The following is a 48,707-nucleotide window of genomic DNA, read 5'->3' as shown; positions in this document are numbered from 1 at the left end:
CTCCGCTTGTGGGAGCAGGTGGCCGCGAAGCGGCCGGATGAAGGGGGTTCCAGCTTGGCACCAACAGCGCTCCGGCCAGCACCCCTCAACCGTCTTGGCGCTGCGCGCCAATCCACCTTCTCCCACAAGGGGAGAAGGAAGAAGAGGCGCGGGCAAAACCCCTCAGAACTCTATGCCTTGCTGCGCCTTCACGCCGGCGGAAAAGTGATGCTTGGTCACGCCCATCTCGGTGACCAGATCGGCCGCCTCGACCAGCGCCGGCTTGGCGTTGCGGCCGGTGACGACGACGTGCAGACCCTCGCGGCGCCCTTTCAGCGCCGCCACCACCTTGTCCAGATCGAGATAGTCGTAGCGCAGCGCGATGTTCAGCTCGTCGAGCACCAGAAGGCTGATCGACGGATCGGCCATCAGCTCGAGCACCTTGGCCCAGGCAGCTTCGGCGGCAGCGATGTCGCGCTTCAGATCCTGAGTCTCCCAGGTAAAACCCTCGCCCATCGTGTGCCAAACGACCCGATCGCCGAAAACGGCAAAGGCGTCCTTCTCGCCGGTGTGCCATCTGCCCTTGATGAACTGGACGACGCCGACGCGCTTGCCGTAGCCGAGCATCCTCAGCGCCAGCCCGAAGGCAGCGGTGGTCTTGCCCTTGCCGGGGCCGGTGTTGACGATCAGCAGCCCCTTCTCGACGGTCTTTGCCGCGACCTCGGCGTCCTGCACCGCCTTGCGCTTGGCCATCTTGGCGCGGTGGCGTTCTTCGTCCTTGGGTTCGATAGTATCAGCCATGTCATTTCACCTTCAGCGGCAGTCCCGCCACCATCATCAGCACCGTATCGGCTATCGTCGCGACCTGCTGGTTGAGCCGGCCGGCGGCATCGCGAAACCGACGGGCGAGCGCATTGTCCGGCACGATGCCCTGGCCGACCTCGTTGGAGACCACGAGCCATGGCCCGCGCGGTCGCGACAACACATCGGCCAGCCCCCGGCATTCAGCCTCAATGTCATGTTCGGCCAGCATATGGTTGGTCAGCCACAGCGTCAGGCAGTCGATCAGGACAGGCCGGCCGTCAGGCAGGGCCTCGATCGCGCCGACGAGATCGAGCGGCGCATCGATGGTCGTCCAGCCCTCGCCGCGCCGCGATCGGTGCAGCGCGATGCGCTCGCGCATCTCGTCGTCATAGGCTTGCGCCGTGGCGATGTATGTCCACGGCGCCGGACAGGCCGTCACCAATCTTTCGGCATGCGCGCTCTTTCCGGAGCGCGCACCGCCGATGACCAGCGTCAGCGTCCCGCCGGAAGCAACGCGATCAGGCAAAGCTGTCGCGCAGGCTCGTCGCCGTGCCGGTCAAGCGGCCACGCACCACGCCGACGACGGCGCCGAGCACCAGCCAGAACACCAGATTGGTCAGCGTCACCGCCACCACGAACTGGTGATGCAGACCTTCCGGGATCGGCGACTCGAAATTGTCGGGCTGCGGCGCGCCGACGATATGCGGCGCCACGATCAATGCCACGGCAAGCAGCGCCAGCGGCAGCGACTTGCGGAAGGCAAGCAGGCCGAGACCGGCCGCTGTCGCCACCACTGTCGCCATCCACCAGATCTGGCGCTGGGCGAGATCGGCGGCCGGCATCGCCGGCAGTTCGGGCGGCAGGCCAAGGTTCGGAGCCAGCGTGAACACGGCAAAGCCAGCGAGCCCCCAGAACAGGCCCTGACGCCAATTGCCGATGCCGCCGGCAAACTCCGAAGCGGCGACCAGGATCAGAGCAAAGCCGATGCCGGTAACGACATTGGCAGCGATATTGAAGACGAAACGCTCGAAGCCATCGGCCGGCGCCCAGCCTTCGTCTTCCGGAGCGGCAGCTTCAGCCGGTGCGGCGCTGCTCATAGCAGTCGTGCTCATTGCGTTTTCGGCAGGTGCTATCGGCGCCGCGGCATGGTCATGCGCGTGGCCGCCGCCGGCCTGCTCGTAGACTTCCGCCTTCAGGATGAGCGGCACGGTGGCATAGGCCTGCATGCAGGCGAGGACGACGCCGGCCACAAGCCCTGCGATCGCCGCGATGAACACGACGTTGCGAAACAATGTCATGATGTCAGCCCCTCGTCAGTGGCAGGGAAACGCCATCGAATGGCGATAGTCGTGAGCGGCATTGTGGACCGCATCGATATGCGAGAAGCCGACAAAGCCCATGACGAAAATGCCGAGAAATGCAGCAAGCGCCAGCTGCAAGAAGCGCGACTGCGAGGAGACGGAAGCGCCGAGCGAGACGGAAGCGGTATTCATGTCTTGTCCTTTCGCCCTCCACCCGAGGGCATAGAAGTCAGTTCTCCTGTCGCCGGCAGGTCTCCTGGCTCGCGGATCAGCGCCCTTCCCCACCTTCCCGAAGAAACTCTTCAGTGGCATATGGAGAGGACTACCGCACACAGTTGCGGGGGCAGCCACGGCATTGGGCAAATTTTGCCCTCACCGCATTCCCTCTTGGTTCCAAAGGAACCGACGACGGCTGCGACTATAGGCAGAATCGTAACGCCCGGCAAACCAAATTCCGCCAGCTACCAGCGCGAATGCGCCGTCTTGGCAGGCCAGCCAGCCGGCGCCGTGATTGACAATTTTCGCGGCCGGGTGTCGGCTGGAGCATCACAGGAAGCCGGTCATGCAACCCAGCCCGAGCGAGCACGATCCCTATAACGGTTTGACGCGACTTGAACCGACGCTGCCGTCGTCGGCGTACTGGGACATCGACGCCCATCAGCGCGATCTCGACGCCATCTGGTATCGAAGCTGGCTGCTCGTCTGCCGCGAGGCCGACCTTGCCCAGCCGCTGGCGTTCAGGACATTCCGTGTCGGCACGCAGGAGATCGTCGTGCTGCGCGACGAGACCGGCGAGCTGCGCGCCTTCCATAACACCTGCCGGCATCGCGGCTCGCAGCTCTGCCAGGCGAGCGAAGGACGGCTGAAGGCGCGGCTCATCACCTGTCCCTATCACGCCTGGTCCTATTCGCTGCGTGGCGATCTCGTGCGCGTGCCGTCGAAATCGCTACCTGAAGGCTTCGACAAGGCCGATCATCCGCTCTATCGGGTCGCACTGTCGGTGTGGCGCGGTTTCGTCTTCGTCAATCTCAGGGAAGACGCCGCCGGTTCGGCCGAAACATCCTTCGATCCCGCATCCGGCAATCTCGCCAACTGGCCGCTGGAGACGCTGGTGTCGGGCCATGTGCTGCGCAAGGTGATGGACTGCAACTGGAAGATTTTCTGGGAGAACTTCAACGAGTGCCTGCATTGCCCGGGCGTTCACAAGGACCTGTCTCGGCTGGTGCCGATCTATGGCCGCGGCCTGATGGGGCGGCACGACGACCCGGAATGGGCCCGTTACGCCGACAATGACGCGCCGGAGTTTTCCGGTGGCCTGCGGGCCGGAGCCGAGACCTGGTCGCGCGACGGGCGCGTCCACGGCCCGGCCTTTCCCGAGCTGACGTCCGCCGAGCGTACCGCCGGGCAGACCTATGCCACCAATTTGCCGTCGATGTTCATCGTCGGCCATGTCGATTATGTCCGCACCGTGCGGCTGGTGCCGCTCGGCCCGGAGCAGACCGAACTGACCGCCGAATGGCTTTTTTCGCCCGAAGCGCTCGCCGATCCAACGGCTGATATCGACAACATCGTCGCCTTCGGCAGGCAGGTGCTGGAGGAAGACGCGGATATCTGCGAGGTCAACCAGAAGGGCCTGCGCTCGATGCGCCACGAGGCCGGCGTGCTGATGCCCGAGGAATATGAATTGCATCGCTTCCACAACTGGGTGCGCGAACGCCACAGCGCTTTCACCGACGCCCTGAACATCTGAGAGGTTTGGCCCGCCTTCTTTTGTCCGGGGCAACCGTGATAGTCGTCTTGCAGTGCTGAATCAGATTGCGAGACCATGAGCATCCTTACGCCAGTCGCCCCCGTTCAGGATCAATCGAAGACGAAGCGCATTATCGCCATCGACGTCGCACGCGGCATCGCCTTGCTTGCCATGGCGAGCTACCATTTCACCTGGGATCTCGAATTCTTCGGCTACACCGATCCCGGCCTGACCGCCTTCGGCTGGTGGAAGTTCTACGCGCGCTGCATCGCTTCGACCTTCCTGTTTCTGGTTGGCGTCAGCCTGTTCCTCGCCCATGGCAAACAGATCCGCTGGAACGGCTTCTGGAAACGCTTCGCCATGGTCGCCGGGGCGGCGCTCGCCATATCGGCCGCCACAAGGTTTGCCACGCCCGACAGCTTCATCTTCTTCGGCATCCTGCACGAGATCGCGCTGGCCAGCCTGCTCGGCCTGGCGTTTCTGCGGCTGCCGGCGCTGCTGACGCTTGTCGTCGCGGCTTTCGTCATCACCGCTCCGCTCTATCTCAGGTCCGGGATCTTCGACCATCCGGCCCTGTGGTGGGTCGGCCTGTCGGCAACCAATCCACGCTCCAACGATTATGTCCCGCTGTTGCCGTGGTTCGGCGCCGTGCTTGCGGGCATCGCGGCGGCAAAGCTCAGCTCCGCCTCCGGCATGCTGACGCGGCTGGCGAGCGTCACGCCTGCCCGCTGGACAAATCCGCTGGTCTTTATCGGCCGGCACAGCCTCGCCTTCTATCTGATCCACCAGCCGGTGCTGATCGGCTCGGTCTGGCTGTTTTCGCAGATCATGCCGGCACCGGTCGAAACCAGGCAGGTGACCTTCCTGAAAGAATGCCAGATGTCGTGCGAGCAATCGCGCGACACGGAGTTCTGCTCCAGCTATTGTGTGTGCATGCTCGATACGCTCGAGGGCGAGGCGACGCTTGATCGGCTCTACAGCAACGACCAGGCTGCAGACTGGAAGGCACATCTCGACGAGCTCGCCGGCGCCTGCACAGCCAAAGCCGACAGCACTTTGATGGAGGGAGGAGCACAATGACCGACCATCAGCCTAAACCGGGGCAGCCTAAACCGGGGTTTATACCGTGGCCGCCACTGATCTATCTCGCAGCCATCGCCGTCAGCATCGCGCTTGGCTTGCTCTATCCGCTTCCATGGATCGGCGGCCTTCTAGGCGACATCCTGTTCGCGGCCGGCTGGGTGGCATTGTTCGGCGTCGTCGCACTCTGGTTCACGGCGATCCGCACCATGATCCGGGCAAAGACGACGCTCCACCCAAACGCCGTGCCGGACCACCTGGTCACATCAGGCCCTTTCGCCGTCAGCCGCAACCCGATTTATCTGGCCAACACGCTGCTGCTGATCGGCGTGGCCCTTGTCTCGGGGATTGTATGGTTCCTGCCGCTGGCGATCATCGCGGCCTTCGCAACGCAGAAGATGGCGATCGAAGGCGAGGAGAAAGTCCTGGCGACGAAATTCGGCAAGAAATACCGGGATTACGCGAAAAAGGTGCGGCGCTGGATTTGAGGCGTGCGGCAAAGGCCACTCAAGTGTTGACGCCGAGCTCCACCAGTCGCTCGACGCAGGATTCCTCAGCCTGGTCGAGCTCGGCCAGGGTCTCTTCGAGGTCCCGGCGCTTCTGGCGCAGATCCTCTCGCTTTTCCTCGATGCGCTTGATCATCAGATTGAGTTGACCGACCTCCCCGGGCGGCTCCTTGTACATCTGGATGATTTCGCGGATTTCGTTGATCGAAAAGCCGAGCCTCTTGCCGCGCATGATCTGGCGGATGAGATGCCGGTCCGACGGGCGAAACAGCCGCGTGCGGCCGCGCCGTACCGGCTGCACCAGCCCCTCGTCCTCATAGAAGCGCAGCGTCCGCGTCGAAACATCGAATTCGCGGGTCAGTTCTGTGATCGAATAATATTCCCGCATCATCACTCCAAATGCCCGGAAAGCGGCGCGATCACCCATCATGCGGCGATGCCCTTCATTCACAAAAGCGGCTCGTCCCGTACCGGAATCGATCGGTTGGCTCTCCGTCAAAACTTCGCACGCAACTTACGTAAAAGTCAATTGAAGTGCCTTATCCGGCTCCGGCGCCCAGATGCAGCCACCAGGTTGCAAGGCTAAGGAAGGCGAGGAAACCGATAACGTCGGTAATCATCGTCGTGAAGATTGATGACGAAATCGCCGGATCGGCGCCGAGCCTGTCGAGGAACAGCGGAATCAGAATGCCGCCGAGTGCCGCGGCCAGCATGTTCACGATCATCGCCGCGGCAATGACGAAACCGAGGTCGGGATTGTGAAACCAGAGGCCGGCGACCAGCCCGAGGATCGCCGCAATGACCATGCCATTCAGCAAGCCGACCACAACCTCGCGGCGAATGACGCGACCGGCATTGTAGATATCGAGGTCACGTGTGGCGAGCGCGCGCACGGTCACTGTCATCGTCTGCGTGCCGGCATTGCCGCCCAGCGAGGCGACAATCGGCATCAGTGCGGCAAGTGCGACCATTTCCTCGATCGTCGCGCCGAACATACTGATCACCGAGGCCGAGATGAAGGCCGTCCCGAGGTTGACCAGCAGCCACGGAACGCGCGAGCGCGAGGTCGAGAAAATGCTGTCCGAGAGTTCTTCGTCGCCGACACCACCCATGCGCAGCAGATCCTCCTCTGCTTCCTGCTGGATGACGTCGACGACATCGTCGATCGTCAGCACGCCGACCAGCCGGTCATTCTCGTCGACGACGGCGGCGGAGAGAAGGTCGTATTGCTCGAATTCGCGCGCCGCCTCTTCCTGATCCATCTTGGCCGGAATGGCGTGCCTGGTCTCATGCATGACCTCTTCGACCTTGACCGAACGCTTGGTGCGCAGGATCTGGTCGAGATCGATGGCGCCGAGCAGCTTGAAGCTCGGATCGATGACGAAGATCTGGCTGAAGCGGTCGGGAAGGTTCTGGTCCTCGCGCATGTAGTCGATGGTCTGGCCGATCGTCCAGAACGGCGGCACCGCGACGAACTCCGTCTGCATGCGGCGGCCGGCGGTCTCTTCGGGATAGGCGAGCGAGCGGCGCAGCCTGATCCGCTCGGTGAACGGCAGTTGCGACAGGATTTCGTCCTGGTCTTCCTTTTCGAGATCCTCGAGGATGTAGACCGCGTCGTCGGAATCGAGGTCCTGCACCCCCTGGGCGATCTGCGCGTTGGGCAGATTGTCGACGATGTCGCGGCGTATCGCCTCGTCGACCTCGGTCAGCGCGGAAAAGTCGAAGTCGGCGCCCAACAATTCGACCAGCGCGCGGCGCTGCTCGGGATGAAGCGCCTCGAGCAGATCGCCGAGTTCCGATTGGTGCAGGTCGTCGACTTCACGCTTCAGCGTCAGCGTGTCGCGATCGGCGATCGCTGCGCCGATCTGGGCAAGGAACGACGACAGAATGGCGCCGTCCTCGCCATAGATGTCGGCGTGGCTGTCTTCAGCGGCCCTGGCGCCGGTCGTCTGTTCGTCCTGGCCTTCCACCAGCGCCTCCCGCCATCAGAATTCCGGAAAAGGTGCCTGTCAGGTCTAGAGCATCGAGCCCAAAAGTGGAAACCGGTTTTGGCAAAATCCGATGCCCAAACACAAAGATAGAGCGGCGGCACGTCTAGACTTGAAAGTCCGCCGCTCTATGACGCAACGCGCGGGAATATCAAACGAAAATGCGCCCTGTCCTGCAGGGAGGCGAAGGCTGATGCGACTTGGATTAGCGGACGGGCGATCGTTTACTCCTGATCGTCCGAAGCAGGAACGGATCGATCATCTGGCATTATCGTTCTCTCGTAGGCGCCAAGATGAAACCACGATTGCGCAACAAAACTTAACATCACTTCACGCATGCGGCCACTTTCATCTGAAATGGTGAGAGCATCGGGGGCTTATCGCCTCGCTATACTGGAGCACGCATGTTCGCCAAAATGGACTCTGGAATATTTGCCGGCCGGGCTTCTCTTGCAGCGATGGCCATCCTGTTTTCAACGCATCCGGGAACAGCACTTGCTGCCGACGCCATTGCCGTGAATTCAGACGATTTCCTCCCGCCGCCCGAACCTTCCCGTTTCGGGCGCATCGAGCAAAAACTGGCCGACTGGCATGTTGTCGTAGGCGGCGGCGCGATCATCGTTCCAAAGTACGAGGGCAGCGACGAGTTCAAGATCATGCCGGTGCCCTTTGTCACAGCGACATTCCGCGACGTGGTAACGATCGATCCGACAGGCGCCGACATTGCAATCTATAAACAAGACCGGTTCGCATTCAGCGCGCGGCTTGGTTATGAAATGGGCCGCGATGAAGACGATGCCGACCGTCTGCGCGGGCTGGGAGACATCGGCATGGGCGCCACCGTCGGCGGGAAGGCCGCCGTGAATTTCGGCCCGGCTGAAATCTTTGCGCAAGTGGACAAGACCATCGGCGGCAGCGATGGCCTAGTGGGTGAGGTCGGGATCGAGGTCAGCCAGCCGCTGTCCCAATCATTGATGATTGGCGCCCGCGCTTCCGCCGTCTTCGCCGACGAAAATCATATGCAGGCCTATTTCGGCGTCACGCCGGAACAATCGGCTCGCTCTGGGCTGGCGCGCTATGATGCCGGCGCCGGGTTGAAGCGCGCCGATTTTTCGGTCTCCGCCACATATATGCTCAACCAGAACTGGATGGTGCGCGGCGAAGCGGGAATCGGCGTTCTCGTGGGTGACGCCGCCGACAGTCCGATCGTCGTCGAAAAGATCCAGCCTTCAGGCATGCTTCTCGTCGGATATCGGTTCTAACCGCCCACACAGGTTACCAGTCCAGGCAATGGCAAACGTCGCACGGCACCAGGGCGATTTGAACGCCGAGTCCAAATCGACAAGGCAAGTTTGGCGCATCCTCATTGTCGAAGACGATGTCGAGATCGCGCGCATGCTGGGCGAGACGCTCACTGAAAACAGCATGATCGTGGAAATAGCCGAGAGCGGCGTCCGGATGGACGCCGCGCTTCGCAACCAGAAGTTCGATCTCATCGTGCTCGATGTCATGCTCCCCGGTGAAAACGGCCTCAGCATCTGCCGCCGTCTTCGCGCGCAAACGAACGTTCCGATCCTGATGCTGACCGCGCTTGGCGAAGAAATCGACCGTATCTTCGGACTGGAGATCGGCGCTGACGACTACGTGACGAAACCGTTCAGCGCGCGCGAGCTGACGGCCAGGATACGGGCGTTGCTGCGCCGGACGGCCTACGCTCCCGAAGAGCGGGATTGGTCGAAGGCGCTTCTCTTCAACGGCTGGCGCCTCGACCCTATCCGTCGGCAATTGCATGATCCGAGCAATGCGCGGGTTTCGACTACGACGCATGAATTCGACCTGCTGCTCGCCTTCTGCCGCAACGCCGGCCGGGTTCTGTCGCGCGAGGAGCTTCTCGGCGTCACTCATGCCGGGCTCGCCGGACCGATCGAGCGAAGCGTCGACGTCCATGTCAGCCGCATCCGCCAGAAGATCGAAAAGGACGCGCGCGATCCGGTGCTTCTCAAAACTGTTCGGCTGGGTGGCTACATCTTCACCGCGACGGTGGAGGAAGCATGAGGAATTTCATCCGTCGCAGCCTGCCGCAGTCAGTGCGTGGGCAACTTGCGGCAATCATTCTCGTCGCGGTATTTGTGATCCTGTCCACCGGATCGGTCATCGAAAGCTTTACCAGGAATATCGACCTGCCGGTCATCGACGACAGCGTCGTGCGAGCCAGCGTGATTGCCGGCCTGTTGCGCAAAGCACCAGCGACAGCTCGTAACGAGATCCTCGCAGCGACGGCTCGTGCGGGCCTGGATTTCAAGATAATTTCGAAGGAAAAGACCGACAGTATTCCATATTCTTATCTGCAATGGCGAAACATCGAATGGCTTCTTGGGGTCGAAGACAGGCCGATTGACGGGCGGTGGCTGACCATCGACGGTCAATCCGCGTTTGTCATCGGCCTGGATCAGCAGACCATCCTGGCTCATTTCGGAGTGCCCGATACCTTACTGACCTCAGACCTCGTCCATTCCTTATTCTACAAGTTTATGGCTTTCATCGCCTTGCCCACCCTGATCTGGCTGTTTGCGGTGTGGGCCGTGACGGATCCATTGAAACGCATCTCGACGGCTGTCGGTTCGGCCGAGATCGAGAATGGCGACGAGCTTTTCGTCGAACGCGGCTCCATCGAAATGGTCGGCCTGGCGCGCGCGCTGAACAGGATGAGAACACGCATCCGGACCATGATCGAAAACCGCACACGCATGTTGCGCAGCGTCAGCCACGATCTGCGCACGCCTTTGACGCGGCTGCGGCTTCGCGCCGAGCGCATGGACGATGGGCTCATCCGAACCGCGATGCTGTCCGATATCCAGCATATTGAAGATCTGGTAGACGAGACCTTGACCTATCTGCGCAACGACGTCTCGACAGAGAAGCTGCAGCGCGCCGACATTGCCAGCGTGCTGCAAACCGTCTGCGCCGAATTTTCGGACGTCGGGTTTCCGGTCTCATATTCCGGGCCGGACCGGCTTCTGGGCTGGTGCAAACCCAATGCATTGGCGCGGGCGATCACCAATCTCTGCGACAACGGCGTCAGGTTCGCCGGCAACGTCACCGTCGCATTGACGCAGACCGATACAGCGGCGCGCATCGCGGTCGTCGATGATGGGCCGGGCATTCCGACACTCGCGCGCGCCCGCGTCTTCGAACCGTTCTTCAAGGAGGACACGTCGCGCGGTGGTACGTCGAAGCATGGCTTCGGTCTGGGTCTGTCGATCGTTGCGGACATCATCCAGGGGCACGGCGGCAAGATCGAATTGCAGGACAACCAGCCAACCGGGCTCGTCGTTACCGTCGATCTGCCGAATGAACCAAATGTCCAGCCGTCATAAGACGGCCCGCCCCGAGAGGACACGGTGTGTTGGACCAGGGCAGCAAAATTGGGTCTCTCAATGTTTGCCGATGGAGGCCGGAATCCCTATATAGTTGAACCTGCGCTCGCTTCGACCGCGGGCGTGCGGAGATCAATCGTAGAGAAGGATACAGATGCCGAACGACAACTCGGATGCGGCGATACCTAGAATTGCTCTTATTTCAACCCATGGCTACGTTGCAGCCAACCCACCACTGGGCGCGGCCGATACCGGCGGACAGGTGGTCTACGTCCTGGAACTGGCCAAAAAGCTGGCCCAATTGGGCTATGCTGTCGATATTTGGACGCGACGATTTGAAGACCAACCTCCTATCGATGAAGTGGCCGACGGGGTTCGTGTTCTGCGTGTCGCCTGTGGCGGACCCGATTTCATTCCCAAGGAATATCTCCACCGCCACCTTCTCGAATGGTGTGAAAACGCGCTGCGCCTAATTCGCAGGGAAAACCTCTCCTACGACTTCATCAACAGTCACTACTGGGATGCGGGTGTGGCGGGGCAACGACTGTCGGAGGCGCTCACTATCCCGCACATCCATACGCCGCATTCTCTCGGCATATGGAAACAGCGCCAGATGAAGACGGACTACCCGGACAAGGCCGATACATTCGAAGCCGAATTCAATTTCACCGAGCGCATAAAGCACGAGACGATCATCTATCGAAGCTGCGCCATGGTGATTGCAACAACGCCGCCGCAGGTGGACATGCTGGTCGAAGACTACAGCCTAGAGCGCGACCGCGTGCACATGATCCCGCCCGGTTACGACGACAACCGGTTCTTCCCCGTCAGCGAGGCGTCTCGCCGGCTGATCCGCCACCGGCTCGGTTTCGAGGGACGAACGATCCTGGCGCTCGGCCGGCTCGCCACCAATAAGGGCTATGACCTGCTGATCGATGCGTTTTCCGTGGTGGCGCCGCGTGTGCCGGATGCGGTCCTGAGGCTCGCCGTCGGCGGCGAGAACATGGACGAGCAGGAACAGAAGATCCTGAACCAGCTCAAGGAACAGGTTGAACAGCTAGGCTTGCAGGATCGTGTCGTCTTCTCCGGCTATGTTGCCGACGAGGATCTGGCCGACACCTATCGTGCGGCGGACATGTTCGTGCTGTCGAGCCGCTACGAGCCGTTCGGCATGACCGCGATCGAGGCAATGGCCTGCGGAACGCCCACCGTGGTTACGATCCATGGCGGCCTCTATCGCGGGATCAGCTATGGCCGGCACGCGCTCTTCGGTGATCCGTTCGACAAGGAAGACCTCGGCATCACGATCGTCAAACCTATGAAGCACCCGCGCCTCTACGGCCGACTGGGTCGCATGGGTGCGCACAAGGCGCGCAGTCTGTTCACCTGGACAGGTATCGCGCAACAGCTGGTCAGCCTTGTCGAGGGACGTCCGGTGTTGAAGGCGGTCGACGACCATGATTGGGACGAACCGTGGAACGACGGCGATTGAGACCGATCGCGCTTCTATCGAGTGATCTCGACGGGACGCTCGCAGGCGATCCGCCAGCGACGTCACGCTTTCGGTCCAAATGGGAAGCGCTCGACCCCGAGCACCGCCCGATTCTCGTCTACAATAGCGGTCGTCTGGCCGACGACATTTTGAATTTCGTCGACGAAGTCGGCCTGCCAGCGCCGGACTACGTGATCGGGGGTGTCGGCACGATGCTCGCCGGCCCGCGGCACACCTCGCGCCCCGCACACTTTACTGATTTGGGGCACTTTACCCAGAGGTTTTCGGAAGGCTGGTCGCTTGAAAAGGTCGATGCGGTGCTCGGATCGCTCAAAGACACCATCCGGCAACCCGACGGTTATCAACACGCCTTCAAATCGAGCTGGTACCTGCACGACGCAAGTCCGGACGCCCTTGCCAGCATCGAGCGCGCGCTGGAGGATGCCGGCCTGTCCGTGACGATGATCTATTCGAGCGGACGCGATCTCGATATCCTGCCGCGTTCAGCAGACAAGGGGCAGGCGCTGGCCTGGCTCTGCAATGAACTCGACATCGGCCTTGATGAGGTGGTCGTCGCCGGCGATACCAACAACGATCGCAGTATGTTCGACCTGCCGGGTGCGCGCGGGATTGTCGTCGCCAATGCCCTACCCGAACTGCTTGACATGGCTCAGGACAACCCGCTGATTTACAGCGCGAAGGAACAGTTCGCCCTTGGTGTCGTCGAAGGCCTCGTTCATTGGTCGGTGTTTGAGAATGCCCAATCCTGAGCTGGAAATCCAATCCTGAACTGGAAATAGGATCTCCTCGTCAGGGTTTGAGCGCCCATACCGTCGCGTGTAGAACGGCACCCGCTTCGGCGATGAGACGTGCGGATTGTATCGGCTCAAAACCGCTGATCCGTTTCGTGCCAGCCCAACGACCGCGATCGGCGAACACCTCGATCGATCCGTAGTCGAGGAATATCCGCAGCCGTTTTGGGCGGGCTCCCTTGGCGATATAGTGAGGAGATTCCGCCGCGTCGTCTCCATGACAAATGGCAAGTCCCTCGTCGTCGACGACAACGTCGAGGCGGACAGTTGGATGCTCGAGCTTCAGGTGGAAATGGACCCCCGGTTTTTCCAACTCGAACAGGATTTCGACGGCGCCGTTGATAAAGCTTACCTGCTCTCCGGCCGCAAGGCGTGTTCGGTCCAGAATATGGCTCCGCAGGCTCTCGGCAGCTCCGATGGGCGGGGTATGCAACTCGCCTGCAGACAGATGGATATTGCGAGGCAGCGTCATGGCGGTGGGGAAATCGATCGCCGGTCCGGTGTCGGCCCAGTTGGCAAGCCAGCCTATACCGACAATGGCATCACCGTCGACGAAGGCCTGGAAGGCGTAGTTATCCGTCCCGAAGTCCAGTTCCTGTTCGAATTCCTTGGCAAAAGTCTGTCCATCGAACCAGCCTACAATGGCCATTGTCAGGTTCTTGCGCCGGGTGGACTGGTCCTCACTGTTCATCAACCCGAGAATTAGAACCCAGCGCGTCGCGGGATCGGTCGCAGGCCCGTCGAGCGGCAGCAGACAGGGACATTCGATCGCCGTCGTCCGATAGTGTTTCTCGACCAGAAGCTTGCCGATATACGTCCAGCCGCTGGCCGCCGTATGGTCATGGGTTTCGTAGAGCAGGACAACGCCGCCTTCGCTGCTCTGGCTGCCCAGCAGCATTTTCCAAAGGCCATCCGGCCCCCTGAACACGTATGGGTCGCGAAAATCCGCTGTCAGTCCCTCGTCAAGCGGGCGGTATGGCAGGATGACGTCCGCATTTCCCGCCATGATGAGGTCGCTGGAAGTGGCAGTGAGTTGGATCTGCTGTTCTGGGATGCGGTCCTGTACCTGCTCGGTAAAAAAGACGCGAATGCCCGGGCCATCGGCAAGCGGGACGGCCGAGCCGGAATACGCACCGCCCCGTCTGTCGGGCCGTGCGGTAAGATCTTCCGATGGGAACAGGAAGATAGGCATGTGGCGCCATCGCAAATAATCCGAAGATACGGCGTGCCCCCAATGCATCGTGTTCCACCGAAGACCATGGGAATAGTGCTGATAAAAGAGATGTGGGCGACCTCCAAATCGGCCAAAGCCGTTGGGATCGTTCATCCAGCCGAACGGCGGACGAAAATGATAGCTGTCAGGGATGTTCGGCGGCGCATTTCCCGGATTGGTGTGGATAACTGTAATACCTGTCTCCAGCACGTCGGCCAACGCGAACCAATAGGCAACCGACACCGAGGTTTGATCCGTGTCGTAATCCAGTTCGACGCTGCCACCGCCGAAGACGTGAAAAATCCTGAATTCATACTCTTCGGCGTTCGTAACGCTTACCTCGCCGAACTTGCCACGGACATTGGAAAAAGACAGCGAGCCCGGAACGTCCGGCTTGGTCGCCTTGAGCCAGATATGGAACGTGGCGTTGACTGGCAGGTCGGCATGCAGGCTTCGAATGGTGTCCCCTCCCGCAATCCTTACCTGGACCTGGCTGTCACTCATGAAGATGGCTCCGTTCCGTGTGGCGTTCCCGGACAGATAGAGTATCAAACCCGGTTTTCGACCTGGAAATGCGTTGCAGAAGGTTAAAGCTGGATCCTCACTTTAGCAAAGTCGTCCCCGGATCGATGGTCTTCGACGTCCATCCGCCGCACGGATCGGCGCCAGCATCGGTCTCAGCCTCCTTTGGCGAGGCACGGGAATATCAAAAAAATGCGTGCTAAAAACCACGTTCTACGAAATCTTCGCGCCCGCCCGGACCAGCTGCCGGGTTGGGTCGGACGTCGGCCCGCTACGCTGAAAGCTGAATTTTAGGAGAATCTCATGGCCATCGGTCCTGACACCAAAAGTGTCTACACCATTGCCCCGACGCCGTTCGAGGCGGATGGCAAGATTGACTGGGAATCACTCGATTCGATGGTCGATTTTTACGAGCGCTGCGGCGTCGATGGGATGACCATCCTCGGCATCATGGGCGAGGCCCCGAAGCTCGACGCCGGCGAATCGCTCGAGATCGTCAAACGCATCGTGGCGCGCACCAAGCTGCCGGTCATCGTCGGCGTCTCCGCACCCGGCTTCGCCGCCATGCGCAGCCTTGCGCGTGCCTCGATGGAGGTCGGCGCCCAGGGCGTGATGATTGCGCCGCAGCCATCGCTGCGCACCGACGACCAGATCGTCACCTATTTCCGCAACGCATCCGAAGCAGTCGGCGAGGATGTTCCTTTCGTCCTGCAGGACTATCCGCTGACCCTCTCGGTCGTCATGACGCCGGCCGTCATCCGCCGCATTGTCACCGACAATCCGGCCTGCTTCATGCTCAAGCACGAGGACTGGCCGGGCCTGGAGAAGATCAGCGCGCTGCGCGGCTTCCAGAAGGACGGCTCGCTACGGCCGCTGTCCATCCTCACCGGTAATGGCGGCCTCTTCCTCGACTTCGAGATGGAGCGCGGCGCCGACGGCGCGATGACTGGCTATGCTTTCCCCGATATGCTGGTCGACGTGGTGAAGCTGTCTGCCACCGGCGAGCGCGACAAGGCGCACGATCTTTTCGACGCCCACCTGCCCTATCTGCGCTATGAGCAGCAACCCGGTGTGGGACTTGCGGTACGCAAATATGTGATGATGAAGCGCGGTGCCATCGCGTCCGATGCCCAGCGCAAGCCGGGCAGCGCGTTGTCGGCGGCGGCCAGACAAGAGGTAGACTACCTGCTTTCGCGGCTGGAAAGCCGCGTCTAGCTTTCGTCTTCGGCTTTGCCGATCTTCTTTGGACACATCGATGTTGTCCCTCCCGGCTGGTTGGGAAAAAGGGATGTCGAACTGGGTCAGCGGCCGGACCGCTGATAGCCGGCGTGTTTTCTGCGCGAGCCGTAGCGCTTCTCGTAAAGCGGTCGCAGCAGCGACTGAATGTCAGGATCGGACACGCGCCTGCCTGTGGTTCTTGCCGAGTTCTTGATTCGCCTGACCCGCCCATCGAGGGCTCGGCGCACTTCGTGCGGAAAGATGCCGTTTCGATACATCGCGCTCTCCTGATTGACGAAAATGTTGGGCCTGATTGACGAAAATTTTGGGCGCGATAGTCGAAGGGCCGCACTACGGAATGATTTCAGCGAGGAGGAATTTGATTACAGTTGTAGCAACGGCGGAAGAGCAGCGATCCGCTGCCGCCCGGAACGGCTCAGCCTATGATCAGCGCATTGTCGCCGGCAACCACAGGGCGATCTGCGGGAAGATGATCAGCAGCACTGTCGTCACGACGAGCGCAATCGTCAGGATGCTGGTGCCCTTGTATACCTTCGTCAGGTCGGCTTCCGCGGTCGTGCCAACGACGAACGCGACGAGGCCGACCGGCGGGAAGACAAGCCCCATGGCGACCATCATCATGGAAACGACGCCGAACCAGATCGGATCGAAGCCGAGCGAAGTGATGAGCGGGAACGTCAGTTGCAATGTCAGAAGCAGCAGCGGGATCTCGTCCATGAACATGCTGATGACGAAGTAGACCGCCAAAATGCCGATGATCACCATCCAGCGATTGAGATCCATCGCGGTCACCAACGCGACGATCTCCTGCGGAATGCGGCTGAGCGTCATGTAGTGGCCGAATAAGGTCGCGCCGATCAGGATCAGGAAAATCATGGCGGAGGTGCGAATCGTCGATTTCAGCGCCTCCAGCACGCCATGCGCCGACAGCCCGCCAAGTGCGACGCCGATCACGCCCGCCATCAACGCGCCGACCGCGCCCACCTCGGTCGGAGTAGCGATCCCGAGGTAGAGCAGCGCGATCCCGATGACGATGAGCAACAGGCTCGGCCACACGCGCGCGAGGCTTGCCCAGCGCTCCCTGCCGGGAACCCGATAGGTCTCCGGTGCGTGCGACGGGCTGATCTTGGCCCAGAGATAGATCGTCAATGTCAGCAGGATACCGACCAGAATGCCAGGCATGATGCCGGCGATCAGCAGCTTGCCGACGGAAGTCTGCGTGGTGAGCCCGTAGATCACCATGGCGACGCTTGGCGGGATCAGGATGTCGAGCGTGGCACCGACGCCGATCGCGCCGGCGGCAAGCTCTTCGGAATAGCCGTGCCGGCGCATCTCCGGCATGGCGATCTTCGACATCACCGAGGCCGCGGCGACGCTCGCACCCGACATCGCGCCGAAAACCCCGCAGGACAACACGGTGGCGATAGCAAGCCCACCTGGGATGAGCGACAACCAGTTGCTCGCGGCGGTGTAAAGGTCGCGCGCGAGCCCGCTCGAAGCCGAGAAATAGGCCATCAGGATGAACATCGGGATCGTCGTGAGGGCATAGTCCGCCACCGTATCGAACGGCGTCAGGGCGACGATGCCCAGTATCTTGGCGAGATCGCCGGTCACCACATAAATGCCCAGCATTCCCGACGCGGCAAGCGCGACCGCGATCGGCACGCCGAGCAGCAGAAGCGCGACCAGTGCGACTAAGGGAAGCGCGGTGACCATCGGCTAGCGTTCACGACGCGGCGAGCCGGTCAGGATTGCCAGCGCAAGAATGAGGAAGCCGAGCGGGGGCAGCAAATACGCCGGGCCGACCGGAATCGGCAGCGCGCTCAGCGTCGTAGGCTCGAAGAGCGAGCGGTATGCCTGCTGCACGGTCGCCGCCGCGAACACGAGGCAGCACAATATGGCGACGATGTATGCGAGGTGATCAGTAATCGATCGCGGCAACGGCGAAAGCCGATCCACCAGAAAGGTCACCCGGATGAAGGCTCCGCCTCGAAATGCGGAAGGCAGGCCGAGAAAGATTGCCGCGGTCATCAAGTATTTCTCGGTGAGCTCGTAGGCGATCAGGATCGGGCTGTTCAAAAAATAACGACAGACGGCATCGGCGCTGGTCAGCAGCATCATGATGGCGGTCGCAGTGACGGCGGCGTAAACGAGCATGAACTCGCAACGCCGCTGCCATTTCTCGATTCGTCCAAGAACGATCATGTCTTGGGATGGTGGCATCGTGTCGGACATCGGCTTTTCGTTGAGGCGTCATCTCGCTCTGAGAACCGCCGAACATCAGTCGTTCAACATCTCGATGGTGGCTTCAAGAATCTGTCGGGCCTCCTTGTGGCCTTTGGCTTCCATTTTTTTGACCCAAGCGTCCCAGAGCGGCTGAGCGGCGACCTTGTTCCAGCGCACCACCTCCTCCGTCGGCATCGCGTAGCGGATCATCTCGCGGTTTTCCGCCTCGGCCCCGTCGAGGGCTGCCTGCTCGGCTGCGTCGAAGAAGTTCCTGCCCCATAATTTCGAACCTTCGAGGCCGCTGACGCTCATGATGGCGTCGCGGATATCCATGGGCAGGCTGTCCCATTTCTGTTTGTTGGCGCACAGCGAGCCGTACACGGCAGAGAGCGGCGCGATCGTGTAGTATTTCGCGACCTCGTAGAGCCGGAAGGCATTCACCGCCTCCCAGGGCGCTCCCATGCCGTCGACCACGCCCTTGTCGAGGGCCTGTTGACATCCGGCATCGGGACCAGTGTCGGCACGGCGCCCAGCGCCTTCATCTGCTCGGTCGGCGGTCCGCCGGTCACGCGTATCTTGAGACCCTTCAAATCCTCCAGCGTCTTCACCTGTTTGCTGGTGGTGAGGATGAAGTACGGATGGCTCGTCCACAGCGCCAGCGGCTGGGTCTCAGCATATTCCTCCCGTATGGCGGGGAACCTTTCGTAGAGTTTCCACAACACTTCGCTGCCTTTCTCGGCGGACGTGATCGGCAGGCCAGGCAGGGTGATCACATCCGACAGCGGGGTGACGTCCGGCCAGTAGCCGTGGAAGCACCAGCCAATGTCGACGACGCCGGCGCGCACCGCGTTCCACGTCTCCGTCCCTTTCACCAAGGTCTGCCCCGGATAGTGCTCGATCTTCACGCGGCCTTTGGTTGCTTCCTCGATCTTCTTGATCCAGGGCTGCATCGCGTGGACGGAGCCCCAGGCGGTCGGCGGATTCTGATCGGCCACTGTCAGTGTCACTTCCTGCGCGGGTGCCGCTGCGGTCAGGGCAAGTACAGTGCCCACGATCCCGATCGCCGAGAGAAGGTTTCTGACGACATCCCATGACTGCTGATAGATCATCCTTCGCGCTCCGCACTCTCATGTCATGAATGGCGCTGTCTCGGAGAATTGCGCTACAGAATGATTTCAGCGTAACGGAATTTAGTTACGTCTGTAACAGCGGGGAGAGTCGTTGTTGATCGGCGGCGCCGCCATATGGCAATTTGCTGTGGAAGGAGGCGGGCGGCTTGGCACTGATGCTGGCCAAACGGCAGCGTCAACAGCAATTGGGGAGACCCATGGCCAATGCTGAGGAACTCCGGAGCTACATCATCAAGGGTGGCGAGGAAGGGCGGTCGCGGCTCGCCCTCATCTCGCACGTGCTGGCGCCGGCAACCCGAGCGCTTCTCGATCGCTTCGAACCGCTGAACGGAATGTTGGCGCTGGACGCCGGTTGCGGCGGCGGTGACGTCAGCTTCGAGTTGGCGGCTCGGGTCGGTTCAAACGGCCGCGTCGTCGGATTCGATCTCGACGAAGAGAAGCTGGCGGCGGCCCGCGAAGAGGCAGCCAACCGCGGCCTCGCCAATGTCGCGTTTCACAAGGCGAGCGTGCTCAATCCATGGCCAATCTCGGGCGCCGCGTTGGTCTATATCCGGTTCGTTCTCACGCATCTCGCGAGCCCGGAGGAAGTGCTGGCGAGAGCAAGGGCGGCGCTGGCGTCCGGCGGCGTCTTGATCGTCGAGGATATCGACTATGCCGGCCAATTCTGCGATCCGCCTTGTCCGGCCGTTGATCGCTATAGCGAGCTCTTTGTCGCGACGCTCAAGGCGCGTGGCGGCGACCCGTTCATCGGGCGCAGGCTGGTCCGCCTTCTGGAAAGCGCGGGCTTTGCTAGTGTCGACTCCGGCCTCGTCCAACCCTTCGGGCGAAGCCGCGACATCAAACAGACCACATCGCTCACCATGGCGGCGATCGCCGGAGCCGTCGCAGCATCGGGCATCGCCACCGCCGAAGAGGTCGACCACGTGACGCGCGAGATCAAATCCTTTGCCGACCGGTCGGACACGACCATATCCCTTCCACGCATCTTTCAGGCGTGGGGGCGAATGACGTACTGACAGATGCATTGCCTTCCGGCAACGGCCTTGCCGTATGACGGCTTTGGGTCAAGCCACGCGGTTAGTGCGCGGCTTACCGCGCGCCCAAACCGCCCGCAGTTTCGCGCAGTGTTTCAGTTTGCATGAACAGTCTTGGGAAGAACTGCAAGGAAACAGAAATTGCGAGGTAGAATAATAGCTTATTGGATAAAGCTGGTGCGGTCGAGAAGACTCGAACTTCCACGGGTTGCCCCACAGCGACCTCAACGCTGCGCGTCTACCAATTCCGCCACGACCGCACGTGGTAGGAGCCGAAACGAACCGGCTCGCGGCGTGTAGCAAATCGTTTCCGGCGAAACAAGGGCGCGTCGCGCAATAATTGCCCGGGCTTCGGCATAACCCTTCAAAGAGCTGGAACGCGCCCGGAACTGGACGTTTCGCCCGATTGCCGCCATATGTGAGGCTAATGCATGTCGCCCAAAAGTGCGCAGCGGTTTTGGGACAACGATATGCATAAAACGAAAATCTAAAGCGTGCCCACGGTTCCCTTCAAACGCGGCGCGCTTTAGACGAGACACGCCATGACAGAACGCAGCCAGATCGCCACGTCGTTCCTGCCCCTGCCCGGTTCGGCGCCGGTCGAATGGCGGATCGAACCCGGCCTCACCGCCTATCCGGATGCGCTTGCCGTTATGGAGGCGCGTGCCGAAGCGATCCGAAGCGGCGCCGCCGGCGAGATGGTCTGGCTGGTCGAGCATCCGCCGCTCTACACCGCCGGCACCAGCGCCCGCATCGAGGACCTGATCGAGCCAGACCGTTTCCCGGTGTTCGCGGCCGGGCGCGGCGGCGAATACACCTATCACGGGCCAGGCCAGCGGGTCGCTTATGTGATGCTCGACCTGAAGCGGCGGCGCGAGGATGTCCGCGCCTTCGTCGCGGCACTTGAACAATGGATCATCGGCACGCTCGCCGCCTTCAACGTGCTCGGCGAACGGCGCGAGGACCGCGTCGGCGTCTGGGTGGTGCGACCGGATCGCCCCACCCTGCCTGACGGATCGCCGGCCGAGGACAAGATCGCTGCCATCGGCATCAGGCTGAGGCGCTGGGTGAGCTTTCACGGCATCGCCATCAATGTCGAGCCGGATCTCAGCCACTTCAGCGGCATCGTGCCGTGCGGCGTGCAGGACCACGGCGTTACCAGCCTTGTCGATCTCGGTCTTCCCCTGGGGATGGCCGACCTCGATCTCGCGCTGAAATCCGCATTCGAGGATGTCTTCGGACCGGCGGCGCCTTTGATTGTCGAAACCGCCCGCAAGGCTGGCTGACAGCGCTGAACCACCGAACTCCGACGCTGCCCCTCCCCCCGTGAAGAACGGGGCACGCTGCCTCACATCGCTCCGATCCAGATTGCCATGGAAACGAGAAACGTGCTCATGCACACCAGTGACACGACATCCTGAACAAGACCGGTCATAACGCTCTCCTGTTTTCAGTATGTTCGTATTTTGTTCTAATTTTGTTCGAATGTCAACGACCGCAATCCGAGCGTGTCGCGAAATTCCGGGCGCTCAGTTCGGCAGGGTTAAGAAAAGGTTGCGAGCCGGATTTCCGCCGTTTTCGGCGCTGGTTGCGTGTGGCGAAAATGCAGCCGGACAGCATGCTGATAGTCAGTCGCCAAGTGTGGAGATTCAGGTCAGGCCGGCATCACCTGAATATCGATACACCTAAAGCGGAACAACCTTGCCGTCGGCCAGCGTGACACGACGGTCCATGCGCGAGGCAAGCTCGTGATTGTGGGTGGCGATCAGCGCCGCCAGGCCCGATTGCCGGACCAGCGCGCTCAGCGCCTCGAACACATAAGAGGCGGTGACCGGGTCTAGGTTGCCGGTCGGCTCGTCTGCCAGCAGCACCAGCGGCGCATTGGCGACGGCGCGCGCGATGGCGACGCGCTGCTGCTCGCCGCCGGACAGTTCGGAGGGGCGATGCTGCGCGCGCTTGCCGATCTGCATGTAGTCGAGCAGCTGCGCCGAACGCTCGGCAGCCTCCTTGCGCGTCAGCCCCTTTATCAGCTGCGGCATCATGATGTTTTCCAGCGCCGTGAACTCCGGCAGCAGGTGATGGAACTGATAGACGAAGCCGACATCGTTGCGGCGGATCGCCGTGCGCTCGTCGTCGGAAAGCCGCCCGCAAGCGCGGCCGGCTAGAATCACATCGCCGGCGTCCGGCCGTTCCAGCAGTCCGGCTGTGTGCAACAGCGTCGATTTGCCGGTGCCCGAAGGCGCCACCAGCGCCACGATCTCGCCGCGCTTCAGCGAAAAATCGGCGCCGTTCAGGATGGTCAGCTTGCGCGGACCCTGGACATAGTGCCGCTCGACGCTCTTCAGCTCGATAATGGCCTCGGCCATCATTCGTACCTCAGCGCTTCGACGGGATCGAGCCTGGCCGCGCGCCATGCCGGAAACAGCGTCGCCAGGAACGACAGCACCAGCGCCATGAGCACCACCGAGATCGTCTCGCTGGCGTCCATGCGGGCAGGCAGCTGGCTGAGGAAATAGAGCTCGGGATTGAACAGCCTCTCGCCGGCCAACCAGGAGAAGAACTGGCGGATTCGCTCGACGTTCAGGCAGATTACAACGCCGAGCAGCACGCCGGCGATGGTGCCCACCACGCCGATCGCCGCGCCGGTCATCAGGAAGATGCGCAGGATCGCGCCGCGCGTGGCGCCCATGGTGCGCAGGATGGCGATGTCGTGGCCCTTGTCCTTCACCAGCATGATCAGGCCCGAAATGATGTTGAGCGCCGCCACCAGCACGATCAGCGTCAGGATCATGAACATGACGTTGCGCTCCACTTGCAGCGCATCGAAGAATGTCCTGTTGCGTTCTCGCCAGTCCACCATGGTGATCGGCCGCTGCGACGCCTCCTCGATCTTCGGCTTCAGCGCGTCGACATTGTCGGGATTGTCGACATAGAGCTCGATCGCCTGGGCCCGGCCATCCATGTTGAAATAGAGCTGCGCTTCCGAAAACGGCATGTAGACGATGGAGCTGTCATATTCCGACATGCCGACCTCGAAGATCGCCGTGACCGGGTAGCCCTTCATGCGCGGCGTCGTGCCGAGCGGCGTCACGTCGCCGTCGGGCGCGATCAGCGTGATGGTGTCGCCGAGCACAAGACCGAGATTCTCAGCCATGCGGCTGCCGATGGCGACGCCCTCGCTTGTGTCGAAGCCAGCGATCGAGCCCTGCTTGATGTTGTTGGCGACGATCGAAATCTTGCCCAGATCCTCGCCGCGGATGCCGCGCACCAGCGCTCCTGACCCGCCGCCGACATTGCCTTGCGCCAGCACCTGCCCGTCGATCAGCGGAATAGCGTATTTGACGCCGGGCACGCCGTTGATGCGGCCGGCAACCTGCGCATAGTCCTCCAGCGGCATGTCAAGCGGCTGCACGATCAGATGGCCATTGACGCCGAGAATGCGCGTCAGAAGTTCGGCGCGAAACCCGTTCATGACGGCCATCACGACGATCAGCGTGGCGACGCCCAGCATGATGCCGAGGAAGGAGATCGAGGCAATGACCGAGATCACCGTCTCCTTGCGGCGCGAGCGCAGATAGCGCCACGCGACCATGCGTTCGAAAACGGAAAAAGGTCCGGCGGCCGGGGGTTTCGCTACTGCGGCTTCGCTCATGCGGCAGAACCGAAACGCTTCTTCACGTCTGCGATCGGCAGCGTCTCACGCTCGCCGGTCCTGCGGTTCTTGATCTCGATCTCGCCGGCCGCCACGCCGCGCGGCCCGACGATCACCTGCCACGGCAGGCCGATCAGGTCGGCGGTGGCGAACTTGCCGCCCGGCCGCTGGTCGGTGTCGTCGTAGAGCACGTCCTTGCCGGCGGCGACAAACGCTGCATGGAGCTCATCGCAGACGCGGTCGCACTCGGCGTCACCGGCTTTCATATTGATCAGACCGATGTCGAAAGGCGCCACCGCCTCCGGCCAGATGATGCCGTTGTCGTCATGGCTGGCCTCGATGATCGCCGCGACCAGGCGCGACGGGCCGATGCCGTAGGAACCTCCGGAGACAAAATGATCCTTGCCGTCGGGCCCGGTCACCTTGGCGCCCATCGGCTTCGAATATTTGTCGCCGAAATGGAAGATGTGGCCGACCTCAATGCCGCGCGCCGAGACACGGTCGGTCGTCGCAACCTTCTCCCACGCCGCCTCGTCGTGCATCTCGTCGGTCGCGGCGTAGGGCGTCGTCCATGTCTTGACGATGTCGCCGATCGCGGCATCGTTGGAGAAGTCCGTGTCCGCGCCCGGCACATCAAGCGCGAGATAATCGCGATGGCAATAGACCTGGCTCTCGCCGGTGTCGGCCAGGATGATGAATTCGTGGCTGAGGTCGCCGCCGATCGGCCCGGTGTCGGCACGCATCGGGATCGCCTGCAGCCCCATGCGCGTGAACGTCCTGAGGTAGGACACGAACATCCTGTTATAGGCCGCCTTGGCGCTTTCGAAGTCGAGATCGAAGGAATAGGCGTCCTTCATCAGGAACTCTCTGCTGCGCATGACGCCGAAGCGCGGCCGCACCTCGTCGCGGAACTTCCACTGGATGTGATAGAGATTGAGCGGCAGATCCTTGTACGACTTCACATAGGCGCGGAAAATCTCGGTGACCATCTCCTCGTTGGTCGGCCCATAGAGCATGTCCCGATCTTGCCGGTCCTTGATGCGCAGCATCTCCTTGCCATAATCGTCATAGCGGCCGCTTTCGCGCCACAGCTCGGCGGACTGGATGGTCGGCATCAGGATCTCGAGCGCGCCGGCGCGGTTCTGCTCCTCGCGAATGATCCGGCAGACCTTGTCCAGCACCCTTTTGCCGAGCGGCAGCCAGGAAAAACTGCCTTGCCCCTGCTGGCGGATCATGCCGGCGCGTAGCATCAGCCGGTGCGAGACGATTTCGGCCTCGCGCGGGTTTTCTTTGAGGATAGGCAGGAAATAGCGCGACAAACGCATGGACTGGTCCGTGAGAGAGAGTTACCGCACCGGAATCGGCGCAGCGCTGGGCTTGCTTGCCCCGGCTTCATAGCCATTTCATGACGGAATGGAAACCCGCCCCCCAAGCGCCGCAAAGGGTGCCGCAGTGCCGCATCCGCCTTGCTGGTCGTTTCGCAAGCAACGCTTGCCACACTATTGTGCAGTGCAGCACGAGATTGCCTATTTCCAGGCAAAATTCTGCGTGACATTTTCACCCGCCTTGGTCTAATGTGCCCCGATAACCGAGAGGGCGGAAAGAAATCTGCCCTCCTACGCGGTCAAAGTCTTGGGAGGATGCGATCTAGGCGCGGTTACTCGCTGCCGCCGGACACCGGAAACAGATCGGACGCGTTTAAATTGCAAGGCCTTGTGCCTTGCATTTTTTTTGTGCAATCATTTGGTTAGCACGACGTACTGCCAAATCGCTTTATCCAGATGTGTCGCCCGAAGGTGCGCGGCCGCTAAAGCAAGAAATTGACGCGCGTAAATACTAATCCCTTGGAGCGCGTGGCGCCCTCGCGGCAGCAAAACAGATCCGGAAGCCGGCTTTGTTTTGCCCCCATCGGCGCTCGCGTTCAGGGCGACGAATAGTGCGTCGCCGGTTATGCTAACTCTTGGGGCTCTGGCTAAAATCCGGCACGATGTGCGGGATATCGTCGATGCCGAGGCCGAGCCCCCTCGTGATGCCATAGAAGATGCCAAGAAGAACCATCGTGACGATCGTCGTCCGCAGCACGGCGCGCAGCATATGCGGTCCGCGAGGCGCGCTATGTACAGTGCCCAGCGTCACGTCCTGATCCTCGTCCTGCGTCCTCATGCTGAACGGCAGGACGGCGAACAGCACCACCCACCATGTGATGAAGAACAGGGCGATAAACGAAACCCAGCTCATGCTTGCTCCAGTTCGACCAGCGTGCCGAAGAAATCCTTGGGATGCAGGAACAGCACCGGCTTGCCATGCGCGCCGGTCTTCGGGTTGCCGTCGCCCAGGACGCGGGCGCCGCTGGCCTTGAGGTGATCACGCGCGGCAAGAATGTCGTCAACCTCATAACAGACATGATGCATGCCGCCCGAGGGGTTCTTCTCGAGGAATGCCGCGATCGGCGAACCCTCGCCGAGCGGCTCCAGCAATTCGATCTTGGTGTTGCCGACATCGACGAACACCACCGTCACGCCATGTTCCGGCAGCGCCTGCGGCGCGGTCACCCGAGCGCCGAGCGTGTCGCGATAGGCCGCTGTCGCCGCGGCCAGATCCGGCACGGCAAGCGCGACATGGTTCAGGCGTCCGAGCATAGGTGCTCCCAGGTTAGGGGAGTAGGGGAGTAAGGCAGTAGGGCAGTAGGGGAGGAGGAAATAGGAGCGCAAACGGTCTGCACTTCTCGATCCGATTTTTCCCTACTGCCCTACTGCCCTACTCCCCTACTCCCTTGTTCGTCACCGCGTGACGAACACTGTCACCAGCGGCTTCTTGCCCCAGGCTTCGTTGGCGGCGCCGCGGACGGCGCGGCGCACCGCCTCCTGCACGAGGTCGAGGTCTTTTCGGCGCTGACGGGGGATGGAGTCCACGGCGCCGATTGCCGCATCGATCATCAGGTCTTCCAGGCTCTCGCCGCGCGCATCGGCCTCGGCGACGCCGATGGCGACCAGGTCGGGATCGCCGGCGAGTTCATATTTGTCGTCGAGCACGACATTGACCGCGACATGGCCGGCGAAGGACAGCTTGCGCCGGTCGCGAATGCCCATTGCCTGGTCGGTGCCGATCAGCCTGCCGTCCTTGTAGATGCGGCCGAACGGCACCTGGTCGATGATCGTGGCAGCACCTGGATAGAGCCGCAGCATGTCGCCGTCGCGCACCTGCGCCACCTGGCCGATGCCCGACGTTGACATCAGCGAGCCCTGCGCCACCAGATGCGCCGCCTCGCCATGCACGGGAACGCCGATCTGCGGCCGCACCCATTCATACATCTTGCGCAACTCGCTGCGGCGTGGATGGCCGGAGACATGCACCAGCGCATCGCCGTCCTCGATGATCTTGATGCCGAGATCGATCAGGCGGTTCTTGATCTCGAGAATCCCCTTCTCGTTGCCGGGAATGGTGCGCGAGGAAAACACCACCGTGTCGCCTGCTGTCAGCGACACTGATTTCATCTCGTCGCGCGACAGTTTCGCCAATGCCGCAAGCGGCTCGCCCTGGCTGCCGGTGCAGATGATGACGAGGTTTTCACGCGGGATGAAGCCAAAATCCTCCTCGGCGATGAATTCGGGCAGCCCGTCCATGTAGCCGAGCTCACCGGCAACATCGATGACGCGTTTCAGCGAGCGGCCAAGCACCAGGCACTGGCGGCCGGCATCCCTAGCCGCCTTGGCAATGGAGACGATGCGCCCGACATTGGAGGAAAAAGTGGTGACCGCGACACGGCCCTTGGCGCTCTGGATGACGCCCTTGAGGCCCTCGCCCACCGCCACTTCGGACGGCGACTCCCCTTCCCGCAGCGCATTGGTGGAATCGCAGATCAGCGCCAGCACGCCCTTGTCGCCATAGGCGCGGAAGCGGGCCTCGTCGGTCATCGGTCCGATCGTCGGCGCCGGATCGATCTTCCAGTCGCCGGTGTGGATGACGGTGCCGGCCGGCGAGGTGATCGCCAGCGACATCGGTTCGGGAATAGAATGCGCGACGGGAATCGCCTCGATCTCGAACGGGCCGATGGTGAATTTTTCGCCGGCCCGGTAGATCGTCAACGGGATCTTCGGTGCGCCCTGCTCGCCTTGCCGCTTGGCTTCCAGCAATCCGGCGCCGAAGGGCGTCATCCAGACCGGCGCCTTGAGCTTCGGCCATGTGTCGAGCAGCGCGCCGTAATGGTCCTCATGCGCGTGCGTGATGACGATGCCGCGCAGATTGGCGATGTTCTCCTCGATGAAGCGCGTGTCGGGCAGCACCAGGTCGACGCCAGGCAGGCTGGCATCGGGAAAGGTGACGCCGACATCGACGACAATCCATTCGCGCGCATTGGCCGGGCCGTAGCCATAGAGGGCGAAGTTCATGCCGATCTCGCCGACGCCGCCGAGCGGCACGAAGACGAGTTCGGCGTTTTCAGCTTTCGCCATGATCTTTCCTTTCCTGGCCGGTCAAACCAGGCCCGTCTAATCTAGGCCCGTCAAACCTGAGCCGACGCGACCGCGCCAAAATGCACATCGCCGGCGGCGATCGTCAGAACCGAACCCTCATCGTCGCGGATCACGAAACGGCAGTCCTCGTCAATGGTCTCGAACGTGCCGCGCACCACATTACCGTCAATTCTGACAGCAACCTGCCCGCCAAGCCCTGCCGCGCGCGCCAGCCAGCGCTGCCTGACGGCGGAAAGCCCGCGCCCCTCGTTCCACAGCCGCGCATTCTCGCTCCAGGCATCCGACAGCGCCAGAAACAATGTCTCGGCATCGCAAGCAGCACCCAGCGCGCTAAGCGATGTCGCGGGATAGGGCAAATCGTTGGGATAAGCCACAACATTGACACCGATGCCCACCGCCACCGCGAAGCGATCGCCTTCGAGTATCGCCGATTCCAGCAGGATGCCGGCAAGCTTGGCGCCGGAGGCGAGCACATCGTTCGGCCATTTGAGCTCGAAACGGTTCTTCCCATCGCTGCCGCCGTCGAGGCCGATTGCGATCCTGCCCTTCGGCACGACGGCGTCGAGCGCATCGGCCAGCGCCAGCCCGGCGACGAAGCCGAGCGTCGCGGCAAGGCGAAGCTCGGCGTTGGTGACGACAAGCAGCGTCGCCGCCAGATTGCCCTCGGGCGTCGTCCAGACCCGGCCGCGCCGGCCACGCCCGCTTTCCTGTTTTTTTGAAACGACCCAGAGCTTTCCCGGGTCCCCGGCCCGCGCATGATCCAGCGCCAGCGCATTGGTGGAACCGACCGTGTCATGTGCCTCGAGCCGGAACCCTTCCGAGGCCGCTGTTGGAGCCAGCCGAAATGCCATCGCGTCAGAAAAATGTCTTGGCGGCGGCTTCGGCATAGGTGCCGATCGGCCCGCCGATCAGCACGTAGAACAGCACGAAGGCGCCGCAGACGCCGAGCACGACGCGAAGCTCGGTCGCCATCGGCACAAAGCCGCCGACCGGTTCGTCGAACCACATGATCTTGATGATGCGCAGATAATAATAGGCGCCCACCACCGAGGCCAGCACGCCGATGATCGCCAGTGCGTAGAGGTTGGCGTTGATGGCGGCGAGGAACACGTACCACTTCCCCCAGAAGCCGGCGAGCGGCGGGATGCCGGCCAGAGAGAACATCAGGATGGTCAGGATCGTCGCCATGATCGGATTGGTCGACGACAGGCCGGCGAGATCGCTGATCTGCTCGACATTGCCTTCCTTGCGCCGCATGGCGAGGATGAAGGCGAAGGTGCCGAGCGTCATCACCAGATAGATCAGCATATAGATGGCGACGCCGCGCACGCCGGCCTGGCTGTTGGCGGCGAGACCGACCAGTGCGTAGCCCATATGGCCGATCGAGGAATAGGCCATCAGGCGCTTGATATTGGTCTGGCCGATGGCCGCGAAGGCGCCCAGCGCCATCGAGGCGATCGAGATGAAGACGATGATCTGCTGCCAGTCGGCGGCGATCGGCTTGAACGCGCCCATGGTGACGCGCACGATCAGCGCCATCGCCGCCATCTTCGGCGCCGCAGCGAGGAAGGCCGTCACCGGCGTCGGCGCGCCTTCATAGACGTCGGGCGTCCACATGTGGAACGGCACCGCCGATATCTTGAAGGCGAGGCCGGCCAGCACGAAGACCAGGCCGAAGACGAGGCCAAGCTGCCGCTCGCCGCCGCCCAACGCCGTGGCGATTTCCTGGAACCCGGTGTTGCCGGTGTAGCCATAGACGAGGCTGATGCCGTAAAGCAGCATGCCCGACGACAGCGCGCCGAGGACGAAATACTTCAACCCCGCCTCGGTCGAGCGCAGATTGTCCCGGTTGATCGCCGCCAGCACGTAGATCGCCAGCGACTGCAATTCGAGGCCGAGATAAAGCCCGATCATGCCGTTGGCCGAGATCATCAGCATCATGCCGAGCGTGCACAGCAGGATCAGCACCGGATATTCGAACTTGTCGAAATGCTCCGCCTTGGCGAAGCGCATCGACATGACCAGTGTCACCGCCGACCCGATCAGCGCCAGCACCTTCATGAAGCGGGCGAAGGGATCCTGGACGAAGGCTTCGCCGTAGGCGTAGCCCTGCCCGGTGGAAAAGATCGTCCAGACGCCGGCAACCACCAGGACGGCGACGGCAAGGCCGCTCACCGTTGTGGTGGTGTTGGCGCGCGAATAGGCGCCGAGCATCAGGAGCGCCAGGGCGCCGATGGCAAGGATCAGCTCTGGTGTCGAGAGCGACAGGCTGGAGAGAAGGTCCGGCGTCATGGTTCGCAAACCTCTCAGTCAGTTCGCCGCCGCGGTCTGCGCGGTGTTGATGGATGCGGTGACATTGGTGACGAGCGCCTTGACCGATTCGGCCGTCGCGTCGAAGACCGGCGCCGGGTAGACGCCGAAGAAGATGACCAGCACGACCAGCGGATAGATGATCACCTTCTCGCGCGCCGACAGGTCAAGCAGGTTTTTCAAGCTGTCCTTGGTCAGCGCGCCGAAGATCACCCGGCGATAGAGCCAGAGCGCATAGGCCGCCGACAGGACGACGCCGGTGGCGGCGAAGAACGCCACCCAGGTGTTGACCCGGAACACGCCGAGCATGGTCAGGAATTCGCCGACGAAGCCGCTGGTGCCGGGCAGGCCGACATTGGCCATAGTGAAGATCATGAACACGGTGGCGTATTTCGGCATGTTGTTGACCAGCCCGCCATAGGCGTCGATGTCGCGTGTGTGCATGCGGTCGTAGATGACGCCGACACAGAGGAACAGCGCGCCGGAGACCAGGCCGTGCGACAGCATCTGGAAGATCGCCCCCTGGACGCCTTCCTGGTTCATCGCGAAGATGCCCATGGTGACGAAGCCCATATGGGCAACCGACGAATAGGCGATCAGCTTCTTCATGTCCTCCTGCATCAGCGCCACCAGCGAGGTGTAGATGATGGCGACGACGGACAGCGCGAAGACCAGTGGCGCGAACATCTCCGAGGCGATCGGAAACATCGGCAGCGAGAAGCGCAGGAAGCCGTATCCGCCCATCTTGAGCAGGATGGCGGCCAGGATCACCGAACCGGCCGTCGGCGCCTCGACATGGGCGTCCGGCAACCAGGTGTGCACCGGCCACATCGGCATCTTCACGGCGAAGGATGCGAAGAAGGCAAGCCATAGCCATGTCTGCATGGTCGCCGGGAAGTTGTGCGTCAGCAGCGTCGGAATGTCGGTGGTGCCGGACTGGAAGAACATCGCCATGATGGCGAGCAGCATCAGCACCGAGCCGGCCAGCGTGTAGAGGAAGAATTTGAACGAGGCATAGACGCGCCGCTTGCCGCCCCACACGCCGATGATGATGAACATCGGGATCAGGCCGGCTTCGAAGAAGACGTAGAACAAAACGATGTCGAGCGCGCAGAACACGCCGATCATCAGCGTCTCCAGCAACAGGAAGGCTATCATGTAGGCCTTGACGCGCTTCTCGATCGATTCCCACGAAGCCAGGATGCAGAGCGGCATCAGGAAGGTGGTCAGGATGACGAACAGCATGGAAATGCCGTCGACGCCCATATGGTACGAGATGCCGGAATCCAGCCAGGCAAACTTCTCGACAAACTGGAAGCCAGGCTCCGAATTGTCGAAGCCGGTCCAGATGAACAGCGAAATCACGAAGGTGAACGTGGTCGTCAACAGCGCGATGGCGCGGATGTTGCGGCGCGCATTCTCGCTGTCGTCGCGGACGAACAGGATGAGCAGCACACCAACCAGCGGCAGGAAGGTGACCAGCGACAGGATCGGCCAGGCGGTCATCAGAGCATCATCCAGGTGACGAGTGCGGCAACGCCGATCAGCATGGCGAAGGCGTAATGATAGAGGTAGCCGGTCTGCAGCTTGACGACCCGGTTGGTGACGTCGACGACGCGCGCCGAAATACCGTCCGGACCCAGCCCGTCGATTACGGTGCCGTCACCGGTCTTCCACAGGAAGTGGCCGAGGCGTTTTGCCGGCCGCACGAACAGGAGATCGAAAAGTTCGTCGAAATACCACTTGTTGAGCAGGAAGGCGTAGAGCCCGCGATGCTGCGCCGCCAAATTCTTCGGCATTTCCGGCGCGCGGATGTAGAATTGCCAGGCAATCGCAAAGCCGATCAGCATGGCGATGAACGGCGCCAGCTTCACCCACAACGGCACTTCATGGATGTCGTGCAGGATGTGGTTTTCCGGCAGTGTGAACAGCGACGCCTTCCAGAACTCGGCATAGCCCTCGCCGATGAAGGCGCCATGGAAGATCACGCCGGCGAACAGCGCGCCCGCTGCCAGGATGAACAGCGGCACCAGCATGACCGGCGGCGATTCATGGACATGGTGCATCACCTCATGGCTCGCCCGCGGCTGGCCGTGGAAAGTCATGAAGATCAGCCGCCAGGAGTAGAAGCTGGTGAAGCAGGCGGCGACGACCAGCAGCACGAAGGCAAGGCCGGCGACCGGATTGTGCGCGGCAAAGGCGCTTTCGATGATCGCGTCCTTGGAGAAGAACCCCGCGGTGCCGATGACCGTCACCGGAATGCCGACGCCGGTCAGCGCCAGCGTGCCGATCACCATCATCCAGTAGGTCTTCGGAATGAGCGTCCTGAGCCCGCCCATCCTGCGCATGTCCTGCTCGTCGGAGACGGCGTGAATCACCGAGCCCGAGCCGAGGAACAGCAGCGCCTTGAAGAAGGCATGCGTGAACAGATGGAAGATCGCCGCGCCATAGGCGCCGACGCCGAGCGCCACGAACATGTAGCCGAGTTGTGAGCAGGTCGAATAGGCGATGACGCGCTTGATGTCGTTCTGGACGAGGCCGACGGTCGCCGCGAAGAAGGCGGTGAAGGCGCCGATGAAGGTGACCACGATCAGCGCCGAATGCGACAGTTCGAACAGCGGCGACAGCCGCGCCAGCATGAACACGCCGGCCGTCACCATGGTGGCGGCATGGATTAGTGCCGAGACCGGCGTCGGGCCCTCCATGGCGTCCGGCAGCCAGGTGTGCAACGGCACCTGTGCCGACTTGCCCATGGCACCCATGAACAAAAGCAGGCAGACGACGGTCATCGCAGCCTGCTTGTCGAGCGCATAGCCGAGGAAGGTCAGCACGGCAGCACCTTGCGGGGCGCCTTCGGCCGGAATGAACGTCGCCGCATTGGCGAAGATGGTGCCGAGATTGACCGAGCCGAACAGCACGAACACGCCGAAGATGCCGAGCGCAAAGCCGAAATCGCCGATGCGATTGACGACGAAGGCCTTGATCGCGGCGGCATTGGCCGACGGCTTCTTGTACCAGAAGCCGATCAGCAGGTAGGAAGCGAGGCCGACGCCTTCCCAGCCAAAGAACATCTGCACGAGGTTGTCGGCCGTTACCAGCATCAGCATGGCGAAGGTGAACAGCGACAGATAGGCGAAGAAGCGCGGCCGGTTCGGGTCGTGATGCATGTAGCCGATCGAGTAGATGTGGACCAGCGCCGACACCGTGTTGACCACGACCAGCATCACCACCGTCAGCGTGTCGATCCTGAGCGCCCATGCGGCCTCTAACCCGCCCGACTGGATCCAGCGCATCACCGGCACGGTGAATACCTCGCCCTCGCCGAAGCCGACCGAGAAGAAGGCGACCCACGACAGCACGGCTGATATCACCAGGAAGCCGGAGGTGATGTATTCGGACGCCTTGGCGCCGAGCGACGTGCCGAACAGGCCGACGATCAGGAAGCCGAGCAGCGGAAGGAAGACGATGGCCTGATACATGGTGGTTTCCGTCAACCCTTCATCATGTTCACGTCTTCGACCGCGATCGAACCGCGGTTGCGGAAGAAGACGACGAGAATGGCGAGGCCGATCGCGGCTTCAGCCGCTGCGACCGTCAGCACGAACAACGCGAATACCTGTCCGACGAGATCGCCGAGCGCTGCCGAGAAGGCGACGAAATTGATGTTGACCGCGAGCAGGATCAACTCGATCGACATCAGGATGACGATGATGTTCCTGCGGTTGAGGAAAATGCCGAACACGCCGAGCGTGAACAGGATTGCCGATACGGTCAGAAAGTGTGCGATGCCGACGGTCATCTCAGATTCCTTCGCCCGTCTTGACCTTGCGGATTTCCATTCCAGTCGCCGGCGTGCGGCCGACCTGGGCAGCGATCGACTGCCGCTTGACGCCCGGTTTATGGCGCAGCGTCAGCACGATGGCGCCGATCATGGCGACCAGCAGTATGAGGCCCGCAATTTGGAAGTAATAGAGGTAGTCGGTATAGAGGATGTCGCCGAGCGCTGCCGTGTTCGAGCGCGCGGCAAGGTCCGGAATGGGCTTTGAGACCGTCGCGGCCAGCTGCGGCGCGAACGTATAGCCGCCGAGCACGACGATCAGCTCCGCCGCCAGGATCAGCCCGACCAGCGCGCCGATCGGCGCGTATTGCAGGGCGCCTTCCTTCATTTCGGCGAAATCGACGTCGAGCATCATGACGACGAACAGGAACAGCACCATGACCGCGCCGACATAGACGACGAGCAGGATCATCGCCAGGAACTCGGCGCCGGTCAGCATGAACAGGCCGGCGGCGTTGAAGAAGGTCAGGATCAGGAACAGCACCGAATGCACGGGATTGCGCGCCGAAATGACCATGAACGCCGACGCCACCGCGACAAAGGCGAAGAGGTAGAAAAAGGCCGCCTCTAGTCCGTTCAGCATGGGTTCCCCCGGGTTTCTGTCCAAACAGGACGCTCGTCCTGTTCGATGTTTGCCACCGCCTCCGGTCGCAAGTTTCGTGTTCCTATCGCATGTTTCGATCGGGTTGAAAGACCCGGATCGAAAGAAAACATGCGACACTTTCAATTCCGGAGGAGGATCTTGTCCGAAAAGTCTGCAACTTTTCGGGATCATCCTCTGAACGAGGCCGCTCGCCCCGTCCATGCGTCAAATGTCAGCGGTACGGCGCATCCAGCGAGAGGTTGCGCGCCAGTTCGCGCTCCCAGCGGTCGCCATTGGCCAGCAGCTTGTCCTTGTCGTAATAAAGTTCCTCGCGCGTCTCGGTCGCGAATTCGAAATTCGGCCCTTCGACAATGGCGTCGACCGGGCAGGCCTCCTGGCAGAAGCCGCAATAGATACACTTCACCATATCGATGTCGTAGCGCACGGTGCGGCGCGTGCCGTCATTGCGGCGCGGGCCGGCCTCGATGGTGATGGCCTGCGCCGGGCAGATCGCCTCGCACAATTTGCAAGCGATGCAGCGTTCCTCGCCGTTCGGATAGCGGCGCAGCGCATGCTCGCCGCGGAAGCGCGGGCTCACCGGCCCCTTCTCGTGCGGATAGTTGATCGTCTCCTTCGGCGCGAAGAACTGGCGCATCGACAGGAAGAAGGCGCTGACGAAATCCTGCAGGAGCAGCGACTTTGCGGCTTGGGCTAGAGCGGACATCACGCAAACCCCGTGATCTTGAGGAACGCGGCGACAATCACCACCATCGCCAGCGAGATCGGTAGGAAGACCTTCCAGCCAAGCCGCATCAGCTGGTCGTAGCGGTAGCGCGGCACGAAGGCCTTCACCATCGAGATCATGAAGAACACCAGGCAGACCTTGAGCACGAACCAGATCAGACCCGGCACCCAGGTGAAGGGAGCGAAGTCGAAGGGCGGCAGCCAGCCGCCGAGGAACAGGATGGTGGCCAGCGCGCACATCAGCACGATGGCGACATATTCGCCGAGGAAGAACAGCAGGAACGGCGTCGACGAATATTCGACCATATGGCCGGCGACGAGTTCCGATTCGGCTTCCACAAGGTCGAAGGGCGGACGGTTCGTCTCGGCCAGCGCCGAGATGAAGAAGATGACGAACATCGGGAACAGCGACAGCCAATGCCAGTCAAGGAAGGTGTTGGGCAGGCCAACCCGCGTCCCCAGCCCATCCTGCTGCGACAGCACGATATCGGACAGGTTGAGCGAGCCGACGCAAAGCAGCACGGTGACGATGACAAAGCCGATCGAGACTTCGTAGGACACCATCTGTGCCGCCGAGCGCAGCGCGCCGAGGAACGGATATTTCGAGTTGGACGCCCAGCCGCCCATGATCACGCCATAGACCTCGAGCGAGGAGATGGCGAAGACATAGAGGATGCCGACATTGACGTTGGCGATCGCCCAGCCCTCGTTGACCGGAATGACAGCCCAGGCCGAGATCGCCAGCACGGCCGACACCAGCGGCGCCAGGAGAAAAACGCCCTTGTTGGCGCCGGACGGAATCACCGGCTCCTTGAACACGAACTTCAGCAGGTCGGCGAAAGCCTGCAGCGTGCCCCATGGGCCGACGACGTTCGGGCCGCGGCGCAACTGCACCGCCGCCCAGATCTTGCGGTCCGCGTACAGGATGTAGGCGACGAAGATCAACAGCACGACGATCAGCACGACCGACTTCAACAGGATGATCAGCGCCGGCAGCACGTAGAAGGAGAAGAAGGTGTCCATGCTTATTCCGCCGCCTGCCTGAAGCCGTTTTTCGCCAGCGCCGAGCATTCCGCCATCACGGCGGAAGCCCGCGCGATCGGGTTGGTCAGGTAGAAATCCTTGACCGGCGAGGTGAAGGCGCCCTTATTTAGCCGCCCGCCGAGCTTCGCCACGTTGGCGATATCGTCAGCGTTGCCGGCCGCGACCTGGTCGATGCGGGCCAGATGTGGGTATTCCGAATAGAGTTTTGCGCGAAGCTGCGGCAGCGAATCGAACGGCAGCTTCTTGCCCAGCACATCCGACAGCGCCCGCAGGATCGCCCAGTCCTCGCGCGCATCGCCTGGCGCGAAGCCGGCACGGTTGGTCTGCTGCACGCGGCCCTCGGTGTTGACGTAGGTACCCGACTTTTCGGTATAGGCGGCGCCCGGCAGGATGACGTCGGCGCGGTGCGCGCCCTGGTCACCATGCGTGCCGATATAGACGACGAAGGCGTCGCCGGTCTTGGCCATGTCGATCTCGTCGGCGCCGAGCAGGAACAGCACGTCCGTCTCGCCCAGCATGCCGGCGACGTTCTTGCCTCCCTCGCCCGGCACGAAACCGACATCGAGACCGCCGACCCGGCCCGCCGCAGTGTGCAGCACGGCAAAGCCGTTCCAGTCGGCTCTCGAGGCATTGACGGCGATGGCAAGCTTGGCCGCCTGGCCGAGCACGGCCGCGCCATCCGAGCGCGCCAGCGCGCCTTGGCCGACTATGATCAGCGGGTGCGTCGCTTTCTTCAGCACCTGGAAGAACTTGCCATTGCCGTCGGCCAGTTCCTTCAGCGATTCCGGCCCGGCGCCGAGCTGTTCATAGTCGTAGCGCGTATCACCGACATCGCCGATGACGCCGACCGGCAGGTTGCCGACCCGCCAGCGCTTGCGGATGCGGGCGTTGAGCAAGGACGCCTCGAAGCGCGGATTGGCGCCGATGATCAGCACCGCGTCGGCCTGCTCGATGCCCTCGATGGTCGGGTTGAAGATATAGCTTGCCCGGCCGAGCGACGGATCGAGCGCCGCGCCATCCTGGCGGCAGTCGGTGTTCTTCGAGCCGAGCGAGGCCATCAGCAGCTTCAGCGCATAGATCTCCTCGACGGCGGCGAGATCGCCTGCAATGGCACCGATCTTGTCGGGTGCGGCGTTCGACACCGCTTCCTTGATCGCGGAGAAAGCCTCGGCCCAGCTTGCCGGGGTCAGCTTGCCGTCCTTGCGTACGTATGGCCGGTCGAGGCGCTGCGTGCGCAAGCCGTCCCAGATGAAACGGGTCTTGTCGGAAATCCACTCCTCGTTCACCGCCTCGTTGGTGCGCGGCAGGATGCGCATCACCTCGCGGCCTCTGGAATCGACGCGGATCGCCGAGCCGACGGCATCCATCACATCGATGGATTCGGTCTTGGTCAGCTCCCATGGCCGCGCCTGGAAGGCGTAGGGTTTGGAGGTCAGCGCACCGACCGGGCAAAGGTCGATGACGTTGCCCTGCAGTTCCGAGGTCATCGCGCTTTCGAGATAGGTGGTGATCTCGGCGTCCTCGCCGCGGCCGATCAGGCCGAGCTCGGAAATGCCGGCTATCTCCGTGGCGAAGCGGACGCAGCGCGTGCAATGGATGCAGCGGTTCATGATAGTCTTGACCAGCGGCCCGATATACTTGTCTTCGACCGCCCGCTTGTTCTCGTGATAGCGCGAGGAATCGACGCCGAACGCCATCGCCTGGTCTTGCAGGTCGCACTCGCCGCCCTGGTCGCAGATCGGGCAATCCAGCGGATGGTTGATCAGCAGGAATTCCATCACGCCTTCCCTGGCCTTCTTGACCATCGGCGTGTTGGTGAAGATTTCCGGCGTTTCGCCATTCGGGCCGGGGCGCAGGTCGCGCACGCCCATGGCACAGGATGCCTGCGGCTTGGGCGGCCCGCCCTTCACCTCGATCAGGCACATGCGGCAATTGCCGGCGATCGACAGCCGCTCATGGAAGCAGAAGCGCGGCACTTCCGCGCCAGCGTCCTCGGCCGCCTGCAGCAGCGTGTAATGGTCGGGTACAGTAATCTCTTTCCCGTCGACCTTGAGCTTTGCCATGTCGTCTCAAACCCCTGCGGACGTTCCGCAATCTTTCTTTCCGGGCGCAGCCGAAACCGCGCGGTATTGAATTCAATGTTTGGCCTCGGCCAGCGCCGCCGCCTGGCCAAGCCAGTCGTCGCGATCGATGCGGCCGTTGAACGACAGATAATCGTCGACCCAGGCGATCTCTTCCGGCGTCCATGCCGCGATCTGGCCATATGTCCAGATGCCCAAGCCGTTCAGCACCTTCTCCAGCTTCGGCCCGATGCCCGATATCGCCTTGAGATCGGCCGGATTTGCCGGACGATCCATGGCCTTGGGCTGCTTGAAATCCTCCGGCATCAACCCGGTTGGCGCGGCACCCGCAACGGTGCTCGCATCCGCCACGTTCGGCGCATCGCCTGTGGCAGTTGCCGCTATATCGGTTACGTCCCTGGCGAAGGACTGCGCCTCGGCGATCAAGGTTTTCGTCGCCGCGCGCGCCTTGGTCGAAGAGTTCGTCCCTGTCTCTGAAAAGCGTTCGACCCTGGCCTCGAAATCGTCGACGATCGGTTGGAAGAGGCGCTGCGAGGCCTCGGCGGCACCCGAGAGCGCGCCCATCCACACCCCAAAGGCATGATTGGCAAGGCCGAAGCCGAGCGCCGACATCGCTGCCGCACCCGCGACAGGGTGCGCCAGGAGATTGACGGCGCTCGCCATCTCCTTCGGCATCATCCTGGTCAGGTCCTGGTTCATCTTCTCGAACGGGTCCAAATCTGGCATCAAATGATCGGGTCTCGAATGCAGCGACATTGGTGATCTCCTAGTCGTTTCTTCCGTTTGCCCCGAGCCTGTTTCCTCAAATCGGGCATTCGCCCGTATTTCAAATCGGGCGCTTGCCCGTATTTCGAACTTCTCTATTCCGCAGCCACCATCACCGGCTCTGCCCGGTGCGCATTGCGCGAAAACTCGTCGATACGCCGCTCCACCTCGCCGCGGAAATGCCGCATCAGGCCCTGGATCGGCCACGCCGCCGCATCGCCCAGCGCGCAGATCGTATGGCCCTCGACCTGCTTGGTCACGTCGAGCAGCATGTCGATCTCACGCTTCTGCGCCTCGCCGCGCACCAGCCGCTCCATCACCCGCCACATCCAGCCGGTGCCTTCGCGGCACGGCGTGCACTGGCCGCAGCTCTCGTGCTTGTAGAAGTAGGAAAGCCGCGCGATCGCCTTCACGATATCGGTCGATTTGTCCATGACGATGACAGCCGCCGTGCCAAGGCCCGATTTCAGGTCGCGCAGCGCATCGAAATCCATCGGCGCGTCGATGATCTGCTCCGCCGGCACCAGCGGCACCGAAGCGCCGCCCGGAATGACCGCCAGCAGATTGTCCCAGCCGCCGCGAATGCCGCCGCAATGCGTCTCGATCAGCTCGCGGAACGGGATCGACATCGCCTCTTCGACGGTGCACGGATTGTTGACGTGGCCGGAGATGCAGAACAGCTTTGTGCCGACATTGTTGGGCCGCCCGAAGGACGAGAACCAGGCCGCACCGCGGCGCAGGATGGTCGGCGCCACCGCGATGGACTCGACATTGTTGACCGTCGTCGGGCAGCCATAGAGGCCGACATTGGCCGGGAATGGCGGCTTCAGCCGCGGCTGGCCCTTCTTGCCTTCGAGGCTTTCGAGCAGCGCCGTTTCCTCGCCGCAGATATAGGCGCCGGCGCCATGGTGCATGTAGATGTCGAAGTCGTAGCCGGACGTGTTGTTCTTGCCGATCAGCTTGGCCTCATAGGCCTCGTCGATGGCGCGCTGCAGCGCCTCGCGCTCGCGGATGAACTCGCCGCGCACATAGATGTAGGCGGCGATCGCGCCCATGGCGAAGCCGGCAATCAGGCAGCCCTCGACCAGCGTGTGCGGGTCATGGCGCAATATGTCGCGGTCCTTACAGGTGCCAGGCTCGGATTCGTCGGCGTTGACGACGAGATAGCTCGGCCGGCCATCGCTCTGCTTGGGCATGAACGACCATTTCAGCCCGGTCGGGAAGCCGGCGCCGCCGCGACCGCGCAAGCCTGATGCCTTCATCTCGTTGACGATCCAGTCGCGCCCCTTGGCGATGATGCCTGGCGTGTTGTCCCAGGCGCCGCGCGCCATTGCGCCGGCCAGCGACTTGTCGAAGCGGCCGTAGATGTTGTTGAAGATGCGGTCTCTGTCCTGAAGCATTGTTCGTTCCTCAGACCGGCTTCTTGCCGAAGACGCGGATATATTCGGCGACCCCGCCCTTGGCGAGCGCCTTGGCCTGCTTGACCCAGTTTTCGCGCTGAATGCGGCCGTGGAAGCTGAGATAGCCGTCGACCCATTCGCGCTCAGCCTTCTTCCAGGATGCGACTTGCGCATAAGTGAAGATGCCAAGCGAATGCAGGATGCCTTCGATCTTCGGGCCGACGCCTGAGATCAGCTTGAGATCGTCGACCAGTGCCGGCTTTGCGATGCCGGCCGGCCGGTTCTTGTCCTCGAGCGAAGGCTTGGTCAGCTTGGCGGCTGCGCCGAGCTGTGCGCCCTTGGCTTCCGGCGCCTTGAAAGCGGCGGCTGGCTCAACCTTGATTATGGGACCGCTACGCTGTTTCGAAACCTTTTCGACCTCCGGCGCGGCCTTGTTGGCGTTGGCCGCCGAATGCCGCGGTGCGGCGACGCTCGCCGCCTTTTCCGTCTCTGGTGCGACCTTTGTCGGCGAAGGCGATCTCAGCGCCGGGCTGGTTTCAGGCGCATCGGTCTTCGGCTTGCTGGCTTTCGATGGCGCAACGGGGGCAGCCAGTGCCTGCGCGACCGGAGCCGGCACCGCGGCGGCAGTCGACGCTGCACCTTGCGCGGCCTTAGCCGCCGCCTTGGCTTCCCTGTCGCGTGTCGTCTTCAGGATTGCCTTTTCATTCTTCAGCGTCGTCAGACCGCTGATCGGCTCTGAGGTGATGCGGCCGTTCTGCGGCCCCGGCGTCACCGAGGCGCCCTTGCCGGCATCGTAGAGATCGATGATCTCGGCAAGCCGCTCCGGCGTCAGGTCCTCGAACGTGTCCTTGAAAATCATCACCATCGGCGCGTTGACGCAGGCGCCGAGGCATTCGACCTCTTCCCACGACAGCGTGCCCTTGTCGTTGGTGTGGAACTGGTCGTGATGGATCTTCGAGCGGCACACATCCATCAGCGCTTCCGAGCCGCGCAGCATGCAGGGCGTGGTGCCGCAGACCTGGATATGCGCGCGGGTGCCGACCGGATTGAGCTGATACTGCGTATAGAAAGTCGCGACTTCGAGCCCACGGATATAGGGCATATCGAGCATATCGGAGATCGTCTCGATCGCCGCCTTGGTCACCCAGCCTTCCTGCTCCTGCGCCAGCATCAGCAAGGGGATGATCGCCGACTGCTCGCGGCCCTTCGGATACTTCTTGATCCATTGCTTCGCCGCTGCCGCATTCGCCCGGTTGAAGGCAAAGGAGGCTGGCTGGAGGCTGGCTTCTGCGAGACGGCGGACTGACATTTATCGATCGACCTCACCAAACACGATGTCGAGGGAGCCGAGGACGGCGGTGACGTCGGCCAGCATGTGGCCACGGCACAAAAAGTCCATGGCTTGCAGATGCGCGAAGCCGGGCGCGCGCAGCTTGCAGCGATAGGGCTTGTTGGTGCCGTCCGAGACGAGATAGACGCCGAACTCGCCCTTCGGCGCTTCGACCGCCGCATAGACCTCGCCCGCCGGCACCCGATAGCCTTCGGTGTAGAGCTTGAAGTGATGGATCAGCGCTTCCATCGAGCGCTTCATCGCCGCACGCTTCGGCGGCACCACCTTGCCGTCGAGGTTCGACACCGGCCCTGCGCCTTCCTTGCCGAGCAGCAAGTCGACGCACTGGCGCATGATTTTCGCCGACTGGCGCATCTCTTCCATGCGCACGAGGTAACGATCGTAGCAGTCGCCGTTCTTGCCGATCGGAATGTCAAAATCCATCTCGGCATAGCATTCATAGGGCTGCGACTTGCGCAGATCCCAGGCGACGCCGGATCCGCGCACCATGACGCCGGAAAAGCCCCAGGCCCAGGCATCGGCCAGCGAAACGGTGCCGATGTCGACATTGCGCTGCTTGAAGATGCGGTTGCCGGTCAGCAGTGCGTCGAGATCGTCGAGCGATTTCAGGAACGGATCGATCCAGCTGCCGATATCTTCGACCAGCTTCTGCGGCAGGTCCTGGTGGACGCCGCCGGGCCGGAAATAGGCCGCATGCATGCGCGAGCCGCTGGCCCGCTCATAGAACACCATCAGCTTTTCGCGCTCGACGAAGCCCCACAGAGGCGGCGTCAGCGCGCCGACATCCATCGCCTGCGTCGTCACATTGAGAATGTGCGACATGATGCGGCCGATCTCGCAATAGAGCACGCGGATCAGCTGGCCGCGCTTCGGCACCTCGATGCCAAGCAGACGCTCGGCGGCAAGCGCAAAGGCATGCTCCTGGTTCATCGGCGCGCAATAGTCGAGCCGGTCGAGATAAGGCACGGCCTGCAGGTAGGTTTTGGCTTCGATCAGCTTTTCAGTGCCGCGATGCAACAGCCCGATATGCGGATCGACGCGATCGACGACTTCGCCATCGAGCTCCAGCACGAGGCGCAAAACGCCATGCGCCGCAGGATGTTGCGGGCCGAAATTGATGTTGAAGTTGCGAACGGAGGTTTCAGCCATTTACTGCTTTGCCTTCTCATCCCCCGGAAGCACGTAATCCGTACCTTCCCACGGAGACAGAAAATCGAAATTGCGGAATTCCTGCTTCAATTCCACCGGCTCGTAGATGACCCGCTTGGCCTCGTCGTCATAGCGCACCTCGACGAAGCCGGTCAGCGGGAAATCCTTGCGCAGCGGATGACCCTCGAAGCCGTAGTCGGTCAGAATCCGCCTGAGATCGGGATGGCCCGAAAACAGCACGCCATAGAGATCGTAGGTTTCGCGCTCGAACCAGTCGGCGCCGGGATAAACGCCGGTGATCGACGGCACCACAGTTTCCTCGTCGGCCTGGACCTTGATGCGGATGCGAATATTCTGCTTCGGCGACAGCAGGTGGTAGACGACGTCGAAGCGCTTGGCCCGCGACGGATAATCGGCGCCGCAGACGTCGATGATCGAGATGAACTGACAGTTTTTATCGTCGCGCAGGAAGGTTACCACCTCGATCAGATCGTGCGGCTCGACAGAGATGGTGAGTTCGCCATAGGCAAACACCGCATCGCCGATCCGGCCGCTCAGCTTCTCGCCCAGATAGGTCGAGAGTTCATTTAACGACAGGTTCATCATCCCGCTCACCGTTCGATCGTGCCGGTGCGGCGGATCTTCTTTTGCAGCAGAAGGATGCCGTAGAGCAGCGCTTCAGCGCTCGGCGGACAGCCGGGCACGTAGATGTCGACCGGCACGACGCGGTCGCAACCGCGCACAACCGAATAGGAATAGTGGTAGTAGCCGCCGCCATTGGCGCAGGAGCCCATCGAGATGACGTAGCGCGGCTCCGGCATCTGGTCGTAGACCTTGCGCAACGCCGGCGCCATCTTGTTGGTCAGCGTGCCGGCGACGATCATAATGTCGGACTGGCGCGGCGACGCGCGCGGTGCGACGCCGAAGCGCTCGCTATCATAGCGCGGCATCGAGGTATGGATCATCTCGACCGCACAGCAAGCGAGGCCAAACGTCATGAACATCAGCGAGCCGCTGCGCGCCCAGGTGATCAGCGCCTCGGTCGAGGTGACGAGAAAACCCTTGTCGGCAAGCTCGTTGTTGATCTCGAGGAAGAAAGGATCATTCGCCCCCACCGGCTTTCCGGTGCTGGGGTCGAGAATGCCTTTTGGCTTCGGCGCGACGAGCGTGCCGGAATTGTCGCTCAATCCCATTCCAGCGCTCCTTTCTTCCATTCATAGGCAAAGCCGATGGTCAGCACCGCCAGAAACACCATCATCGACCAGAACCCGAGCATGCCGATCTGGCTGAAAGACACGGCCCACGGAAACAGGAAGGCCACTTCCAGATCGAAGATGATGAACAGGATCGACACCAGATAGAAGCGGATGTCGAACTTCATGCGGGCGTCGTCGAACGAGTTGAAACCGCATTCATAGGCGGAAAGCTTTTCCGGATCGGGGTTGCGGTAGGCCACCAGGAAGGGTGCGGCAAGCAGCGCCAGGCCGACGACCAGCGCCACGCCGATGAACAGGACGATGGGCAGGTACGAACTCAACAACGCGTTCATGCTGCGGCTTTCCGTTGGCGGCCAATCCACTCTGATTACAGCACCGGACCCACTTGCGGAAGCGTGACAGTTTAACCACTGAACCGTTTTAGGGGGCTCTATGCTGCAACGCGGCGAGGGTTAGCGCAGGCCTTTCGGCGAAGCAAGTCAAACCTTGTTCAAAACACGGTGCTGGACGGCATATCCGGATAAACTGGTCCGATCTGCTCCTGTTTGATTTCCTTCACTTTTTACTCCACTTTTCTCTCCTGACATAGATGCCGCCAAAACCCTGCTAGCATGGCGCGGAATCATCGCCCCAACCTTTGGTCGAACGCCAACAGAGTGCCGTCTGCATGAAGGAAAAAATCTCGCTCGCCATGGCCCGGCGCATCGCGCTTGCCGCACAGGGCTTTACCGATGTCAGGCCGAACGGCACGCCCAATCGCCGCCATCTGGCCCGCGTCCTTGCCCGCACCGGCCTGCTGCAGATCGATTCCGTCAGCGCAGTGGTGCGTGCCCACTATATGCCGCTCTATTCGCGACTTGGCCCCTACCCGCTTGCACTGCTCGACAATGCCGCCGTGACACGCAAGCGCCTGGTTTTCGAATATTGGGCGCACGAAGCCTCCTTTCTGCCGGTCCAAACCTATCCGCTGATGCGCTGGCGCATGCAGCGGGCCGAGCGCGGCGAGGAAATGTATAGTGGGCTGGCCAAGTGGGGGCGCGAACGCACCACTTACATTGAAGACATTTACCGCGAGGTTGTATCGCGCGGCCCGATCGCCGCATCGGCTCTCGAAGGCCAAAAGGGAAATGGCGGCTGGTGGGGCTGGAGCGACGCCAAGCACGCTTTTGAATGGCTGTTCTGGGCCGGCCGCATCACCACGGCATCACGTCGTGGCTTCGAGCGGCTTTATGATCTGCCGGAACGGGTGCTGCCGCCGGCAATACTCAGCTTGCCGGTGCCCTCCCCTGAGGATGCGCATCGCGAATTGCTGCGCATCTCCGCCCGCGCCCACGGCGTCGCGACAGCGGGCGACCTGCGCGACTATTTCCGACTTTCTCCGGCCGACATCAAGGGCCGCATCGAAGAGCTGGTCGAGGCAGGTGATCTTTTGCCGGTTCGCGTCGAAGGCTGGGACAAACCAGCCTATCTTCACAAGGACGCCCGTTTTCCGCGCAAGATCGAGGCACGCGCTCTGCTCGCCCCGTTCGATCCGGTTGTCTTCGAGCGGTCGCGTACGGAAAGGCTGTTCGACTTCCGCTATCGCATCGAGATCTACACCCCCGCCGAAAAGCGCCAGTACGGCTATTATGTGCTGCCGTTCCTGCTCGGCGAAAGGATCGTGGCGCGCATCGACCTCAAGGCCGACCGTCCCGCCGGCGTGCTGCGCGTCCATGCCGCCTATGCCGAGCCCGGCGCCCCGCCGCAAACCGCTGCTAAGCTTTTCGAGGAATTGAAGCTGATGCAGGGCTGGCTCGGCCTGGAACGCATCGAGGTGACGCCTGCGGGTGACCTGGGCCAACCGCTCGCCAACATTGCCGCCTCGTAGACGTGCGTTGACACGACTGCCTCCACAAGCCTAAATCCGGTCCAGACGGTCTCCTCTCGGCAAAGGGAGGAGCCAAGAGGGAATGCGGTGCGAAATTCCGATTTCAAATCCGCGGCTGTCCCCGCAACTGTAAGCGACGAGCCAAGGCCGAAAACCACTGGGACGGTCCCGGGAAGGCGGCACCAAGGCGATGACCCGCGAGCCAGGAGACCTGCCGTCTAAGACAGAAGAATCCGATTCGCCTGGCGGGTTTTCCGGGCAAGGAGCCTGATTTGAAACGCGACAGCAGTTTTTCGGCTGAGACAGCGGACGTATTGTCCCGCGATAGTGATGCCTTGGCCGGCGTTACCGTGATCGTCTGCGCCTCCTGCCGTGACGAGACCGGCTCCGATGGCCATCCCCGCGCCGGCGAATTGCTTGCCGATGACGCGCGCCGCGCCGCTTCCGGCGAAAATATCCGTATCCGCACCGTCGAATGCCTAGGCAACTGCAAGCGCCGGCTGAGCGCCGCGATCCTGCGCGACGGCTGCTGGAGCTATGTCTTCGGCGACCTGACCGCGACAAGCGGCGCCGATCTCGTCGCTGGCGCAAAGCTCTTCGCCACCTCGACCGACGGCCTCATTCCATGGCGCGGCCGCCCCGATTGCCTGAAGCGCGGCCTCGTCGCCCGCATCCCTCCCCTCGACCTTTTGAAGGACCAGATATGAACGCTTCCGTCTCCCGCGTGCCCTGCACCGTCATCACCGGCTTCCTCGGCGCCGGCAAGACGACGCTGATCCGCCATCTGCTCGAAAACGCCGGGGGCAAGCGGCTGGCCATCATCGTGAACGAGTTCGGCGACATCGGCATCGACGGCGAGATCCTGAGAGGCTGCGGCATCGACACCTGCCCGGAGGAGAACATCGTCGAGCTGGCCAATGGCTGCATCTGCTGCACCGTCGCCGATGATTTCGTCCCGGCGCTCGATCAGATCCTGTCGCTGACGCCGAGGGTCGACCATATCCTGATCGAAACCTCCGGCCTCGCTCTGCCCAAGCCGCTGGTCCAGGCCTTCCAGTGGCCGACGGTCAAGAGCCGGGTGACGGTCGACGGCGTCATCGCCGTCGTCGACGGACCGGCGCTGGCTGATGGCCGCGTCGCCAACGACATGGACGCCCTGCAGGCGCAGCGCGCGCAGGACGAGACGCTCGACCATGACGATCCGGTCGAGGAGGTGTTCGAGGACCAACTGGCTTGCGCCGACCTGATCATATTGTCGAAGAGCGACCTGATGGACGCCGCCGGCTCAGCCCGCGCCAATGCCATCATCGGCGAGCACACCGCGCGCGCCGTCAAGATCGTGCCGACCTCGCAGGGCAAGGTCGATCCGTCTGTGCTGCTCGGCCTCGGCCTTGCCGTCGAGGACGACATCGAGAACCGCAAGACCCATCACGACGACGAGTTCGACCACGAGCACGACGATTTTGACTCGTTCGTCATCGATATTCCGTCGATCGCCAATCCCGATGAGCTGGCTTTGCGCGTCGCCACCGCGGCGGAGGAAGAAAACGTTTTGCGCGTCAAGGGTTTCGTCGAGGTCGGCGGCAAGCCGATGCGGCTGTTGCTGCAGGCCGTCGGTCCGCGCGTCAATCACTATTACGACCGCGCCTGGACCGCCGACGACGACCGCCGCTCGCGCCTCGTCGTCATTGGCCTGAAAGGGCTGAACCGCCCGGCAATCGAGCGTATCCTCGCCGGCTGACCTCAGGCACGAGCCGCGATGCACATCCTCACCACAACAT

General features: G+C 62.1%; 48 protein-coding genes, 1 tRNA gene and 2 riboswitches. Of the genes, 14 read left to right on the top strand and 35 right to left on the bottom strand.

Annotation, left to right across the window (positions count from 1 at the left end; translation table 11 throughout):
* Positions 1–162 precede the first annotated feature (162 nt).
* From cobO to EOC93_RS13385, 4 genes are read right to left on the bottom strand one after another with little or no spacing between them, the layout of a single operon-like run.
* Positions 163–780, bottom strand: coding sequence for a cob(I)yrinic acid a,c-diamide adenosyltransferase (cobO, locus tag EOC93_RS13400; protein WP_127204839.1), 618 nt, complete (start codon positions 778–780; stop codon positions 163–165).
* Between the two features lies 1 nt (position 781).
* Complete coding sequence (gene cobU, locus EOC93_RS13395) at positions 782–1,309, bottom strand: bifunctional adenosylcobinamide kinase/adenosylcobinamide-phosphate guanylyltransferase (RefSeq protein WP_095483471.1); 528 nt, start codon at positions 1,307–1,309, stop codon at positions 782–784.
* Positions 1,302–2,081 carry a CbtA family protein gene (locus tag EOC93_RS13390; protein WP_095483470.1) on the bottom strand — a complete coding sequence of 260 codons (780 nt, stop codon included), beginning with the start codon at positions 2,079–2,081 and terminating at the stop codon, positions 1,302–1,304. Before EOC93_RS13390 ends, cobU begins: the two co-directional genes overlap by 8 nt.
* A gap of 15 nt (positions 2,082–2,096) precedes the next feature.
* Positions 2,097–2,276 (bottom strand): CbtB domain-containing protein, encoded by a 180-nt coding sequence (locus EOC93_RS13385; protein WP_095483469.1) that lies wholly within the window; start codon positions 2,274–2,276, stop codon positions 2,097–2,099.
* Positions 2,277–2,312: 36 nt separating this feature from the next.
* Positions 2,313–2,506, bottom strand: a riboswitch (cobalamin riboswitch).
* A 140-nt stretch (positions 2,507–2,646) separates the two neighbouring features.
* Between EOC93_RS13385 and EOC93_RS13380 the strand changes: the two genes are divergently transcribed.
* The 3 genes from EOC93_RS13380 (at position 2,647) to EOC93_RS13370 (ending at position 5,402) form a co-directional block, all read left to right on the top strand.
* On the top strand, positions 2,647–3,834 hold the full coding sequence (locus EOC93_RS13380; protein ID WP_127204838.1) for an aromatic ring-hydroxylating dioxygenase subunit alpha: 1,188 nt from the start codon (positions 2,647–2,649) through the stop codon (positions 3,832–3,834).
* A 75-nt stretch (positions 3,835–3,909) separates the two neighbouring features.
* Complete coding sequence (locus EOC93_RS13375; protein WP_127204837.1) at positions 3,910–4,914, top strand: DUF1624 domain-containing protein; 1,005 nt, start codon at positions 3,910–3,912, stop codon at positions 4,912–4,914.
* A complete protein-coding gene (locus EOC93_RS13370) occupies positions 4,911–5,402 on the top strand; it encodes an isoprenylcysteine carboxylmethyltransferase family protein (protein ID WP_095483466.1) in 492 nt (163 codons plus the stop codon). The genes EOC93_RS13375 and EOC93_RS13370 overlap by 4 nt, the downstream gene beginning before the upstream one ends.
* 19 nt (positions 5,403–5,421) lie before the next feature.
* Here the strand turns inward: EOC93_RS13370 and EOC93_RS13365 are convergent, their stop codons facing one another.
* Entirely contained in the window at positions 5,422–5,808 is a 387-nt protein-coding gene (locus tag EOC93_RS13365) for a MerR family DNA-binding transcriptional regulator (protein WP_023685221.1), read from the bottom strand.
* A 151-nt stretch (positions 5,809–5,959) separates the two neighbouring features.
* Positions 5,960–7,390 (bottom strand): magnesium transporter, encoded by a 1,431-nt coding sequence (mgtE, locus tag EOC93_RS13360; protein ID WP_126106078.1) that lies wholly within the window; start codon positions 7,388–7,390, stop codon positions 5,960–5,962.
* Between the two features lie 422 nt (positions 7,391–7,812).
* Here mgtE and EOC93_RS13355 point away from each other — a divergent pair, with 422 nt between their 5' ends.
* From EOC93_RS13355 to EOC93_RS13335, 5 genes are all read left to right on the top strand, one after another.
* On the top strand, positions 7,813–8,670 hold the full coding sequence (locus EOC93_RS13355; protein WP_126106077.1) for a MipA/OmpV family protein: 858 nt from the start codon (positions 7,813–7,815) through the stop codon (positions 8,668–8,670).
* Between the two features lie 28 nt (positions 8,671–8,698).
* A complete protein-coding gene (locus tag EOC93_RS13350) occupies positions 8,699–9,463 on the top strand; it encodes a response regulator transcription factor (protein WP_164547177.1) in 765 nt (254 codons plus the stop codon).
* Entirely contained in the window at positions 9,460–10,785 is a 1,326-nt protein-coding gene (locus tag EOC93_RS13345) for an ATP-binding protein (protein ID WP_126106076.1), read from the top strand. Before EOC93_RS13350 ends, EOC93_RS13345 begins: the two co-directional genes overlap by 4 nt.
* Before the next feature lie 154 nt (positions 10,786–10,939).
* Positions 10,940–12,277, top strand: coding sequence for a glycosyltransferase family 1 protein (locus EOC93_RS13340; protein ID WP_126106075.1), 1,338 nt, complete (start codon positions 10,940–10,942; stop codon positions 12,275–12,277).
* Complete coding sequence (locus tag EOC93_RS13335) at positions 12,274–13,047, top strand: HAD-IIB family hydrolase (RefSeq protein WP_126106074.1); 774 nt, start codon at positions 12,274–12,276, stop codon at positions 13,045–13,047. The genes EOC93_RS13340 and EOC93_RS13335 overlap by 4 nt, the downstream gene beginning before the upstream one ends.
* 40 nt (positions 13,048–13,087) lie before the next feature.
* On the opposite strand, the gene EOC93_RS13330 is transcribed toward EOC93_RS13335, so the two are convergent.
* Positions 13,088–14,806: a GH32 C-terminal domain-containing protein gene (locus EOC93_RS13330; RefSeq protein ID WP_126106073.1), complete on the bottom strand. Its 1,719-nt coding sequence runs from the start codon at positions 14,804–14,806 to the stop codon at positions 13,088–13,090.
* Positions 14,807–15,127: 321 nt separating this feature from the next.
* Between EOC93_RS13330 and EOC93_RS13325 the strand changes: the two genes are divergently transcribed.
* Positions 15,128–16,039, top strand: a complete 912-nt coding sequence (locus EOC93_RS13325; protein ID WP_127204836.1) for a dihydrodipicolinate synthase family protein — start codon at positions 15,128–15,130, stop codon at positions 16,037–16,039.
* Positions 16,040–16,125: 86 nt separating this feature from the next.
* Here EOC93_RS13325 and EOC93_RS13320 read toward each other — a convergent pair whose 3' ends face one another.
* From EOC93_RS13320 to EOC93_RS35365, 5 genes are all read right to left on the bottom strand, one after another.
* The gene (locus EOC93_RS13320; RefSeq protein ID WP_127204835.1) at positions 16,126–16,320 is read right to left on the bottom strand and encodes a hypothetical protein; all 195 of its coding nucleotides are present in this window, start codon (positions 16,318–16,320) and stop codon (positions 16,126–16,128) included.
* A gap of 169 nt (positions 16,321–16,489) precedes the next feature.
* Positions 16,490–17,779, bottom strand: a complete 1,290-nt coding sequence (locus EOC93_RS13315; RefSeq protein ID WP_127204834.1) for a TRAP transporter large permease — start codon at positions 17,777–17,779, stop codon at positions 16,490–16,492.
* A gap of 3 nt (positions 17,780–17,782) precedes the next feature.
* A complete protein-coding gene (locus EOC93_RS13310; protein ID WP_127204833.1) occupies positions 17,783–18,298 on the bottom strand; it encodes a TRAP transporter small permease in 516 nt (171 codons plus the stop codon).
* 45 nt (positions 18,299–18,343) lie between these two features.
* On the bottom strand, positions 18,344–18,763 hold the full coding sequence (locus EOC93_RS35370) for a hypothetical protein (protein WP_127204832.1): 420 nt from the start codon (positions 18,761–18,763) through the stop codon (positions 18,344–18,346).
* Entirely contained in the window at positions 18,727–19,398 is a 672-nt protein-coding gene (locus EOC93_RS35365; RefSeq protein ID WP_127204831.1) for a hypothetical protein, read from the bottom strand. Before EOC93_RS35365 ends, EOC93_RS35370 begins: the two co-directional genes overlap by 37 nt.
* Before the next feature lie 218 nt (positions 19,399–19,616).
* Between EOC93_RS35365 and EOC93_RS13295 the strand changes: the two genes are divergently transcribed.
* Positions 19,617–20,435, top strand: a complete 819-nt coding sequence (locus tag EOC93_RS13295) for a methyltransferase domain-containing protein (protein WP_164759130.1) — start codon at positions 19,617–19,619, stop codon at positions 20,433–20,435.
* Positions 20,436–20,628: 193 nt separating this feature from the next.
* On the opposite strand, the gene EOC93_RS13290 is transcribed toward EOC93_RS13295, so the two are convergent.
* Positions 20,629–20,713: transfer RNA gene (locus EOC93_RS13290), tRNA-Leu, on the bottom strand.
* 282 nt (positions 20,714–20,995) lie between these two features.
* Here EOC93_RS13290 and lipB point away from each other — a divergent pair.
* Positions 20,996–21,739, top strand: coding sequence for a lipoyl(octanoyl) transferase LipB (gene lipB / locus EOC93_RS13285; RefSeq protein WP_127204829.1), 744 nt, complete (start codon positions 20,996–20,998; stop codon positions 21,737–21,739).
* 399 nt (positions 21,740–22,138) lie between these two features.
* Here lipB and EOC93_RS13280 read toward each other — a convergent pair whose 3' ends face one another.
* From EOC93_RS13280 to EOC93_RS13175, 22 genes are all read right to left on the bottom strand, one after another.
* Positions 22,139–22,822, bottom strand: coding sequence for an ABC transporter ATP-binding protein (locus tag EOC93_RS13280; RefSeq protein WP_185928275.1), 684 nt, complete (start codon positions 22,820–22,822; stop codon positions 22,139–22,141).
* Positions 22,819–24,105 (bottom strand): lipoprotein-releasing ABC transporter permease subunit, encoded by a 1,287-nt coding sequence (locus EOC93_RS13275; protein ID WP_127204828.1) that lies wholly within the window; start codon positions 24,103–24,105, stop codon positions 22,819–22,821. Before EOC93_RS13275 ends, EOC93_RS13280 begins: the two co-directional genes overlap by 4 nt.
* A complete protein-coding gene (gene proS, locus EOC93_RS13270) occupies positions 24,102–25,430 on the bottom strand; it encodes a proline--tRNA ligase (protein ID WP_127204827.1) in 1,329 nt (442 codons plus the stop codon). Before proS ends, EOC93_RS13275 begins: the two co-directional genes overlap by 4 nt.
* 628 nt (positions 25,431–26,058) lie before the next feature.
* A complete protein-coding gene (locus tag EOC93_RS13265; RefSeq protein ID WP_095483450.1) occupies positions 26,059–26,343 on the bottom strand; it encodes a DUF1467 family protein in 285 nt (94 codons plus the stop codon).
* Entirely contained in the window at positions 26,340–26,744 is a 405-nt protein-coding gene (mce, locus tag EOC93_RS13260; RefSeq protein WP_095483449.1) for a methylmalonyl-CoA epimerase, read from the bottom strand. Before mce ends, EOC93_RS13265 begins: the two co-directional genes overlap by 4 nt.
* A gap of 141 nt (positions 26,745–26,885) precedes the next feature.
* Positions 26,886–28,556, bottom strand: coding sequence for a ribonuclease J (locus tag EOC93_RS13255; RefSeq protein WP_127204826.1), 1,671 nt, complete (start codon positions 28,554–28,556; stop codon positions 26,886–26,888).
* A 50-nt stretch (positions 28,557–28,606) separates the two neighbouring features.
* Complete coding sequence (locus EOC93_RS13250) at positions 28,607–29,428, bottom strand: biotin--[acetyl-CoA-carboxylase] ligase (RefSeq protein ID WP_127204825.1); 822 nt, start codon at positions 29,426–29,428, stop codon at positions 28,607–28,609.
* Between the two features lie 4 nt (positions 29,429–29,432).
* Positions 29,433–30,869 carry an NADH-quinone oxidoreductase subunit NuoN gene (gene nuoN, locus EOC93_RS13245; RefSeq protein WP_095483446.1) on the bottom strand — a complete coding sequence of 479 codons (1,437 nt, stop codon included), beginning with the start codon at positions 30,867–30,869 and terminating at the stop codon, positions 29,433–29,435.
* A gap of 18 nt (positions 30,870–30,887) precedes the next feature.
* Positions 30,888–32,393: an NADH-quinone oxidoreductase subunit M gene (locus EOC93_RS13240; RefSeq protein WP_127204824.1), complete on the bottom strand. Its 1,506-nt coding sequence runs from the start codon at positions 32,391–32,393 to the stop codon at positions 30,888–30,890.
* Positions 32,393–34,366, bottom strand: a complete 1,974-nt coding sequence (nuoL, locus tag EOC93_RS13235) for an NADH-quinone oxidoreductase subunit L (RefSeq protein ID WP_095483444.1) — start codon at positions 34,364–34,366, stop codon at positions 32,393–32,395. Before nuoL ends, EOC93_RS13240 begins: the two co-directional genes overlap by 1 nt.
* An 11-nt stretch (positions 34,367–34,377) precedes the next feature.
* A complete protein-coding gene (nuoK, locus tag EOC93_RS13230) occupies positions 34,378–34,686 on the bottom strand; it encodes an NADH-quinone oxidoreductase subunit NuoK (protein WP_095483443.1) in 309 nt (102 codons plus the stop codon).
* 1 nt (position 34,687) lies between these two features.
* Complete coding sequence (locus EOC93_RS13225; protein WP_095483442.1) at positions 34,688–35,308, bottom strand: NADH-quinone oxidoreductase subunit J; 621 nt, start codon at positions 35,306–35,308, stop codon at positions 34,688–34,690.
* Between the two features lie 232 nt (positions 35,309–35,540).
* A complete protein-coding gene (gene nuoI, locus EOC93_RS13220) occupies positions 35,541–36,032 on the bottom strand; it encodes an NADH-quinone oxidoreductase subunit NuoI (protein ID WP_095483441.1) in 492 nt (163 codons plus the stop codon).
* Complete coding sequence (gene nuoH, locus EOC93_RS13215) at positions 36,032–37,075, bottom strand: NADH-quinone oxidoreductase subunit NuoH (RefSeq protein ID WP_095483491.1); 1,044 nt, start codon at positions 37,073–37,075, stop codon at positions 36,032–36,034. The genes nuoI and nuoH overlap by 1 nt, the downstream gene beginning before the upstream one ends.
* 2 nt (positions 37,076–37,077) lie before the next feature.
* Positions 37,078–39,159 carry an NADH-quinone oxidoreductase subunit NuoG gene (gene nuoG, locus EOC93_RS13210; RefSeq protein WP_127204823.1) on the bottom strand — a complete coding sequence of 694 codons (2,082 nt, stop codon included), beginning with the start codon at positions 39,157–39,159 and terminating at the stop codon, positions 37,078–37,080.
* 72 nt (positions 39,160–39,231) lie between these two features.
* Entirely contained in the window at positions 39,232–39,933 is a 702-nt protein-coding gene (locus EOC93_RS13205; RefSeq protein ID WP_095483439.1) for an NADH-ubiquinone dehydrogenase, read from the bottom strand.
* 104 nt (positions 39,934–40,037) lie between these two features.
* A complete protein-coding gene (gene nuoF / locus EOC93_RS13200) occupies positions 40,038–41,342 on the bottom strand; it encodes an NADH-quinone oxidoreductase subunit NuoF (protein ID WP_127204822.1) in 1,305 nt (434 codons plus the stop codon).
* Between the two features lie 10 nt (positions 41,343–41,352).
* Positions 41,353–42,651, bottom strand: coding sequence for an NADH-quinone oxidoreductase subunit E (locus tag EOC93_RS13195; RefSeq protein ID WP_127204821.1), 1,299 nt, complete (start codon positions 42,649–42,651; stop codon positions 41,353–41,355).
* Positions 42,652–43,842, bottom strand: a complete 1,191-nt coding sequence (locus EOC93_RS13190) for an NADH-quinone oxidoreductase subunit D (RefSeq protein WP_126106059.1) — start codon at positions 43,840–43,842, stop codon at positions 42,652–42,654.
* Positions 43,843–44,445 carry an NADH-quinone oxidoreductase subunit C gene (locus tag EOC93_RS13185; protein WP_127204840.1) on the bottom strand — a complete coding sequence of 201 codons (603 nt, stop codon included), beginning with the start codon at positions 44,443–44,445 and terminating at the stop codon, positions 43,843–43,845. It abuts the gene before it with no gap.
* A gap of 8 nt (positions 44,446–44,453) precedes the next feature.
* Positions 44,454–45,035 (bottom strand): NADH-quinone oxidoreductase subunit B, encoded by a 582-nt coding sequence (locus EOC93_RS13180; RefSeq protein WP_027156092.1) that lies wholly within the window; start codon positions 45,033–45,035, stop codon positions 44,454–44,456.
* Entirely contained in the window at positions 45,026–45,391 is a 366-nt protein-coding gene (locus EOC93_RS13175; protein WP_023798850.1) for an NADH-quinone oxidoreductase subunit A, read from the bottom strand. Before EOC93_RS13175 ends, EOC93_RS13180 begins: the two co-directional genes overlap by 10 nt.
* Before the next feature lie 335 nt (positions 45,392–45,726).
* On the opposite strand from EOC93_RS13175, the gene EOC93_RS13170 reads away from it, so the two are divergent.
* The 3 genes from EOC93_RS13170 (at position 45,727) to cobW (ending at position 48,667) form a co-directional block, all read left to right on the top strand.
* Positions 45,727–46,926: a winged helix-turn-helix domain-containing protein gene (locus EOC93_RS13170; RefSeq protein WP_127204820.1), complete on the top strand. Its 1,200-nt coding sequence runs from the start codon at positions 45,727–45,729 to the stop codon at positions 46,924–46,926.
* 29 nt (positions 46,927–46,955) lie between these two features.
* Positions 46,956–47,160: riboswitch (cobalamin riboswitch) on the top strand.
* A 38-nt stretch (positions 47,161–47,198) separates the two neighbouring features.
* A complete protein-coding gene (locus tag EOC93_RS13165; protein ID WP_127204819.1) occupies positions 47,199–47,633 on the top strand; it encodes a DUF1636 family protein in 435 nt (144 codons plus the stop codon).
* The gene (gene cobW, locus EOC93_RS13160; protein WP_127204818.1) at positions 47,630–48,667 is read left to right on the top strand and encodes a cobalamin biosynthesis protein CobW; all 1,038 of its coding nucleotides are present in this window, start codon (positions 47,630–47,632) and stop codon (positions 48,665–48,667) included. Before EOC93_RS13165 ends, cobW begins: the two co-directional genes overlap by 4 nt.
* Positions 48,668–48,707: the final 40 nt, after the last annotated feature.

Source organism: Mesorhizobium sp. M6A.T.Ce.TU.002.03.1.1 (genome assembly GCF_003997275.1).
Classification (GTDB): domain Bacteria; phylum Pseudomonadota; class Alphaproteobacteria; order Rhizobiales; family Rhizobiaceae; genus Mesorhizobium; species Mesorhizobium mediterraneum.
This window is presented reverse-complemented; position numbering and strand designations above follow the sequence as displayed.

Excerpts from the sequence above, each read along its gene's own strand:
- nuoK (WP_095483443.1), bottom strand. The coding sequence starts at position 34,686 with ATGACCGTCGGCATCGCACACTTTCTGACCGTATCGGCAATCCTGTTC.
- EOC93_RS13385 (WP_095483469.1), bottom strand. The coding sequence starts at position 2,276 with ATGAATACCGCTTCCGTCTCGCTCGGCGCTTCCGTCTCCTCGCAGTCG.
- EOC93_RS13345 (WP_126106076.1), top strand. The coding sequence starts at position 9,460 with ATGAGGAATTTCATCCGTCGCAGCCTGCCGCAGTCAGTGCGTGGGCAA.
- EOC93_RS13365 (WP_023685221.1), bottom strand. The coding sequence starts at position 5,808 with ATGCGGGAATATTATTCGATCACAGAACTGACCCGCGAATTCGATGTT.
- EOC93_RS13310 (WP_127204833.1), bottom strand. The coding sequence starts at position 18,298 with ATGTCCGACACGATGCCACCATCCCAAGACATGATCGTTCTTGGACGA.
- EOC93_RS13355 (WP_126106077.1), top strand. The coding sequence starts at position 7,813 with ATGTTCGCCAAAATGGACTCTGGAATATTTGCCGGCCGGGCTTCTCTT.
- nuoI (WP_095483441.1), bottom strand. The coding sequence starts at position 36,032 with ATGTCCGCTCTAGCCCAAGCCGCAAAGTCGCTGCTCCTGCAGGATTTC.
- EOC93_RS35365 (WP_127204831.1), bottom strand. The coding sequence starts at position 19,398 with ATGATCTATCAGCAGTCATGGGATGTCGTCAGAAACCTTCTCTCGGCG.
- EOC93_RS13195 (WP_127204821.1), bottom strand. The coding sequence starts at position 42,651 with ATGTCAGTCCGCCGTCTCGCAGAAGCCAGCCTCCAGCCAGCCTCCTTT.
- EOC93_RS13325 (WP_127204836.1), top strand. The coding sequence starts at position 15,128 with ATGGCCATCGGTCCTGACACCAAAAGTGTCTACACCATTGCCCCGACG.
- EOC93_RS13180 (WP_027156092.1), bottom strand. The coding sequence starts at position 45,035 with ATGGGATTGAGCGACAATTCCGGCACGCTCGTCGCGCCGAAGCCAAAA.
- EOC93_RS13330 (WP_126106073.1), bottom strand. The coding sequence starts at position 14,806 with ATGAGTGACAGCCAGGTCCAGGTAAGGATTGCGGGAGGGGACACCATT.
- nuoL (WP_095483444.1), bottom strand. The coding sequence starts at position 34,366 with ATGTATCAGGCCATCGTCTTCCTTCCGCTGCTCGGCTTCCTGATCGTC.
- EOC93_RS13265 (WP_095483450.1), bottom strand. The coding sequence starts at position 26,343 with ATGAGCTGGGTTTCGTTTATCGCCCTGTTCTTCATCACATGGTGGGTG.
- EOC93_RS13240 (WP_127204824.1), bottom strand. The coding sequence starts at position 32,393 with ATGACCGCCTGGCCGATCCTGTCGCTGGTCACCTTCCTGCCGCTGGTT.
- EOC93_RS13225 (WP_095483442.1), bottom strand. The coding sequence starts at position 35,308 with ATGCTGAACGGACTAGAGGCGGCCTTTTTCTACCTCTTCGCCTTTGTC.
- EOC93_RS13275 (WP_127204828.1), bottom strand. The coding sequence starts at position 24,105 with ATGAGCGAAGCCGCAGTAGCGAAACCCCCGGCCGCCGGACCTTTTTCC.
- EOC93_RS13350 (WP_164547177.1), top strand. The coding sequence starts at position 8,699 with ATGGCAAACGTCGCACGGCACCAGGGCGATTTGAACGCCGAGTCCAAA.
- EOC93_RS13390 (WP_095483470.1), bottom strand. The coding sequence starts at position 2,081 with ATGACATTGTTTCGCAACGTCGTGTTCATCGCGGCGATCGCAGGGCTT.
- proS (WP_127204827.1), bottom strand. The coding sequence starts at position 25,430 with ATGCGTTTGTCGCGCTATTTCCTGCCTATCCTCAAAGAAAACCCGCGC.
- EOC93_RS13190 (WP_126106059.1), bottom strand. The coding sequence starts at position 43,842 with ATGGCTGAAACCTCCGTTCGCAACTTCAACATCAATTTCGGCCCGCAA.
- EOC93_RS13185 (WP_127204840.1), bottom strand. The coding sequence starts at position 44,445 with ATGAACCTGTCGTTAAATGAACTCTCGACCTATCTGGGCGAGAAGCTG.
- EOC93_RS13375 (WP_127204837.1), top strand. The coding sequence starts at position 3,910 with ATGAGCATCCTTACGCCAGTCGCCCCCGTTCAGGATCAATCGAAGACG.
- nuoH (WP_095483491.1), bottom strand. The coding sequence starts at position 37,075 with ATGGACACCTTCTTCTCCTTCTACGTGCTGCCGGCGCTGATCATCCTG.
- lipB (WP_127204829.1), top strand. The coding sequence starts at position 20,996 with ATGACAGAACGCAGCCAGATCGCCACGTCGTTCCTGCCCCTGCCCGGT.
- nuoG (WP_127204823.1), bottom strand. The coding sequence starts at position 39,159 with ATGGCAAAGCTCAAGGTCGACGGGAAAGAGATTACTGTACCCGACCAT.
- EOC93_RS13255 (WP_127204826.1), bottom strand. The coding sequence starts at position 28,556 with ATGGCGAAAGCTGAAAACGCCGAACTCGTCTTCGTGCCGCTCGGCGGC.
- nuoF (WP_127204822.1), bottom strand. The coding sequence starts at position 41,342 with ATGCTTCAGGACAGAGACCGCATCTTCAACAACATCTACGGCCGCTTC.
- EOC93_RS13315 (WP_127204834.1), bottom strand. The coding sequence starts at position 17,779 with ATGGTCACCGCGCTTCCCTTAGTCGCACTGGTCGCGCTTCTGCTGCTC.
- EOC93_RS13170 (WP_127204820.1), top strand. The coding sequence starts at position 45,727 with ATGAAGGAAAAAATCTCGCTCGCCATGGCCCGGCGCATCGCGCTTGCC.
- EOC93_RS13340 (WP_126106075.1), top strand. The coding sequence starts at position 10,940 with ATGCCGAACGACAACTCGGATGCGGCGATACCTAGAATTGCTCTTATT.
- EOC93_RS13295 (WP_164759130.1), top strand. The coding sequence starts at position 19,617 with ATGGCCAATGCTGAGGAACTCCGGAGCTACATCATCAAGGGTGGCGAG.
- EOC93_RS13250 (WP_127204825.1), bottom strand. The coding sequence starts at position 29,428 with ATGGCATTTCGGCTGGCTCCAACAGCGGCCTCGGAAGGGTTCCGGCTC.
- EOC93_RS13280 (WP_185928275.1), bottom strand. The coding sequence starts at position 22,822 with ATGATGGCCGAGGCCATTATCGAGCTGAAGAGCGTCGAGCGGCACTAT.
- mce (WP_095483449.1), bottom strand. The coding sequence starts at position 26,744 with ATGCTCGGACGCCTGAACCATGTCGCGCTTGCCGTGCCGGATCTGGCC.
- EOC93_RS13175 (WP_023798850.1), bottom strand. The coding sequence starts at position 45,391 with ATGAACGCGTTGTTGAGTTCGTACCTGCCCATCGTCCTGTTCATCGGC.
- EOC93_RS13205 (WP_095483439.1), bottom strand. The coding sequence starts at position 39,933 with ATGTCGCTGCATTCGAGACCCGATCATTTGATGCCAGATTTGGACCCG.
- EOC93_RS13320 (WP_127204835.1), bottom strand. The coding sequence starts at position 16,320 with ATGTATCGAAACGGCATCTTTCCGCACGAAGTGCGCCGAGCCCTCGAT.
- cobW (WP_127204818.1), top strand. The coding sequence starts at position 47,630 with ATGAACGCTTCCGTCTCCCGCGTGCCCTGCACCGTCATCACCGGCTTC.
- cobO (WP_127204839.1), bottom strand. The coding sequence starts at position 780 with ATGGCTGATACTATCGAACCCAAGGACGAAGAACGCCACCGCGCCAAG.
- EOC93_RS13370 (WP_095483466.1), top strand. The coding sequence starts at position 4,911 with ATGACCGACCATCAGCCTAAACCGGGGCAGCCTAAACCGGGGTTTATA.
- EOC93_RS13380 (WP_127204838.1), top strand. The coding sequence starts at position 2,647 with ATGCAACCCAGCCCGAGCGAGCACGATCCCTATAACGGTTTGACGCGA.
- nuoN (WP_095483446.1), bottom strand. The coding sequence starts at position 30,869 with ATGACGCCGGACCTTCTCTCCAGCCTGTCGCTCTCGACACCAGAGCTG.